The sequence below is a fragment of the Caenispirillum salinarum AK4 genome, from assembly GCF_000315795.1.
In the GTDB taxonomy this organism is placed as follows: Bacteria; Pseudomonadota; Alphaproteobacteria; order Rhodospirillales; family Rhodospirillaceae; genus Caenispirillum; species Caenispirillum salinarum.
The window spans coordinates 169,812-224,800 of sequence record NZ_ANHY01000003.1 but is presented as its reverse complement, the minus strand read 5'-3'; the positions used below and the strand labels follow the sequence as shown (position 1 = coordinate 224,800).

Sequence of the window (54,989 nt, the reverse complement as noted above, 5' to 3'; positions counted from 1 at the left end):
GGCCCTGCGCGGCGCGGACGGCGCGGTGAACGGCGGCGGGTGAGGGCCTTGCCGGTGGAGGCGGGGGCGCTCATAATTGTGGGCCAAGGCATCGGACTTACAGGCCGACGATGAACCGCACGCCGACAGTTCAGGATATCCGCCAGCGCCTCGCGGCCCACGCCGACGAGATGTGGTCGCTTGGCGTGCAGCAGGCGGCGGTGTTCGGCTCGGTGGCGCGCGGCGAAGCGCGGCCCGGCAGCGACGTGGACTTGCTGGTCACGCTGCGCCCGGACAAACGCGAGACGCTGGATATTATCCAGGCGTCCGGCCTCCAGTTAGACCTGAGCCGCATCGTCGGCGCCGATGTCCAAGTGGTTCCGGCCGGGCGGCTCTCCCAGCCGTTCCTCGACACGATCACGCCGGACCTTGTCGATGTCTTCCACTAGGCCGGCGCAGCGGTCCGCGGACATTGTGAAGGCTGCCGATCGAGTCCTTGGCAAAACGGAAGGCGTCAGCCGCGACACATTCGAGGCCGAGCAGCGCGTGCCGGACGTTCCGTGGGCAAGCATTCGCGGGATGGGCAATTTCCTGCGGCACGAATACGACAACGTGCAGGCAGACCTGATCTGGACCCTCATCGCCAACGGCCAGTTGCGGGCCCTGCGCGATGCCTGTGCGCCTTACGCCGCCCCGCGCGACGCCTGAACACGCCCGCGCCGCCCCCTGGACTCCGCCCCTCCCCCGCCCTATAAATCGGCCATGAATACGGCGCCGCTTCACTTCATCAAAATGCACGGGCTGGGCAACGATTTCGTCATCGTGGACCGGCGCGCCGACGCGCGTCCGCTGCCCCCCGAAACCATCGCCGCCGTCAGCCATCGGCGCACCGGGGTGGGCTGCGACCAGTTCATCACCATCGAGCCGCCCGCCGCCGACGACCCGGCCGCCGACGCCGTCATGGGCATCTTCAACGGCGACGACGGCAGCCCCGCCGGCGCCTGCGGCAACGCCACCCGCTGCGTCGCCGACATCCTCATGCGCGAGACCGGCAAGGATACCGTCGCCATCCGCACCGCCGCCGGCCTGCTGACCGCCTGGCGCGAGGACGACGGACAGGTGACCGTCGACATGGGCGAACCGCGCCTGGACTGGCAGGCCATCCCGCTCAGCACGGAGCAGGACACGCTGTCCATCGACCTTACCGTCGGCCCGCTCTCGCGCCCTGTCGGCGTCAACATGGGCAATCCGCACGCGGTGTTCTTCGTGCCCGCCGTCGCCTCCATCGACCTGCCCGCCCTCGGCCCGCAGGTGGAGCGCCACCCCCTGTTCCCCGAGCGCACCAACGTCGAGATCGTGCAGATCCTCGACCGCCGATCCTTGCGGATGCGGGTGTGGGAGCGCGCCGCCGGCATCACCCAGGCCTGCGGCTCGGGCGCCTGTGCCGTCGCCGTCGCCGCCGTGCGCCGGGGGCTGGCCGAGCGCCGCGTCACCGTCACGCTCGACGGCGGGCCGCTTGTCATCGAATGGCGCGAGGCCGACGGCCATGTGCTGATGACCGGCCCCGTCGCCATGTCCTTCTCCGGCACCCTCGATGCCGCGTTGTTGAGCCCGATCCAGGCCGCCCCATGACCATGCAGAAGCCGATCGATCCGCGCGTCGTCACCTTCGGGTGCCGCATGAACACCTATGAATCCGAGGTGATGCGCGACCACGCCCGCGCCGCCGGCCTGGGCGACGCCGTCATCGTCAACACCTGCGCGGTGACCAAGGAGGCCGAGCGCCAGGCCCGCCAGGCCGTGCGCCGGCTGCGGCGCGAGAACCCGCACGCCAAGATCATCGTCACCGGCTGCGCCGTGCAGCTGGACAAGGACCTGTGGTCGGGCATGCCCGAGGTCGACCGCGTCCTGGGCAACGCCGAGAAGCTGAAGGCCGAATCTTACGCGCCCGGCCTCAACCAGCAGATCCTGGTCGACGACATCATGACGGTGCGGGAAACCGCCGAGCACCTGCTGGCGGGCTTCGAGGGCCACACCCGCGCCTTCGTCCAGGTGCAGCAGGGCTGCGACCACCGCTGCACCTTCTGCATCATCCCCTACGCCCGCGGCCCCAACCGCAGCGTGCCCATGGGCCGCATCACCGAACAGGTCCGCGCGCTGGTGGAGAACGGCTATCGCGAGGTGGTGCTGACGGGCGTGGACATCACCGCCTATGGCGCCGACCTGCCGGGGCAGCCGCCGCTGGGGCAGATGGTGCGCCGGCTGCTCGCCAACGTGCCGGAGCTGCCGCGCCTGCGCCTCACCAGCCTCGACCCGGTGGAGGTGGACGACGACCTGCTGGAGCTGATCGGCCGCGAGCCGCGCCTGATGCCGCACTTCCACCTGTCGGCGCAGGCGGGCGATGACCTGATCCTCAAGCGCATGAAGCGCCGCCACCTGCGCGCCGACGTCATCGCGCTGACCGAGCGCATCCGCAGCATCCGCCCCGACGCCGTGTTCGGCGCCGACATCATCGCCGGCTTCCCGACGGAGACGGACGAGCACTTCGCCAACTCCGTCGCGCTGGTGGAGGAGGCGGGGCTGACGCACCTGCACGTCTTCCCCTATTCCTCGCGCCCCGGCACGCCGGCCGCCAAGATCCCCGGCCTGCCGGGCGACGTGGTCAAGGCCCGCGCCGCGCGCCTGCGGGACGTGGGGCGGGCAGCGATGGACGCCTACCTGCGCTCGCGCGTCGGCACCGAGACGACGGTGCTGGTGGAGGAGCCCGGCAAGGGCCACAGCGACCACTACATTCCCGTGCGCCTGCCCGAGACGGCGGCGGTGGGCGAGATCGTGCCCGTGCGCCTGACCGGCGTGGACGGCGAGACCATGACAGCCGAGGTGACCGCGTGACCGACGACCCGAACGCCCCCGACGCGCCCGAGAACAAGCCGAAGAAGCGGGGGTTCTTCTCCCGCCTGTTCAAGCGCGGCGAGGAGCGCCCGGAGACGCCGGACACCGAGGCGCCCGAGGGCGGCGGTCCCGCAGCGTCCGGGGCCCCCGCCGAGACCCCGGAAGTCCGCCACGACCAGACGCCCGACACCGCCCCCCACGATCAGCCGGCCGAAGGCACGCCCGACCTGCCCGAGGCCGAGCCCGAGCCGCAGAGCCCCCGCCTGCTCGACATCGAGCCGGAGGTGCGGCCCGACCAAACTCCCCCCGCCGCGCCCCACGACCAGCCGGTGGAGGGCCGCACCGACCTGCCCGAGGCCGAGGAGCCCGCGCCGGAAGAGGTCGCCCGCCGCGTCGGCGAAGGCATCGAGGACGCCGCCGCCCGCGCCGAGGCCGCGGAGCGCGCGCCCAAGCCCGAGCGGGAGCCCGTCGCCGAGCCCCTCCCCGAGGCTCCCGCGCCCGCGCCGGACGCCTTCGAGGGCTACGACGCCGAGCCCGCGCGCCCGGCGGAAGGCGAGCCCGACGCCGCCGAGACCGCCGCGCAGGAAGACGCGGCCGAACAGGACCGCGCCGCCGGCATCGCGGAGGCCGAGGCCGTTCCCGCCCCGCCGTCCGACGAGCCGCAGCGTCAGAAGAAAAGCTGGTTCGCCCGCCTGCGCGACGGGCTCTCGCGCTCGTCCAGCAAGCTGACGGAGGGCATCACCGGCCTGTTCACCAAGCGCCGCCTGGACGACGAGGCGCTGGAGGACCTGGAGGACCTGCTCATCACCGCCGACCTGGGGGTGAGCACCTCGGCCAAGCTGGTGGCCTCGCTGGCGAAGGAGCGCTTCGGCAAGGACATCACCGGCGAGGAAATCCGCAAGGCCTTCGCCGAGGACATCGCGGAAATCCTGGAGCCGGTGGCCCGCCCGCTGGAGATCGACCGCGCGCTGAAGCCCCATGTGGTGCTGGTGGTGGGCGTGAACGGCTCGGGCAAGACGACGACCATCGGCAAGATGGCCCGCCAGTACCAGGAGCAGGGGCTATCGGTGATGCTGGCCGCCGGCGACACCTTCCGCGCGGCCGCCGTGGAGCAGCTGAAGGTGTGGGGCGACCGCACGGCCACGCCTGTCATCAGCCGCGACACCGGCGCCGACGCGGCGGGTCTGGCCTATGACGCCTATCAGGAGGCACTGAAGGCGGGGACGGACGTGCTGATGATCGACACGGCCGGGCGCCTTCAGAACAAGAAGGGCCTGATGGACGAGCTTCAGAAGATCGTCCGCGTGCTGAAAAAGATCGACCCCGCCGCCCCGCACTCGACGCTCTTGGTCCTGGACGCCACGGTGGGCCAGAACGCCCACAACCAGGTGGAGGTGTTCAAGGACATGGTCAACGTGACCGGCCTGGTGATGACCAAACTGGACGGCACGGCCAAGGGCGGCGTGGTGGTGGCGCTGGCGGACAAATTCGGCCTGCCGGTGCACTCGATCGGCGTCGGGGAGACGGCGGAAGACCTCCGCCCGTTCAAGGCGGAGGACTTCGCGCGGGGGTTGATGGGGGTTTAAAATGCCGCGTCTCGCGGTAAATTTTGTTGATGCTGAAGCGCAACTTCTGGTACGAAAAGACGACTAGTTCGGCAAGAAGGCGTGCCAGATGGACACTACAGTAAACATTCGATTTTTCGAGGTCCAAAGACAGGCAGATTTCCCTGAACATTTCTCTGAATGCCTCAGTGAAGCTGCAGACCTCGATCTAGCTGAGCGCGAAGTAGAGATTCAGGAAAATGTCGTGCTTCGCCTCGAGCGCCTTGAAGAAAAGAGCCGGGGTAGAATTTTGGCTGGCGAGCTAGTCCGCTTGCAAAGCCAGAATTTGCCTGCGCGAGCCATGCCGGGGCAGCCCCTTCAGCGGCTTGGCGTCCCTTCTATCGGTCATTCGACGGCATTTCGGTATGATAGGTCGAACAACATCCTTGCTCTCCAGATGGGGAGGAACGGCATTACGCCGGCTCGGGTGGCGATGTACGTACAAGAAGTCGCTGGAGTTGATGGCTTCTATATCTTGCCCGTCATCTCACAGGAATGGTGGGAGAAGTTGGCCACAGAACGCGTCAGGGCGCTTGCTTTCCGGGTGGCGCGTCCGGATAGGCTGGATAGCGTTTCTCAGGAAACTCAAACGATTATTGAAGGCCTAGAAGCGATGAAGCAGGCAGGCCAGTCAGCATTTATCGATATGAGCTTCACGATGGGACGGTCGCCGGAAGACATATCTTCAGGCTTTGCGCGGCGACTTGTTAGGTGGTTGCTTCGGCAACATGAAGAAGGGGAGGCGGGTGTTAAGCGGCTTACCGCGACGTTGCGGAATGATGAAACCCGGCAAACAGAAACGTTCCCGCTGCTTCGAGCACAAGTGGGGGACAGGCGGAAACTTGACCTCCCCGATGATGATCCGGCGGAGGCTTACAATATTAAAGATAGGTTTATCCGTGAACTATGGCAGGCCAAGCGCCGAGCGATAGAAGAAATGTTCCCCCCGAATGGCTAAGTTTGGTGCTTTACGAGTTTTCTTAGAGGCGCGCCTGCCGCTGATATTATCTGTCGCGGCAGGCTATATTGTTTTTTCTGATTATGAATGCATAAAAAATTACGAGTTCTATAAGACAGCCGATTTCGGCGATCTCTCTTCTGCCGTGGCTAATATATCGGCTATCGCTACCGGTTTCGTCATGACATTCTATGGCGTGGTAGTATCTTCTAGCTCTGATTTTATAGCGAAAATTAAACATACGCCGATATTTTTGAGGTACATATCTTTCCTAAAGTCGGCTATGTTCGCGAGCTTTTTTTCGTCCTTATTTAGCGTGTCTTTTTCTTTTTTGTATGGAACCAATCTGTGGGAGGCCCCTCAAGATCGGTACATGCTTTCTCTTTGGGCTTTCGTTGTTGTTTACACGGTTTTAGCTGTCACGAGAATAATAAGAAGCACCTTCATCGTGCTCGAGTCTAAGCCGCCAAAAAAGCTAGGTGGTGGGTAAGTGGTAGACATCAGCCGTGGCGTAAGGCTGAAATCTTACCTACTGCGGCTTTATGCCGCGGCCGTGCTTACAGCGCCCTTTGTTCCACCGTCCTCTGACCCTGCTCCGCCGTCTACCTCGCCTGGCGCAGCGGGCTGCGTCAGGGTCTTGTCACGATTCTCTAGGCGGCGACCGGTATTGAGGCTAGCGCGTGCGTTCTGGATTGGCAGAAATTTCCTGTAGACACACCCACCGCACCCCCGCGGTGAACCACCGCTCCAGCGGGTCCTGTTCAAGCCCCCAGTCCTGCTTGGTCCCCACGAAGTGCGCCGTATAGGCGCAGCGGTAGGGCCAGGCGGGTGGGAGCCAGGCCAGGGGGTCGCCGTCGGCCTTGCTGCGGTTGGCGCTCGCCGAGACCGCGATCAGGTTGCCGGGGTTGTTGGCGAAGGCCGCGCGGCGGGCCGGGCTCCAGCGGTCGGCGCCGCTGCGGTGGGCCTCGGAGAGCGGCACGATGTGGTCCACGTCCAGCGCGCTCGGGTCCGTGAACGTCCGCCCCGTGTACGGGTCGCGCCACCGGCCGCCCGTCACCCGGCAGCCGTTGGCGGAGAAGGTCGGGCGGATCACGCTGTCTCGGGCCAAAATCTCCTGCCGCGTGTCCAGGCAGTCGCCGTCCGTGTCCAGCCAGTGTGCGTAGAGCGCCCGGTCGAAGGGCACCGCCACCGGCCGCACCAACTCGCTCTCGCGGCCCTCCAGCACGCCCGCCCCCAACGCCACCACGGCGCCCACCCACCGCGCCCAGCGCGGCAGGCGCCAGAACGGCGACAGCACCCCGCCACCCCGGCGGCGGGTCGTCTTGCGGCGCGGCTTCGGGCGCGATCGGCGGCGGCGGGTGGTGGTGCTCAAGGAGGGCTCGGGGTGGAAGAGGCGGGGCGGGGAGTGTGGCCCGTCCGGCGTGCAACCTCAAGCACCTGACGCAGGGGCGTCCGCCCCCGGCCCCCGATCGGGACGCGCAGCGTCCCGAACTCTTCAGTCTTCTGAAAGTCGGCGCCCGCCCCAGCTTCCCACAAACCGAGAGCGCGAGAGGCCGCGCCTCTCGCAAGGCCGGGTGCGGGGCGGCGAGCCCCGCGCGCGTCAGCGCTCATAACGCGGGGGCTTCCGCCCCCGGCCCCCGATCGGGAAGCACAGCGTCCCGAACCCTTCAGTCTTTTGAGAGTCGGCGCCCGCCCCAGGCTCCCACACACCGAGAGCGCGAGAGGCCGCGCCTCGCGCAGGGGCGGGGGGCGGCCGGCCCCGCGCGCGTCAGCGCGGACCGCGGCGCGGCGGGCGTCTGCCCTCCCGATCCCGCCAGCGCCTTGGGCGTCGGAGCCGGACACCGGCTTCATCGGGCGGCGGTCGCGACGGGAGGAAACGTCGATAAAACGTCGACATTTCGTCGACGTCATGTCGGGAAAATCCCACGGCCGGCGGTGCGGCGCGACGCCTTGAGGCATCGGCCGGGGTGCCGGTCATCGGCTACCGGCCATCGGTCATCGGTCAATCGGCAGGGCGGACCGGGCGCCCCCTTGCCCAGCGGCGCCCGGATCACGCGCGGAAGGGGGTCAGAGGACTTCCACCTGCTGCGCCATGGGGCCTTTCTTGCCCATGCGGGTCTGCATCCGCACGCGCTGGCCGCTGTCCAGCAGGTCGAGGCCCGAGCGCTGCAGGGCGCCGATGCCGATGAACACGTCCTTCCCGCCGGCGTCCGGGGTGACGAACCCGAAGCCCTTGTCGGCGCTGAAGAACTTCACCACGCCCTCCACCGTCTCGTTGACCGGAATGGCGGCTTCGACGGTGGCGGAACTGGCGTCGATGCTGTCGATGCCCGAGACCTGCGGCCCCTTGGGCCCGGACTCGACATCGCACACGAGCGTGGTGCCGGGCAGCACGTCGCGCATGCCGGCCCGCTCGACGACGGAGATGTGGAGGAAGGCATCCGGAGCCCCGTCGGAGAAGGCGACAAAGCCGAACCCCTTCGTGGCGTTGAACCATTTCACCGTGGCGGTGACTCCGGTCTGGACGGGCCCCATGGGCCGGGAAGTGTGAGACTGCATCACGGGAACAAAACCTTAGGTGGGTAGAGCAAGTAAAGCATTGCCCGATTCGGGCTCCCCCTCAAGCCGAATAAGATGCGACTCGCGCGCGATTTGGTTCGAAGTACCCGGTTCCTGGACATATGCTTTCCGTGGTGCCGGTTTCTTCAACCCCAGACCTAAGCCACAAGGCGCATTTACCCCTCGATCGGGTAGATACCGTTTGGCAATACCGGGGCCTGAAACAGCGTTGCGCCGAGTCGCGTTCCACGGTGTCATCCGTTTCGTCGCGCGGGTATGCTGGGGCAATGGCCTGTCGCGGCCCAAGTCATTGTGCGAAGGAGGTTTTGTCCATGGGTGTCCGCCGTCTTATCGACGACTGCTGCGGCGCGGGCGCGCGCCTGATGCCGCTGCCCGAGGCGCTGGCGATCATCGACCGCGACCTGGTGCCGGTGACGGCGGTGGAGCATGTGCCCCTGTGGGCGGCCCTGGGCCGCGTGCTGGCCGACGACGTCACCGCCGCCGTGTCGCTGCCGCCGCTGCCCAACTCCGCCATGGACGGGTATGCCGTGCGCGCCGCCGACATGGCCGCCGACGCCGAGACCACGCTGCCGGTGGTCGCGCGCCAGGCCGCCGGTCAGCCGCTGGAGGGCGAGCCGGCGCCGGGCGGGGCGGTGCGCATCTTCACCGGCGCCCCCATGCCCGATGGCTTCGACGCCGTGGTCATGCAGGAGGAGGCGGAGGTGCTGGACGACGGCGCCCGCGTGCGCCTGCCGGCGGGCGTCAGGGCCGGCGTCAACGTCCGCCATGCCGGCGAAGACGTGCGCGAGGGCGCCGTGGTGCTGCGGCGGGGAACGCGGCTGCGGGCGCAGGACGTCGCCATGGCCGCCGCCGTCGGCCGCGCCGAACTGCCCGTCGGCGCACCGCTGCGGGTGGCCGTCTTCTCCACCGGCGACGAGTTGCGCGACCCTGGCGAGGCCCTGCCCCACGGCTGCATCTACGACGCCAACCGCCAGGCCCTGAAGGGCATGCTGGCGGGCCTTCCGGTGGTGGTGACGGACCTGGGCATCCTGCCCGACGACCCCGAGGCGGTGCGCGAAGCGCTCGCCCGCGCGGCGCCGGAGCACGACGTCGTGGTGACCTCCGGCGGCGTCTCGGTCGGCGAGGAGGATCACGTGCGCGGCGCGGTGGAGGCCCTGGGCGCCATCACCTTCTGGCGGCTGCGGCTCAAGCCCGGCAAGCCGGCGGCGCTGGGGCGGATCGGCGAAACGGTGTTCCTGGGCCTGCCCGGCAACCCCGTGGCGACCATCGTCACCTTCCTGCTGATCGCCCGGCCCATCATCCTGCGGCTGGCCGGCGCGACGGACGTCGCCCCGCGCCGCTTCCAGGTGCCGGCGGACTTCCACTTCGAGAAGAAGGGCGGCCGGCGCGAGTTCATCCGCGTGCAACTCGCCACCGCCGAGGACGGCCGCACGGTCGCCCGCACGCTGACGGGCCAGGGGTCCCACCTGATTTCCTCGGTGGTCAACGCCCACGGCCTGGCGGAACTGGAGGAGGACCGCCCCGGCGTGGAGCCCGGCGACATGCTGACGGTCATCCCCTTCCCCGACACCATGGCAGGGTGAGCGGACGCGCGCTACACGGCCTGTCTTACTCTCTGTTCCGGGCAGGGTCCCGCCCCGAACGCCGGCGGCCGCTGATCGCGGCCTTGGCTCGCGCGCCTTATCGGCGGGGGTCGCTACACTGCGCCCAGGCCCACATCCAGCGCCATCATCAGCACGAATCCCACCGTCAGGCCGAAGGTGGCGGCGGTGTCGTGGCCGTTGCGGTGGGTCTCGGGGATGATCTCATTGGAGACGACGAACAGCATCGCCCCACCCGCCAGCGCCAACCCCCACGGCAGGGCGTAGGTCGCCAGGCTGACCAGCCCCGCGCCCAGGAACCCGCCGACGCTTTCCACCGCGCCCGTCGCCAGCGCCACGCCGACGGCGATCAGCGGCTTGTAGCCCAGTGTCAGCACCGACAGCGCGACCACCAGCCCCTCGGGCAGGTTCTGCAGAAAGATGCCGATGGTCAGCGTCAGGCCGTTGTTGACGTCGCCGCCGCCGAAGCCGACGCCCACCGCCAGGCCTTCGGGAAAATTGTGCAGGGTGATGGCGATGATGAACAGCCAGATGCGCTTGAGCTGCACCGTGTCCTTCACGTGCTCGGCGCCTTTCACCAGGTGCTCGTGCGGCAGGTAGTGGTGGATGGCCCACAGGCCCGCAGCACCCAAAAGCGTGCCCGCCGCCACCACCAGCAGCGCGGCCAGGGCCCCGCCGTAGATGCCGGTCCCCGCCTCCACGCCCGGCAGCAGCAGCGAGAACGCCGTCGCTCCCAGCATGACTCCGGCGGAAAAGCCCAGCATGATGTCCTGCTGGCGGACCGAGATGCTTCGCACCACCAGCACCGGCAACGCGCCGACTCCGGCGGCGGCCCCGGCGACCAGGCTGGCGAGGACTCCCAGAGTCAAAAGGGGCAGGGATTGCAGGGCGGTCGCGATCTCTTGCACGATGTCTCTCTGTAAGGCTGAAAAGAGCGACGAAAACGGCGAGGCTCATCCGGTCAACGGGTATCCGCCCTGTACGGTTGTAGTATCCGGTCAGACCTATCGTCGTGAAAGCATCACGCATGGCCCGTTGCCCAGTGCCCAAGGACCGTCATATGGTTATGGTCGCTATTTCAAGAGCGTCGGGCGAATTTGCCGGTATGGAGACCTTTGTTATGACGGAAGCGCCTACCAAGAATGCCAAGCTGCTGGCCTGGGTTGACGAGATCGCCAAGCTCGCCAAGCCCGACCAGGTCTACTGGTGCGACGGCTCCGACGATGAGTACGATCGCCTGTGTCAGGAGATGGTCGACAACGGCACGTTCATCCGCCTGAACGAAGAGAAGCGCCCCAACAGCTACCTCTGCCGCTCCGACCCGGCGGACGTCGCCCGCGTCGAGGACCGCACCTTCATCTGCTCGGATAAGGAAGAAGACGCCGGCCCGACGAACAACTGGGTCGACCCCGCCGAGATGCGCGCCACCCTCAACGGCCTGTTCGACGGCTGCATGAAGGGGCGCACCATGTACGTCATTCCCTTCAGCATGGGCCCGCTCGGCTCGGACATTGCGCACATCGGCGTCGAGATTTCCGACAGCCCCTATGTGGCGGTCAACATGAAGATCATGACCCGCATGGGCCGCAAGGTGCTGGACGTGCTGGGCGAGAACGGCGATTTCGTGCCCTGCATCCACTCCGTGGGTGTGCCGCTCGCGGAAGGCCAGAAGGACGTGGCCTGGCCCTGCAACGCCGAAAACAAGTACATCGTCCATTTCCCCGAAAGCCGCGAGATCTGGTCGTTCGGCTCGGGCTACGGCGGCAACGCCCTGCTCGGCAAGAAGTGCTTCGCGCTGCGCATCGCTTCCGTCATGGCGCGCGACGAAGGCTGGCTGGCCGAGCACATGCTGATCCTGGGCGTGAAGAATCCCGAGGGCCAGCGCACCTATGTGGCCGCCGCCTTCCCGTCGGCCTGCGGCAAGACCAACTTCGCCATGCTGATCCCGCCCAAGGGCTTCGAGGGCTGGGAGATCTCCACCGTCGGCGACGACATCGCCTGGATCAAGCCGGACGAGAAGGGCGTGCTGCACGCCATCAACCCGGAATACGGCTTCTTCGGCGTCGCCCCCGGCACCAACATGAAGTCCAACCCCAACGCCATGCACTCGCTGGCGAAGAACTCCATCTTCACCAACGTGGCGCTGACCGATGACGGCGACGTCTGGTGGGAAGGCATGACCGACGAGCCGCCGGCCCACCTGATCGACTGGAAGGGCCAGGACTGGACGCCGGACTGCGGCCGCCCCGCCGCGCATCCCAACGCCCGCTTCACCGCGCCGGCCGGCCAGTGCCCCTCCATCGACCCCGAGTGGGAGAACCCCAAGGGCGTGCCCATCGCGGCCTTCATCTTCGGCGGCCGCGTGTCGAAGAACTTCCCGCTGGTCTTCCAGTCCTTCAACTGGAGCCACGGCGTCTATCTGGCCGCCACCATGGGCTCCGAGGCCACCGCGGCGGCCGTCGGCCAGGCGGCCATGCGCCGCGACCCCATGGCCATGCTGCCGTTCTGCGGCTACAACATGGCCGATTACTGGGACCACTGGCTGAGCCTGGGCCGTGCCCTGCCGGAGCCGCCGCGCATCTTCCGCGTCAACTGGTTCCGCAAGGACGAGAACGGCAAGTTCATCTGGCCGGGGTTCGGCGAGAACATGCGCGTGCTGAAGTGGATCGTCGACCGCGTGCACGGCAAGGCCCGCGCCGTGGAAAGCCCCATCGGCTGGGAACCGTTCCACAAGGACCTGCACTGGGAGGGCCTGGACTTCCCGAAGGAGAAGTTCGGCGAGATCATGGCCGTCCACAAGAACGTCGCCCTGGCCGAGGCGACCGAGGAAGACGCCCTGTTCTCCAAGTTCGACGGCAAGCTGCCCAAGGAGATGAAACTGCACCAGCAGATGCTCATCGCCCGCCTGGAGCGCAGCCCCGAGCATTGGGAAATCCACGATCCGGTGACCACGTAACCACGGCCATTGCGCGTTAAGAAAAACACCCGCCGGCGGTCCGTCGGCGGGTGTTTTATATTTGGCGGCCGGCCGTGGTGAATGCCAGCCTTCGCCGCCGTCAGACAATGGGCAACGGGCGGCTCAGAAGCGTTGCGGCCTGCCTCTGGCAGAAGTGCGGCAGGGCGGTCTACACCGCAGGTGGACGCCAGCTTGCGGGGGTGTCAAGAAGTCGGTTGGCTGCCACCGAAAGTGTCGCAAGGGCGGCTAGCGCAGTGTGTGGGCTCCTGCTTTCGCAGAAGCGGCCGGTTTCTGTACGATAGTGTCTTATATTGAAAAAAGGGCCGTCATTCCTGCGAAAGAGGCTGTAAAGAAATCGCCTGACGCTCCCTCGCAGGTGCGCGGCAGGATGTCCGGCGCCGCATGTGGATTCCCGCTTTCGCGGGAATGACGGGTATTTTTCCAGTCTATAACAACCACTTAAAAACCCCGTCGCCCCTGCGGAAGCAGGGGCCCACGCATTGCGTGGCCCGTCCTTGCGCCACCACTGGAAGCACACAGCGATTTTCCTGACCCCTCGAAAGCAGGGATCCACATTCGCTGCCAGACGACTGGCAAGACGCGCCACGCCGTGAGGTCTACCCCTGAAAGAAGCCGGCCGCCCTTAAAGCGCCCTGCCCTCTCCCCATAGTGCCGTGTCCCACACTACCCCGCCGCGTCCCGCACCCCGTGCGAGGCCTTGGCGCCTACGTGGGCGGCGGCGGTGCGGACGCACGCTTCGAACAGGGTCAGGTCGCGCAGGTCCAACTGCGGGTCGGCGGCGGTCTCGGGGGTCACGATGATGCCGCCGGAGGCCTCCACGGCGCCGTCGATCATCAGGTTTTCGACCATGCCGAAGCTTTCGATGAGCAAACCGTCGCCGTCCTCCAGCCCCTCGCCCTTGCGCTCTTGCACGGCGGGGCCGGCCCAGCGCACGGCGCGCTCGGCGTGCAGCAGGTCGCTGGCGGTGTAGCAGAACACAGGCCGGCCCAGTGCCCGCATGAAGCCGATCTCGAAAGCGGTGCCCGGGTCCATGCCGGGGCCGCGGAAGGGCGTGATGTTGGCGATGATCAGGTCAGCCCTGCGCATCAGCGCCTCGTTGGCGGCGCTGATGGCGCGGCCGGCGTCCTGTGGGTCCAGGCCGCCCAGGTCCAGTTCGTTGTCCAGCGGAAACAGGCCGGTCAGGCCGTGGCGGGCGCAAATGGCCTTCTTGGCCTCGCCCACGGCCACGGCGTCGGACAGGAACACCTCCGGCCCGGCCAGGTAGACGGTCTTGCGACGGGGCATGGCGGCATCCTCCCTGCTGTCCGGGTCGCCTTAAACGCCGGATGGATCATGCCGGTTCCCCCGGCCGACGCCAAGCCCCGAGCATCGGCCGGGGCACCGCAAACCGCGCGGCCTACCCGGCCAGCCGAGCAATGAAGTAGCCCGCCACCACGGCGGTGCCGATGACGCCGGCGACGTTCGGCCCCATGGCGTGCATGAGCAGGAAGTTCTGCGGGTCGGCCTTGGCACCCTCCACCTGGCTGACGCGCGCGGCCATGGGCACGGCGGACACGCCGGCCGATCCGATCAGCGGGTTGATGGGCGTCTTGGACACCTTGTTCATGATTTTCGCCATGATCACGCCCGACCCCGTGGAAATGCTGAACGCCACGATGCCCAGCACCAGGATGCCCAGGGTTTCCACCTGCAGGAACCGCTCGCCGGTCATGGTGATGCCGACCGACGTGCCGAGGAAGATGGTGGTCACGTTGATCAGTTCGTTCTGGGCCGCCTTGCTCAGGCGTTCGGTTACGCCGCACTCGCGCAGGAAGTTGCCCAGCATCAGCATGCCGATCAGCGCGGCGGCGGCCGGCACCAGCAGGATCACCAGAACCGTCACCGTGGCGGCGAAGATCAGCTTTTCCGTGCGCGAGACGGGGCGAAGGGAACGCATGCGGATCTTGCGCTCCTCCGGCGTCGTCAGCGCCCGCATGATGGGCGGCTGAATCAGCGGCACCAGCGCCATGTAGCTGTAGGCCGCCACCGCGACGGGGGCCAGCAGCTCAGGCGCGAGCTTGTTGGACAGGAAGATGGACGTCGGCCCGTCCGCGCCGCCGATGATGCCGATGGCGCCCGCCTGCTCCGGCGAGAAGCCCAGCAGGATGGCGCCGAAGAAGGTGGCGAACACGCCGAACTGCGCCGCCGCGCCCAGGATCAGCATGCGCGGGTTGGCGATCAGCGGGCCGAAGTCGGTCAGCGCGCCGACGCCCAGGAAGATCAGCGGCGGGAAGATCTCCAGGTGGACGCCCATGGAGATGTAGTAGAACAGCCCGCCCACGGTTTCACTGGCCGGGTCGGGCGGGTTGATGAGGCCCTGCGTCGGCAGGTTCGCCAGCAGCGCGCCGAAGGCGATGGGCACCAGCAGCAGCGGCTCGAAGTTCTTGAAGACCGCCAGATAAAGCAGCACGCCGATCACAACCCACATCACCAGCATCTGCCAGGTGACGAGCGGGAAGGCGGTCAGGGACCACAGTTGGCTCAGGGTATCCATGCTCTCGCCTCGGGTGGTGGCGCGAAAGGGGCTTGGCGGTCGCGGTGACGGTGGCGGGAAGACGCGGAGCGGCGGCGGCCCGGCGTCAGCCGAGCACCACCAGCACCTGGCCTTCCTGGACGGAGGAGCCAGCCTGCACCTTGATTTCCTTGACGGAGCCCGGGCGCGGCGCGACGACGGTGGTGAGCATCTTCATGGCTTCCAGGGTGACGACGGTCTGGCCTTCGGTCACCGGATCGCCGACGCCGACCTCCACCTTCTGCACGGTGCCGGCGAGCGGGCTGACCACGTCGCCGGGGCCGGAGCCGCCGGCCGGCGGCTGCTGCGGCGTCGGGGCGCTGGCGGTGGTCGACGGCGCGGGCGTTGCCTGGGATGGAACCGGCTGCGCGGCGGCCGGCGGCGGCGCGGCGGGAGCGGCGGCCGGCGTGGGCGCGCTGCCGCCTTCGTCCAGTTCCTCGACCGTGACGTCGTAGGCCGTGCCCTCGACGGTGATCCTGAACTTCCTCATGGCGTCCTCTTCTGCTGGCTGTCCGCTGACGGCAGGGGATTGCTCTCGTGGATGGGGTGGTCGACGTGCGGCGGCCCGGCCTGCGTCCAGCCGGCGTTGGCGCGGCCGCCGTGGCTCGACATGTGCTCGAAGCGGCCCTCGTTGACCCAGGCCGGCATGCTGTGCGGCGGGATGGTCACCCGCACCAGGCGGTAGCGCCCCGGCATCACCGCGGCCACCGCCGCGCCGATGGCGGCCAGGTGGTGCGGCGGAATGCCTCCGGGCGCGGCGGCGGCGCTGTCGGCGGGCGCCCCGGCCGGGCGCGTCTGCGGCACCTGGGCGGCCTGGGCGGCGTGCTCCCTTGCGGCGGCCTCGGCGCGGGCGCGGCTGATGAAGACGCGGCCGACGGCGGCGGTCGTGCCCCACAGGGCGACCAGCACCATCACCACGACGCCGAAGCCGAGGCCGACGAGTTCCAGCTCTTCCCAGATCACAGCGGAATATTCCCGTGCTTCTTGGCGGGGCGGGTCTCGCGCTTGGACAGCAGGCTGCGCAGGCCGAGCGCGATGGCCGAGCGGGTGCGCGCCGGCTCGATGACGTCGTGGACGAACAGCTTGCCGGCGGAGACGTAGGGGTTGGCGAATTCCTTGCGGTATTCGTCGGCCAGTTCCTTGCGGCGCTCGGCGGCGTTGTCGGCGTCCTTCAGGTCGCGGCGGTAGAGGATGTTGACCGCCCCTTCCGCGCCCATCACCGCGATCTCCGACCCCGGCCAGGCATAGACCAGGTCCGCCCCCATGTCGCGCGAACACATGGCCAGATAGGCGCCGCCATAGGCCTTGCGCATGATGACGGTGATCTTGGGCACGGTGGAGGCGCCGTAGGCGAACAGCATCTTGGCGCCGTGGCGGATGATGCCGCCGCGCTCCTGCGTCACGCCGGGCAGGAAGCCGGGCACGTCCACCAGCGTCACCAGCGGAATGTTGAAGACGTTGCAGAAGCGGATGAAGCGTGCCGCCTTGTCGCTGGCGTCGATGTCCAGCGTGCCCGCCTTCACCGCCGGCTGGTTGGCGACGATGCCCGTGACGATGCCGGCGACGCGGGCGAAGCAGCACACGATGTTCGGCGCGAACAGGCCCTGCACCTCAAGGAACCGGCCGCCGTCGACGATGCGTTCGATCACCTTCTTGACGTCGATGGGCATGCGCGCATCGTCGGGCACCAGGGCGTCCACCTGCGGGTCGTCCTCCAGCGTCATGTGCGCCGACAGGTCGTGCGGCGGGTCCGCCATGTTGTTGGACGGCAGGTAGCTGAGCAGGTCGCGGACAATGGACACGGCGTGCATGTCGTCGTCGGCGATGAAGTGGATGTTGCCCGACACGCTGGCGTGGGCCATGGCCGATCCGATCTCGTCCATGGTGGTCACCTGCCCGGTGGCGGCGCGGATGACCTCGGGCCCGCAGATGAACATGTTGCCCGACCCGCGGGTCATGATGATGAAGTCCATCAGCGCCGGCGAATAGGCCGCACCGCCGGCGCAGGACCCCGAGATGACCGCGATCTGCGGCACCACGCCCGACGCCAGGACGTTGCGGTTGAACACCTGGCCATAGCCCGAAAGGCTGTCCACGCCTTCCTGGATGCGCGCCCCGCCCGAGTCGTTGAAGCCGACGATGGGCATCCCGCCGCGCATGGCATAGTCCATGGTGTCGCAGATCTTGCCGGCGTGCACGCGGCCCAGCGAGCCGCCAGCCACGGTGAAATCCTGGCTGAAGGCGGCGACGGGGCGGCCGTCGACGAAGCCGATGCCGGTCACCACGGCGTCGCCCGGCAGGTCCTTCTTCTCCATGCCGAAGTGGCGCGTCTGGTGGCGCGCGTGCAGGCCGAACTCCTGGAAGGTATCGCGGGCGAACAGTGCTTCCAGCCGCTCCCGCGCCGCCAGCAGGCCGCGGGCGTGGCGCGCCTCGATCTTGTCGGCCCCGCCGCCCAGGCGGGCGGTCTCGCGGCGGCGCCGCAGGTCCTCCAGCAGGTCCTTGGAAATCGCCATGGGGTGCGTCTTCCTTTCCTTCGGCCTTGGGCGACTGTGCGCGGCAGGCGCGGCGCAGGACGCGCCGTGATCGCGACACGCGAAACCGTAGCACGCTTGCCCCGCGCGTTTGAACCCGGGCCGGGGCGCGATTCGTGCGGCCCGGACAGTAGCCGCGCCCAAAGGCCCTTGAAACGGAAGGTTTAGTGAAAAGGTTGCAGCCCGCGGGGCCGCCTACCCCCTTCGGCCGAAAAAATGCGCCGGCCACGAGGACCGGCGCTCAAGTCATGCGAGACGCAGACTGCTGCCGCCGGGGGAGAGAACAGTCCCGACGGCAGGGACTTTCGGACCGATCATCCGCCGGCCCCATCTTCATGGTCCCCTCCGGCGGACGATCGACTCCGGCGCCGGGCCCCAATTCCCGGCGGTCGTGGCACCCCCCGATACAGGTGCCCGGCACCCGAAAGCGACCGTTTCCCCGTCGGCCGGCGGTCGGGCGGTGATCGTTCAGGCCTCCCCCCGAAGGCACGGCGATCACGGGCGGCTTCATCACGAAGCGTAGGATGGTCATACCAAATGTTTGTGAACGCCCAATCCCCGCACGGTAAATCCGCCGTTTGATTTTGTAAACGGCCCGTAAACACGCTAATTTGGGCCTCGGAGCGGCGCGGGCACCCCTGGTTGAATGCAGCATGCGCCCGGCGCAGCACGGCGGTTGAACAGAGGGCCCATGAGACCGGAAACGCAGCAGATTCTCATCGTCGAGGACGAACAGGTGAGCCGCGCCGTGCTGGCCGCCTACCTCAAGAAGGAAGGCTACACGGTCACCGAGGCCGCCAACGGCGACGAGATGGACCAGGCCCTGGCGCGGCGGCGTTTCGACCTTGTCCTGCTGGACATCAACCTGCCCGGCCGCGACGGCCTGTCGCTGCTGCGCGGCCTGCGGGCGGGGCCGGACCTGGGCATCATCCTCGTGACGGCGAAATCCGACGCCGTCGACCGCGTGGTGGGGCTGGAACTGGGCGCCGACGACTACGTGGTGAAGCCCTACGAACAGCGCGAACTGCTGGCGCGCGTGAAGAACATTCTGCGCCGCCTGTCCCGGTGCGCCCGCGACGACTCCGGCCGCACCACGCACCGTTTCGACGGCTGGACGCTGGACACCGGGCGCCGGCTGCTCACCGATCCGGCCGGCGTGATGGTTCCGCTGACCACCGGCGAATTCAACCTGCTGGCGGCGCTGGTGCGCCAGCCGCAACGGGTGTTCAGCCGCGACCGGCTGCTGGACGCTGTGTCGAACCGGGAATGGTCGCCGTCGGACCGCTCGGTGGACGTGCTCATCGGCCGGCTGCGCAAGAAGATCGAGCCCGACCCGGCGCAGCCGCGCCTGCTGGTGACGGTGCGCAACGTCGGCTACGTCTTCACGCCGGACGTGGCCTGAGCCCTCCTACCAAAGCCGCCGCCGCCCCCCGCGTCCAAACCGCTGCCGCCCCCTGCGCCGGCCGTCGCCCTTCAGCGCCCGCGCCAGCCCCAGCGCCGCCGCGCCTACCGCCACCGCGCCCAGCGCGAAACCGGCGGTCCGGCGGATCTGGTCGGGATCGATGACCGCCGCCCACTCCTCGGCCTCGTCGTCGAAGCGGCCGTGGGCGGCGTAGGGACCGGGCGCCGGCGAGCGCAGGTTGTCGGGGCGGTCGCCGTGGGGAGCCCGGCTCTGCTGCTGGGCCACAACCTGCTCGGCCATCATCCGGTCCAGGTAAGCCGGGGCGAGCATGGCGCCCAGGATGATCTTGGCCGTCGCGCGGCCCACCCACAGCTCGCGCGGGCGCTCGTGCGCCGCCCGCAGGATGGCCCGCGCGGCCGCTTCCGGCTGGTAGACCGGCGGCACCGGGCGCGGTTCGCCGTCGGTGCGCGCGCGCGCCCAGCTGAACTGCGGCGTGTTGAGCCCGGGCAGGTGGACCTCGGTGATGCGGATGGCGCTGCCCTCGTGCAGCAGTTCCGCCCGCAGGCTGTCGGCGAAGCCCCGCACCGCGTGCTTGGCCGCGCAATAGGGCGCCTGAAGGGGAATGCCGCGATAGGCCAGCGCCGAGCCCACCAGGATGATGCTGCCGGACCCGCGCCGGCGCATGTGCTTGAGCGCGGCCATGACGCCGTGGACCTGCCCCATCAGCGTGACGTCGACGACGCGCTGGAACTCCGCCGGGGCTGTGTCGACGAAGGCCGCGAACTCCGTCGCCATGGCGTCGTTGACCCAGCAGTCGATGGGGCCCAGGTCCGCCTCCACGCGATCGGCGGCATCCAGCACCGCCTCGGCGTCGGCCACGTCGCAGGGCACGGCGAGCGCCCGACGGCCCAGGGCCTCAACGGCATCCTTGGTGTCCTCCAGACGGTCCTCGCCGCGCGCCAGGATCGCCACGTCCCAGCCGTCGCGCGCGAAGGCCTCGGCGCAGGCGCGGCCGACGCCGGCGGACCCGCCGGTGATGACGACGACGGGGGCGGTGTGGGGCGCGGTCATGAAGAACCTCCTGGGGCTGATGGTCGGTCCGGGCCTGCGCGAAACGTCGCGCCCGCCGCGCCGGTTCCGGCCGCACCCCTGTCGGCGGTCGCCAAGCGCCTGTGGAAAAACGACTTGCCAGCCCGTCGCCACCGCTTACCATCAAGAGACGTTATCGACGCACCCGCCCGCTTCACCAGCCCCATCCCGACTCGTGAGGACCCGCCCATGCGCCGCACCATTCCGTCATCCGCCCTGTCCACCGCCGAGCCCGTGGCGTGGACGCCGGCCGGAGGTGGAGGCGCGGCGGCGGCGCGGCAACCCGCGCCCGGGGTGGACGTGACCGGCATCCACGGGGCGATCGCGGCCTGCCCGCGCGCCGGCGTCGCCGGCATCCACTGCCCGGTGCTGCCGCGCCTGGCCTGGGACGTGGCGCCGCGCCTGGACCGGGGCGCCGCCGCCGAGGCAGCCGACATGGCGGTCACCGCGGCCCGCACGGGCCTCGACTGTTCCGCCGACTGCGCCGCGGCCGCGCCCGTCGCCGACCTCGCCCAGGCGGCCCTGGCGGCGGCGCGGGAGCAGGCGGAGGGCTGATGCGCCCCGGCCGGACACCCTTCTTCGCCTACGGCCTGTTCATGCACGCCGCCCGCATGCGCGCCGTCGCGCCGGGACACCGGGCCCTCGGCCGGGCGGTTCTGGACGGCTGGCGCGTCGCCGTCACCCGTCATGGACTGGCAACGGTAGTCCCGGACCCGCCGGCGGCGGTGGAGGGGCTGCTGTGGGAGATCGAGGCGCCGGCGCTCGCCGCGCTCGACCGGTTCGAGGGCGTGTCCCACGGCCTCTACCGCAAGCAGACGCTGTTCGTGACGCCGGCCGGGGCGCCGGCCGAACCGGTGCAGGCGCTGGTCTACGTCGCCGGCGATCCACCCGCCCCGGCCCGCCGTGCCCGCCGCGACTACGCCGCCGACCTTGGCGCGGCGGCGCAAGCGGCCGGGCTGTCCGATCCCTATATCGAAACCCTGCGCGCTGTCCTGGCGGGCCGCGCGCGCCGCACCGACACCGACCCAGGGGGACCATCTTGAAGCTCAAGTTCTGGCAGCGCCGCCGCGTCAACGTGCTGCGGCTGGACGGCATGGTGGGGGGCCGCGGTTTGCGCCTGGAAAAGGTGGGACCGGCGCTCGACAAGGCCTTTTCCGGCAAGCCCGAGGCCGTTGTGATGATCGTCAACTCGCCGGGCGGCAGCCCCATGGAATCCGACGTCATCGCCGCCGACATCCGCCGCCGCGCCGACGACAAGAAGGTGCCCGTCTTCGCCTTCATCGAGCAGGTCGGTGCCTCGGGCGGCTACTGGATCGCCTGCGCGGCCGACGAAATCTATGCCATGAGCGGCATGACGCTGGTGGGCTCCATCGGCGTGCTGTCGGCCGGCTTCGGCTTCACCGGCCTCATGGACCGCATCGGCGTCGAGCGCCGCGTCACCACCCACGGCGCCAACAAGATGCGCCTCGACCCCTTCCAGCCCCAGAAGGAGGCCGACCGCGAGTGGCTGAAAGGCCTGCAGGCCGATATCCACGCCGCCTTCATCAAGCATGTGAGGAGCCGTCGCGGCGACAAGCTGAAGGGCGAGGACCACACCCTGTTCAACGGCGACGTCTTCCTGGGCGAAAAGGGCCTGGAACTGGGCCTCATCGACGGCGTGGACCTGCCCGACGCCTTCATCAAGCGGCGGTTCAAGGACGCCAAGCCTCACCGCATCCACGGCCCCCGCAAACCCTTGCTGGCCCGTCTGCTGCGCGGCGGCTCGGATGCGCTGGCCGAAGAAATGATGGAAACGGCGCTGCGGGCGCGGCTGGGGCTGTAGGCGGCGGGACGCGACCCGGTGACGGCGGCCGCTGCCGCTGTGACAAAAAGGTGGATGCCCCTTCTGCCGGCTTGGTTTCGCCACAAACCGCCGGTAGCGTCCGCGCGTAGGTTCCAAGGGCACACCCCCCAAACGCAGCGAAGAAAGAGGAAGAGCGATGTCCAGCCGCCGCCGGTCCATCGCGGTCGGAGACCATTTCGTCAAGACGAGCGACCCCATGCAGCACATCTGGCGCGTGGAGTCCTTGCAGGAGTACGGCGACCTGCCGCCGCACACCAAGATCCGCGAATTGAAGACCGGACAGCTCATCACCATGTCCGTCTCGGCCCTGCTGGACACTCGCCTCTTCCGCCGCGCCGCGGACCCCGACCCGCGCCCGGAGTACCCCGAGGAGTACTGAGGGGGGCGGTTGCGGCCGAGGAAGATTACCGCCAGGTGGGCCGTTCCAACGGCGAGCGGGAGATCGTTGCCGCATTCGGCTGTGAGGGTGGCGAGACCGACCTAGCGCCTTTGGCGCTTGGGCTGCCGCCCAAGCCCGCTCGGGAGCGGAAGCTCCCGAACCCTCCCTTTCTTCGGATTTGAAGGGAGCGGGACAGGATGATTAGTAGTGTGCGTGTGGATTCCTGCTTTCGCAGGAATGACGGAAATTTTTTCTTTCGGAACAACGCCCTACAAGGCCCGTCGCCCCTGCGAAAGAGGGTGCCGGGAAATTGGCTGAGCGCCTCCAGAGGTGTCGCAAAGGCGGCTAACCACGTGCGTGGCCCGCTGCTTCCGCATGGGCGACGGTTTGTTTAAGTTATTACTACAAAAAGAAAAATACTCGTCACTCCCGCAAAAGCGGGAATCCACATGCGGCGCCAGACATCCTGCCGCACGGCCGGCCCGCTGATCCGCGTTCACCCGGTCTCGGTCTCTTGGTGCCCTTCGTGCCTTGGTGGCCTCGCCGCACGCCGTTCGGATGACTCCCCGAACACGAAAATGCCCGAGCTTTCACCCGGGCATCCATCGACCAAGCCTCACGGCCTTACGCCGCCGGCAGGGATTTCTGCGGCTCGGCCTCGCGGGTCAGCCGCTCGTTGTCGGCCTTCAACTGGTCGTTTTCGCGCTCCAGGTTGCGAATGCGGATTTCCTGGTGGCGTTTTTCGCTGCGGCTCTGGGCGCGTTTGTGGCTGCCGGCCGTCCACGCGAACAGGGCGCCGATGACGATGCCGACGGCCAGCGTGCCCAGCGACAGAAGGTAGAGGGGCAGATCCGCCGTCCACGGGAAGGGCCACAACTCGACCGTCACCATCTGGCGGTTGGACACGGCAAAAATGATGGCGACCGCCGCAAGCGGCAGGCCGATGAGCCAGCGGATGAGTTTCACGCGATCCTCCCTTCATGGCGCCCGGCGCGGCCATGCGCCGGCAGGGCCGGTGTAGCGCGGCCGGCGCCTGCGGCCAAGCCTATTCGGCGGCGTCGGCGGCCTCGCCGTCGTTCAGAAGCTCGCGCAGCTGCTTGCCCGTCTTGAAGTACGGCACCGCCTTCTCGTCCACGTCTACGGCTTCCCCGGTGCGGGGGTTGCGACCGGTACGAGCATCGCGGTGCTTGACCGAAAACGCGCCGAAGCCGCGCAACTCCACCCGGTCGCCCCGTGCGAGCGCCGCGGCGATTTCATCGAAGATGCAGGAGACGATGCGCTCCACATCCCGCTGGTAGAGATGCGGATTCCGCTCCGCCAGACGCGCAATCAGTTCCGACTTGGTCATGATCCACGGTCCTCGCGAGATGATGGCCGGCGCGCCGCTGTCCTTGGGACCACCGAACGTCCCGCGCCGCCTGCGACCTTCGTTGCACGAAAAATCGGCAGACCGGCGCCACGGCTTACGCACGAACCAGATTTCCCGGGAAGCGTGCCATGGGGCTAACGCAGCGTCAAGGTAAGCCCTTGCGCACGCACGAATATTTCCCGCTTCATCAGCCGGGGCGCCGCCGCCGCGGCCGCCCCGGGCGCTGCCAGTCAGACGCGAAAACGCCCCGTTCCGGCGGGAACGGGGCGTTTCGTTCTTCCAGGAAGGTGGGGAGAAGGACTTAGTCCTCCTTGCCCTCTTCCTGCTTCTGGCGCAGGGCCGCACCCAGGATGTCGCCCAGCGACGCACCCGAGTCGGTGGAGCCGTACTCGGCCATCGCCTGCTTCTCTTCCTCGATCTCGCGGGCCTTGATGGAGACCGAGATCTTGCGGTTCTTGGTGTCCAGGGCGGTCACCTTGGCGTCGATCTTCTCGCCGACGGCGAAGCGCTCGGGGCGCTGCTCGTTGCGCTCACGCGACAGGTCGGACTTGCGGATGAAGGCCGTGCCCATGCCGTTGACGTCCACCTCGACACCGTTGTCCTGAACCGCGGTGACGGTGCAGGTGACGGTCTGGCCCTTGCGCAGGCCCTCGGCGGCGCGCTCGAACGGATCCTCGTCCAGCTGCTTGATGCCGAGCGAGATGCGCTCCTTGTCGATGTCGACGTCCAGGACCTTGGCCTTCACGACGTCGCCGCGCTTGTAGTTCTTGACGGCCTCGTCGCCCGGCAGGTTCCAGTCCAGGTCGGACAGGTGGACCATGCCGTCGATCTCGCCTTCCAGGCCTATGAACAGACCGAATTCGGTGATGTTCTTGATCTCGCCCTCGACGACGGTGCCCGGCGGGAACTTGGCGGAGAAGTCTTCCCAGGGGTTGCCCATGCACTGCTTAAGGCCCAGGGAAATACGACGCTTCTCGGGATCCACGTCGAGCACCATGACCTCGACCTCCTGGGAGGTGGAGACGATCTTGCCCGGGTGGATGTTCTTCTTGGTCCAGGACATCTCGGAGACGTGGACCAGACCCTCGACGCCCGGCTCCAGCTCGACGAACGCGCCGTAGTCGGTGATGTTGGTCACGCGGCCCATGAACTTGGTGCCGACCGGGTACTTGGCCTGCACGCCTTCCCACGGATCGGCCTCAAGCTGCTTCATGCCGAGGCTGATGCGCTGGGTCTCCGGGTTGAAGCGGATGACCTGCACCTTGACGTTCTGGCCGATGGACAGGGCCTCGGTCGGGTGGTTGACACGCTTCCAGGAAATGTCGGTGACGTGCAGCAGGCCGTCGACGCCGCCCAGGTCCACGAACGCACCGTAGTCGGTGATGTTCTTGACGACGCCTTCCAGGATCATGCCTTCCTTCAGGCCGGCCATGAGCTTGGCGCGCTCTTCCGCGCGGCTCTCTTCCAGCACGGCGCGACGGCTGACGACGATGTTGCCGCGGGCGCGGTCCATCTTCAGGATCTGGAAGGTCTGCGGCGTGCCCATCAGCGGGGTGATGTCGCGGACCGGACGGATGTCCACCTGGCTGCCCGGCAGGAACGCCACGGCGCCCGACAGGTCGACGGTGAAGCCGCCCTTGACGCGGCCGAAGATGACGCCTTCGACGCGCTCGTTCTCGTTGAACTTCGCCTCGAGAACGTTCCAGGCCTCCTCGCGGCGGGCCTTGTCGCGCGACAGGACGATCACGCCGTCGCGGTCCTCGTAGCGCTCGACGTAGACGTCGACTTCGTCGCCCGGCTTCAGGTCGGACTCTTCACCCGCGCGGGAGAATTCCTTGAGGTTGATGCGGCCCTCGGACTTGAGGCCCACGTCGACCAGCGCGAAGTCACCGTCGACCGAGATCACGGTGCCGCGCAGAACGGCGCCTTCCAGGCCACCCTCGGAACCCAGGCTCTCCTCGAGCAGGGCGCCGAAATCTTCCTTCATTTCCATGGCAGCGGCTTCAGCCATATTCACTCATTCCTTTCGTCGAATTCGGTGCTATTCCGGCCAGCCGGTTGTGTCCGGCGGTCTTTATCGCGGCGCCTGGACAATCCAGGGCGTCCGCATGCATGAACAGTCCCTCTCAATGCTCGCTCTATGCCCCGCGCGGTTAAGCGCGATGGCCCCGAAACGCGAGCCGGTTCCGGGAGTTCCCAAAGTCTTCACACCGCGAAGGCGCCGCCCCTGACGAAAACACGAATGGGGCCGACGAGTCGCCCCGTCACCCCAAGCGGCCTTCGGTCACATACTTGACGGCCAGCGTGAACACCTGCTCGGCGTCGAGGTCGGAGGTGTCGAGCACCAGCGCATCCTCGGCGGGCGCCAGCGGAGCGACCGTCCGGCCGGCGTCACGCGCATCGCGGTCCTTCATGTCCTGGAGAACCGCCGACTCTATAACCTCATGGCCCTTTTCGCGCAACTCCTTGAATCGGCGTTTGGCGCGAACATCCACCGACGCCGTCACGAACATCTTTCGATCGGCGTCGGCGCAGACCACCGTGCCAATGTCGCGGCCGTCCAGAACCGCGCCCCTCGCCCCGTCGGGCGGGCGCTTGGCGAAGGCCCGCTGGAACTCCAGCAGCGCCGCGCGCACCGCCGGAATGGCGGCCACCTTGCTGGCGGCCTGCGCCACGGCGTCGGTGCGCAGGCGCTCGTCGTTCAGGATCCCCGGGTCGAGCGCGCGGGCGGCAGCCTCGGCGGTGTCGGGGTCGGCCGGATCACCGCCGTTCTGCATCACCGCGAACCCCACGGCGCGATACAGCGATCCGGTGTCGAGATAGGCATAGCCGAAATGCCGTGCAAGGCGGCGCGCCAGGGTGCCCTTGCCCGAGGCGGCCGGTCCGTCGATGGCGACAATCATGGCGCGGCGGTCTCCGTCAGCGGGTGGATGGAGGCGCCCAGGCCGTTCATCAGGCGCGCGAATCCGGGGAAGCTGGTGTCGATGGCCGCGGCGTCGTCCACCGCGACGGGTTGCTCCGTCGCCATGCCCAGCACCAGGAAGCTCATGGCGATGCGGTGGTCCAGCTCGACCGGCACCGTGGCCCCGCCGCGCGGGGCCGTGCCTGTGCCCTCGACGATCAGGTCGTCGCCCTCGATGCGCACCACCGCGCCGCAGGCGGCCAGGCCCTCGGCCATGGCGGTCAGGCGGTCGCTTTCCTTCACGCGCAGTTCCGCCAGGCCGTTCATGCGGGTGGTGCCCGAGGCGCAGGCGGCGGCGACGGCCAGGATGGGATATTCGTCGATCATGCTGGCGGCGCGCTCGGCCGGCACGTCGATGCCGGTCAGGCCCGTGCCGCGCACCTCCAGGTCCGCCACCGGCTCGCCGCCCTCCACCCGCTCGTTCCGCAGGATCAGGTCGGCGCCCATCTCCTTGAGCGTCTCATACAGGCCGAAGCGCAGCGGGTTGGTGCCGACGTTGCGCACGATCAGGTGGCTGTCCGGCGTGATCAGCGCCGCCACCACCGGGAAAGCCGCCGAGCTGGGATCGCCCGGCACCACCACCGGCGCGGCCACCAGCTCGGGCTGGCCGGTCAGGGTGACCACCCGCGCCGCGCCGTCGGTCTCCACCGTCACCGTGGCGCCGAAGTGGGTGAGCATGCGCTCGGTATGATCGCGGGTGGCGACGGCTTCCGTCACCGTCGTCTTGCCGGGCGCGTTCAGGCCCGCCAGCAGCACCGCGCTTTTCACCTGCGCCGAGGCCACGGGCGTGGCGTAGGAGACCGGCACGGCCTCGCCGGTGCCCTTGACGGCCAGCGGCAGGCGGCCGCCCTCGCGATACCAGAAGTCGGCGCCGAACAGCGACAGCGGCTCGGTCACCCGCTTCATGGGGCGCTTGCGCAAAGACCCGTCGCCGGTCATGACGCTGGTCATGGGGTGGGTGGCCAGCAGGCCCATGAGAAGCCGGGCGCTGGTGCCCGAGTTGCCCATGTCCAGCACGTCCGCCGGCTCCACCAGGCCGCCGACGCCGCGCCCCCAGACGCGCCAGCGCGGACGGCCTTCGGGGCCGCCGGCCTCCTCGCGCCGGACCTCGGCGCCGAGGGCGCGCATGGCCGCGGCGGTCGCCAGAACGTCCTCGCCCTCCAGCAGGCCGTCGACCACCGTCTCGCCGACCGCCAGCGCGCCGAACATGAGCGCGCGGTGGGAAATGGACTTGTCTCCGGGCACACGGACCTCGCCCGTCAGGGCGGTCACGGCGTCGGAGCGAAGCGGGCGGGCGGGCGTCGCGGCGTGGCTCATGGGAAAATTCCGGGTGCTTGGATCTTGCGCCGCCATGATCTGCCCTATATGGCGGCTTGGGACCCCGTGTTTACCACAGCATGAAATCCTGCCAACAGGCCATTGCGCGCCCACCGCTTCCCGTGACAAGAAGACGGGAGGGGCCGGGAGCCGTCGGCGGCGCCATTATGGCTTTGACAGGGCATGCGGTTCATGGCAAATCGCCGGGCCCGTAGGGACGAATAGGTATCAGGCTTCAGTGGGAGGACCACGGCGTGGCGAAACCGGAATGGGGGACGAAGCGGACGTGCACGCATTGCGGCGCCCGTTTCTATGATCTGAACAAGCGGCCGATCATCTGCCCCAAGTGCGAGGCGGAGAACGAGGCCGAGGTGGCGCCCAAGCTGCGCCGCTCCAAGGACAGCAAGGTGGCCAAGCCCACCAAGGCCGTCGCCAAGCCGGCGGAGGCGGAAGAAGAGGAAGATTACGAAACCGAGTCCGAGAACGAGGACGTCGACGAGGACGTCATCGAGGACACCAACGACCTCGGCGAGGACGACGAGGACATGGCCGAGGTCATGGAGCACGTCGAATCCGAGGAAGAGGACACCTGACACCGGCTGCGTTTCCGGCGGGTCCGGCGCGGTTGCCGGACCCGTAACGGGACAATCGAAGACCTGGAATTTTTCTCTTGCCAGGCACGGGGGAAATCCCTATGTTCCCTCGCCTCAGGCCGCCCCAACGGTCGGAGCGACACAGAGAACGGGGCCGTAGCTCAGTTGGGAGAGCGCTACAATGGCATTGTAGAGGTCAGGGGTTCGATTCCCCTCGGCTCCACCAGATTACGCGAAACCCGCCGGCTGGCAACAGCGGCGGGTTTCCTCGTTCTACGGCAGGCGGGCGCCCACCCCGATCCCTTAGCTTCAATATCGTTCAGATACACTTTCAAGTTAATACCCCCGCAACATCCCCCTACCATCCGCGCGGGGATTTCAAGGGGAGGGGTTGGACGTGGGCGACGTCTACCAGCGCATCGTGGCGCTTCTGTCTCAGCACAGGCTCGATTACGGGGTCATGGATCATGCGCCGGAAGGGCGCACCGACCTTGCCAGCATCATCCGCGGCCATCCGTTGAAGGACGCCGCGAAATCCATGCTGGTGGAGGTCGATGGCACCGCGACGCCGGAAGGCCGGGAGTACGTTCTGGCGGTGGTGCCCGGTGATCGGCGGGTGGACTTCGCCGCCATCAAGCAGTTGCGCGGAGGCCGCAAGGCGCGGCTGGCGCCCGCGGAGTTGGCGACGGAGCTGACCGGCTGCACCATGGGGGCCGTGCCGCCCTTTGCGTTCCATCCGAGCGTTTCCGTCCTGGCGTGCGAGCACCTGAAGGCCAGCACGGCGATCGTGTTCAACGCCGGGCGGCTCGACTGCTCCATCAGCCTGTGTCCAAAAGCGTATTTCGGCCTGAATCACGCGCAGGCAGCGCCCATTTCCAAAGAGGTGTCGCCAGCCATGCCGATGAAGAAGACAGCCTGAGCTAGTCCCGCTCGCGCAGGGCGGTGATGCCGGCCAGAACCGACACGAAGCCCAGCCAGGCCGTGTAGGGCAGAGCCAGCAGGCCGGCCAGGCGATCCACCGCACCCGCCTTGTAGGTGTAGGCTGCCGACGCCGCCGCCACGCCCAGCATGTCGGCGGCCGCGGCGGTCGTCTTGCGGTTGCCGAAGGCCATCTTGGCGAAGCCCGCCGTCATCCCCAGCGCAAAGCGGAACAGCCCCAGCGCCTTGTCGCGATCGGGGCTCTCGCGGCTGCGCCACACACGCCAGCACGACAGCCCCATCAGCCCCCACAGCGCCGGCCAGATCACCGCCTGTGTCCGGCGGCTGGGGGTGAGCGAGGGCTTGTCCAGGCGCTCGTAGTGTTCGGCAATCTCGGGCTGCCCGCGGGTCGGCGCGTAGTACTGGCTGATGGCCGCGGTCGCCGCGATGAAGCCGCCCAGGAAGACCAGCCCCGACAGGTCCTGGTGGCGGCGGGACGGGCGGCGCGGCAGGCGGTCGGGCAGCGGACGGAGGGGGCGCGTCATGGCGGAACCTCGGGCGGTGGAGCGGGTTGCGGATCACGCACCATCAACAACGCATTCACGCGCGCGGTTGCCCGGGACCCCAAGGCGGCCCCGCGCCGTTAGTCGGGCAGAGCCATTTCCACACAGCCTGGAAGGAGGTCCAGACCATGTCCGACCCCGTGGAAATCGTCGACCAGAAGGGCAGCTTCCGCCTGATCCGGGACCGCGAGAGCGGCCGCCACGCCATCGTGGAAGCGCGCGACAACAAGGTCTACACCGTCCACCCGCGCGAACGCGAGGCCGAGCCCGACACGCCCGAGGGCATGGCGCGGCTGGTCGAGCCCGACGGCTGGCAGGACCCCGCCGAGGCCCGCGCAAAGTTCGCCGAGATCACGCGCGAGGGCGAGGAGCTTGCCAAGGAAATCTGGTAGGGGCGGCGCGACGGGCGCCGCCCCCTTTTTGCCCTCAGGCGTAGGCGGTCACGCTCTCGATCCAGCGAATGAGCTGCGGGCCCGGCATGGCGCCTGCCTGCCGGGTCACCTCTTTCCCGTCCTTGAACACCGCCAGCGTCGGGATGGAGCGAATGCCGAACCGCGCCGCCAGCCCCGGATTCGCCTGGGTGTCCACCTTCAGCAGGCGCACCTCCGGCTCCAGGTGCGCCGCCGCCTGTTCATAGGCCGGCGCCATCATGCGGCAGGGCCCGCACCACGGCGCCCAGAAATCGACCACCACCGGAATGTCCGTGCGATTGACCAGGGTGTCGAAGCTCTTTTCGTCGGCCTCCACCGGGTGGCCGTCGAACAGGGCGGCCTTGCACGACCCGCAGCGGGCCTTCTCGGCGGGCTTGTCTTCGGGCACGCGGTTGGTGGCAAGGCACTGCGGGCAGGCGATCTGGGACATGCGGAACTCCTTTGCGGGCGGCGGTGACACTCGACCGCATATATGAGCACTTCCTAATAGCTCGGCAAGAGCGGCGTCGGCGTCGCGGCCTGTGGCGCGAACAGGGCGACGGGGCGCGACAGGCCCTTGAGGCTGCCGGTACCCACCGGCCGCGCCGCTCCGTTCAGGTGCGCCGCGACGGCTTCGGACATCAGGATGGGCTCGCCCACGGCGCGGGTCTCCGCCTCAAGGCGCGCGGCCAGGTTCACCGTCGAGCCGATGACCGTGAACTCCAGCCGGTCGGGGCTGCCGATGGTTCCCGCCACCGCCGGCCCGGCATGGATGCCGATGCCGTGGGACAGCGGCGGGCGGTTCGGGTGGGCCGCGTTGAAGGCCGCCAGCCGGGCGCGCATCTCCAGCGCGGCATCCACCGCCAGGCGCTCGGGCGTGCGCCCCTGCGGGCAGGGCGCCAGGCCGAAAACCGCCATCACGGCATCCCCAATGAACTTGTCCACCATGCCGTGGTGGGCGTGCACCGCCGCCACCATTTCGGCGAAATAGCCGTTGAGCAGCGCGGTCACCTCCTCGGGCTCCAGGCGTTCGGCCAGTGGCGTGAAGTCGCGCAGGTCGCACATCAGCACCGCCACGTGCCGCCGCTCGCCGTGCAGGCGAACGGCTCCCTCGGCGGCCTCGGCCAGCACGGTTTCGGCCACCTCGGGCGAGACGAAGCGACCGAAGGCATCGCGGATGCGCTCGCGCTGGCGCAGCCCGGCGGCCATGGTGTTGATGCCGCCGGCCACCCGGCCCAGTTCATCCGGCCGGGAGGCGTCCAGGCAGACGTCGAAGCGCCCGCCGGACACCGCATCCAGGCTGTCGACGATGGCGACGGTGTCGCGCCGGAGCGACCGGCCGTAGTGGCCCGCCACCAGCAGCGCCGCGCCGACGAAGACGGCGGCGATGAACAGCACCTCCACCACGATCACCGGCTCGGCATAGCCTTCCTCCACCTGGCGGACGGCCATCATGACCAGGGCGGCCGCCGGGGCGACCGCGAAGGACGACGCGCTTTCCGTCAGGCGGCGGACGATGCGTTCTTCCAGCCGCCGCGCGGTGGCGCCGGGGCTTTCGTCGGCGGCGGCGCCCTCCGCGCCGCGCTTGCGCAGCATGTCCTCCAGCAGGGTGTACTCGAACTGGGCGATCAGGCCGGCGCCGAGAATCCAGAAGCCCGTCGCAAGCTTGAGGTAGCTGAGCAGCGGATAGGCCTCGTAGGTCAGGCCGTGCAGGGTCATGGCCTTCAGCCCCGCGATCCCCCAACTGATGACCGCGATGCGCCAACCGTGGCGGGCGAGACTCACCGACTGCGGCGCCGGCCAGTAGACCCACAGGATCTGGCGCAGCACGATCTGCACCGCCATCACGACGGCCAACCCTTCCAGCAGCGTCAGGAACGGCAGGCCATCCATGAAGGGGCAGACGAACTGGTTGTAGACGGCCAGGAACAGGCTCGCCGGCACGATGGAGGCGTGCGCCTTCAGCGCATCGGCCCTGGGCAGCGCGTGCCAGAGCGTGCGCGGCGCGGGCAGCGAGCCGGCAGCGGCGGACGCGGTGGTGGCGGCGGTCATGGTGCTGTGTTCCTCCCCTTTCTCCCCCCACGGAGGCCGCCAGTATGGCACGCGGCCGCCGCGGCGTCCCGTCACAAGGGCGTGGGGTGGGCGTTGGTTGGGGCGTGGCCGGTGGGCGCGCGCCGGGGCGGCGCGCTTGACGGGGGGCGGCCCGGCGATTATCTCCACAATCTCTTACATCACGCTTGTCACGAAACGGACGCCATGGCCCTGCTTCCCATCCTCGTCGCTCCCGACCCGCGCCTGAAGACCAAGGCCAAGCCGGTGGAGAAGGTCGACGCCGAGACCGCCCAGCTCATGGAAGACATGCTGGAGACCATGTACGCCGCGCCGGGCATCGGTCTGGCCGCGCCGCAGGTTGGCGTGTCCAAGCGGGTCATCGTGGTCGACGTGGCGCCCGAGGGGGAGAAGAATCCCCTGCGTATGGCGAATCCCGAGGTGATCTGGGCCAGCGACGAGTTGCGCGAGTACGAGGAAGGCTGCCTGTCCCTGCCCGAGCAGTACGACGCCGTCACCCGTCCCGACCGCGTCAAGGTCCGCTACATCGACCACCAGAACGAGATCCGGGAGATCGAGGCCGACGGCCTGCTGGCGACCTGCATCCAGCACGAGATCGATCACCTGGACGGCAAGCTGTTCGTCGATCACCTCTCGTCGCTCAAGCGCAACATGGTGCTGCGCAAGCTGACCAAGCTGAAGAAGTCCGACCCCGACCTGGGCCAGCCGAAAAAGGTGGCGGCGGAGGTTTAGTCTTGTGTTCTGACGCTGCGCGTCAGAAGCGTTCATGCGCCACGTAGGCTCTCGCGCCTGACCGGCGCGGGGTCGCAGTCGCGACCCTCTTCGCGGCGCCCGCTCGGGCGCGACCGGTCGCCGCTCCGGCGTCGTTCGAACAGGTTTCACCGGCCGGCGCGCTTCGCCCGGCCGGTTTTCATGAGGGGGATCAGCCACGCCATGCGCGTCGTGTTCATGGGAACGCCCGACTTCTCGGTGCCCATCCTTGAGGCGCTTGCCGAGCGTCACGAGGTTATCTGCGTCTACTGCCAGCCGCCCCGCCCCGCCGGGCGCGGCCAGAAGGAGCGGCCGAGCCCCGTGCACGCCCGCGCCGACGCGCTGGGCATCCCCGTCCGCACGCCGAAAAGCCTGCGCGGCGAGGCGGAACAGGCGGAATTCGACGATCTGGACGCCGACGTGGCCGTGGTCGCCGCCTACGGCCTGATCCTGCCCGAACCGATCCTGGAGGCGCCCAAGCTGGGCTGCCTGAACGTCCACGCCAGCCTGCTGCCGCGCTGGCGCGGGGCGGCCCCCATCCAGCGGGCCATCATGGAGGGCGACACGGAAACCGGCGTCACCATCATGGAGATGGAGGCGGGGCTGGACACCGGCCCCATGCTGCTCAAGCGCGCCGTGCCCATCACCGACCGCACCACGGCCGGCGCACTGCACGACACGCTCTCGGCCCTGGGGGCGGACCTGATGGCGGAGGCCCTGGACGGCATCCTGGCCGGCGAGCTTGAGGCCGAGGAACAGCCCGAGGAGGGCGTGACCTACGCCGCCAAGATCAGCAAGGCGGAAGCCCGCATCGACTTCGCCCACCGCGCGCCGTGGATCATGCGCCAGGTCCATGGCCTGTCGCCCTTCCCCGGCGCCTGGTGCGAGATCAACGGCGAGCGCGTGAAGGTTCTGGCCTGCGAGGCCGCCGAGGGGCGCGAGGGCGCGAAGCCCGGCACGGTGCTGGACGACGACCTGTTGATCGCCTGCGCCGACGGCACGGCCATCCGCCCCACCCGCCTGCAACGCGCCGGCAAGGGTGCCGCAGACCGCGACGCCTTCCTGCGCGGCTTCCGCGTGGTGCCGGGCGACGTGGCGGGCTGAGGGAGACACGCACGATGACCACCCCCGCGCCCGACGCCCTGCCCTTCACGGTGGAGCTGCCGATCCTGGCCGCCGTGCTGGTTCACAACCACGCCATCCGCAAGGCCTTCGCCGCCGTGCTGCCGTCGGAAACGGTGGTGCGCGAGTGGTTCGACCTGACGGAGGCCCTGGGCGCCGACGACCGCTGCGGCCGGCTGGTCGCCGACTGGAAGGGCAACAAGTCGGAAAGCCTGGTGCTGGCCTGCGTTCTGATGAAGGCCGACTTCGCCGGCCGCGCCGACGCCCTGATGCCCCGCGTCTTCACCACCTGGGACGGGCTGGATGCCCGCAACAAGGCCATGGTGCTGGACATGCTGGAAGGGGTCGACGACACCGACGCCGTCGAGGGGCCGGCGGTGTAGTCGCCGTCGCCGCCCTCAGAACTCGTAGAACAGCGAGATCATGGTGATGCCGGTGATCCCGACGATGATGTTCATGGGGATGCCGACGCGCAGGAAGTCGGTGAAGCGGTAGCCGCCGGCGCCGTAGACCAGCGTGTTGGTCTGATAGCCGATGGGCGTGGCGAAGCTGGCCGAGGCGGCGAACATCACGCCGACCAGGAACGGCCGCGGGTCCAGGCCCATCTGTTCGGCGATGCCGATGACGATGGGGGTGATCAGAACTGCGATGGCGTTGTTGGAGATCAGCTCCGTCATCAGCGACGTCAGCGCGTAGATGACCGCCAGCACGCCGATGGGCGGCAGGCCGGCGACCACCGGCATGACCGCGTCGACGATCAGCTTCATGGCGCCGGTCGTCTCCATGGACCGGCTGACCGCCAGCATGCCGAAGATCATCACGAGAATCCGCCAGTCGACGGACCGATAGGCTTCCTCGGGATCGATGCAGCGCGTCAGGATCACCGCCGCCACCGCGATGATCGCCAGCGCCGCAATGGGCAGCACCTCCAGCGCCGCCAGCGCCATCACCGCCATCACCGCGCCCAGCACGATGGGTGCCTTGGAGCGGCGGAAGGCGCGCTCCTGCGGTTCGCTCAGGTTGACGATGCCCTGTTCGTCGGACAGACGGCGGACGTCGTCGGGCGTGCCCTCCAGCAGCAGCGTGTCGCCGACGCGCAGGGGCACGGCCTCCAGCTTGGCGCCGATGTTGGCGCCGCGCCGGTGCATGGCCAGCGGATACACGCCGTAGCGCCGACGCAGGCGCAGGTGGCGCAGCGTCTTGTTGAGCATGGGGCTTTCCGGCGCCAGAAGGCCTTCCACCACCACGGTGCGGCGGCTGCCCACGGGCTCCAGCGCATGGGCGTCGTGGAAGGCCACCGCGCCTTCCTCGCGCAGCGACATCACCTCGGCCACCGGCGTCTTCAGGATCACCCGGTCGCCCGCACGCAGGGTGATCTCGTCGAACTCGCGGCGCAGGGATTCGTCGCCGCGGATGACGTCCAGCAGGCGCCGGTCGTGACGGTTGAACAGCGACGCCTCGCGCGGGCTGGTGCCCACCAGCGGCGAGCCTTCGGGAATGACCACCTCGGCCAGGAAGCGCGGCCGGTCGCCGTCGGCCATGAGGCTGGTCACCGTCTCGCGGTCGGGCAGCACGCGGCGGCCGACCAGCGTCAGATACAGCAGGCCCACCATCGCCATCACCAGGCCCGGCAGGGTGATCTCGAACATGCCGAAGGGCTCCAGCCCCTGCTCGCGCGCGACGCCGTCCACCAGCAGGTTGGTCGAGGTGCCGATCAGCGTCGTGGTGCCGCCCAGGATCGCCGCGTAGGACAGCGGGATCAGGTAGCGCGACGGCGCATCGCCCAGGCGCGTCGCCAGCTTGATGACGACGGGGATCAGCACGATCACCACCGGCGTGTTGTTGATGAACGCCGACACCACCACGACCACCATGATCAGCGCCGCCAGCGCCAGCCCCGGCCGACGGCTGGCGACCGAGGACACCGCCTCGCCGAAGGCCTCGATGGCCCCGGTCCGCATCAGCGCGCCCGACAGGATGAACATGGCCGCCACCGTAATGGGCGCGGCATTGGAAAAGACGCCCAGCACCTCGTCGGTCGGCAGGATGCCGGTCGCCAGAAGCGCGGCGACTCCGCCCAGCACGATGGAATCGGGCGGGAACCTTTCGCTGACGAATGCCGCGAAGATGACGACCAGCAGGGCCAGGACGAACAGCGCGGACGGGTCGGGCATGGTCATAAGGGCGGACGCCCCCGGTGGTGGCAGGAACCCGTGACTATACCCGCGCCGATTTCTCGGGCATAGGGGCGTCGTGGGCCGTTTCCACCGCGGCCCCGGGATCGGGCGCACCACCCGGTTCGGCATCTGCGGCGGCGGGAAGGGTGAAGTGGAAGGCGCTGCCGTCGCCGGCCTGCGAGGTCACCCAGATGCGCCCGCCGTGGCGCTCCACGACCCGCTGGCAGATGGCCAGCCCCACGCCCGTGCCCTCGGCGGCGTCGGGCGCATGCAGGCGCTTGAACAGGATGAAAACCTCTTCCTGGTATTCCGATGCGATGCCGATGCCGTTGTCGCGCACCGTAATGGTCCAGTGCCCGCCGGACCGCGCCGGCCGGGCCGAAACCTCGATCCGCGGCGACCGCCCGTGGTCGCGGAACTTGAGCGCGTTGCCGATCAGGTTCTGGAAGACCTGCGTCAGTTCCAGGCGGTCCACGGCCACATGCGGCAGCACCGCCTCGGCCTCGACGGTGGCACCGGCCTCGCGAATGGCGTCGGCCAGGTTCTCCAGCGCCATGTCCAGCGCTTCGCCGGCCGGACAGATCGAAGTCGCCGGCGGCGTTCCGTTCAGCCGGGAGTACGACAGCAGTCCCTGCACCAGCGCCCGCATGCGCAGGGCGCCGGTCTCGATGAAGTCCAGGAAGGCCCGCCCGTCCTCGTCCACCTGGTCGGCATAGCGCCGGCGGGTCAACTGGGCGTAGGCCACCATGGTCCGCACCGGCTCCTGCAGATCGTGGGAGGCGATGTAGGCGAAGCGTTCCAGTTCACTGTTGGAGCGGGTCAGTTCGTCCAGCGTGCGGCGCAGGACGTCCTCGGCGGCCTTGCGCTCGGTGATGTCGGTCAGCACGGCCACGACGCCGCCGCCGCGCGGTCCGGCGCCCTGCGACACAGGGGCGCAGGCCACCTCGAAGGCGCGGCGGCCGTGCCAGACGGTGGCAGTGGTCGGGGCGCCGGCCAGGGCGGCGTCGAACAGGTCGGCGAAGCCCGGCAGATGGCCGTAGGCCTCCCGCAGCGGCCGCCCCAGGGGTCCCGTGCCGTCGGGCGGGGCGATGGCCGGTGCCTCGCGGCCGTCGGCCAGCATCACCGTCCCGTCGGCATCGGCGACCACAAGCGCCACCGGCGCCGCCGCGATCACATGGCGCAGGCGCGACCGGCTGGCGGCCAGGGCCTCGGCCTGGGCCAGGCGCTCGGCGTCGTCGGCGGCCACGCGGTGGGCGAGCCGGCGGGCGCGGCGCAGGAAGACGGCCAGCAGCCCCAGCATCGCCAGCGACAGCGCCGCCATGACCGCCAGCACGATGCCGTCCATGCGGTCGCCCGGAACCACCGGCTGCCACACGGCCGCCGCCAGCGGCGCACCGCGCAGGGTTTCAAGCACGCTGCCGGCGGCATGGTCTTCCGCCTCCGCCGCCGCCACGAGGCGCAGGTCGCGCAGGTTGAAGGCCTCTCCCAGGTCCGCCAGCCAGGGCGAATCGAGCACGCGCGCCACCAGCAGCACGCTGTCCGGGTCGGGCGGCGCGGGACTGTCGGCCTCCTCGGGCACGAAGGGCATGGCGGCGGCCAGTGCCGGCCGCCCGTCGAGCTGGATGATCCCGGCCGCACCCACGGGCTTGGGCGCGCGCGGTGCGGCACGGGCGGCCTCCAGCAGCGCCAGCGATCCCTGTCCCAGGGCCGACGGCGTGGGAATGTCCATGCGCGCGCCGTCCACCGCGCCGTACAGCGCCACGCCGTCGCCCCGCAGGACGACGGAATAGCCGATATCGAAGCCTTCCTGAAGATAACCGCCCAGGTTGTTGTCGGCCCAGTCCGGGTCCAGGTCGATCAGCACCTTGCGGATGGAATCGTCCCACCAGGCGTAATCCCTCGCCACCTGAAGCAGGCGTTTCTGCTCCGTCTGCACGACGGTGGCGAACAGGTCCCGCGAGGCCGCCGTCGCGGTTTCGGTGCGGGCGCGGTCGGCCAGCAGCCACAGGCTGACCATCGCCACCGCCCAGACGACGACGATCAGAAGCACCAACCGCACGAGGCGGGTGACCAGTTGTACGGCTTTCGGAGGAGCGGAGACCATTAGACGCTTGTCCCTACTGCGTTGGTCGCACCCTACACCACCAAGGTGGCAGCGTCACGCGGATGTCACAGTGTGCAAGCACCGTTTGACGCAGCCATGCGCCGGCGGCATACTCCGGCCGAACGTGACGGTTGCCCCGTGCAGGGTGAAAAGCCCGGGGATGAAAAGGGAATCCGGAATGGACCGACCCGGTGGGGGTCCGGCGCCGGAGCTGCCCCCGCAACTGTGAGCGGCGAGCCGCTTCCGAACATGCCACTGGCGCTCACCCGCGCCGGGAAGGCCGGAAGGCGGCGACGACCCGCGAGCCAGGAGACCTGCCGTCGCGACGTCACTCATCCTCCGGGCGGGGCGTACCGGGGGTGCGGGTATCCGTCGAGGTGACGTGCATCATCACGCCGCGCGGCCATGGTGGCCGGGCGGAGCCGTTCCGCCGGAGGGCGATCGGCGATGGTGCGCGGCGACGCCTGCGGGACCAGCGGCCCATTCCTGCCGGCCGTATCGGTCCTTCCGCGCGATCTCCCCGTGTCCGTCGTCCCGTCGCGGCCCCGGCGCCAGACAGGAGCGCCAAGGATGACGCACAGTCGCGCCGTTTCCGTTTCCAATACTCCCTTCTCCGCCATCGGGGAGGGCCGCTGACATGCATATTGTCGATGGTGCCCTCGCCCCGTCCGTCATCGTCGCCGCCTCGGCCGTTTCGGTCGGCGGTCTCGCCCTGGGCCTCAAGCGCCTGGACGCCGAGACCCTGCCGCGCGCCGGCCTGTTGTCGGCGGCCTTCTTCGTCGCCTCGCTCGTGCAGGTGCCCATCGGGCCGTCGTCCGTCCACCTGGTGCTGGGCGGGCTGGCCGGCTTGATGCTGGGATGGGCCGCCTTCCCGGCTCTGGCCGTGGCACTGGCCCTGCAGGCCGTGTTCTTCGGCTTCGGGGGCCTGACCGTCCTGGGCGTGAACACCCTGACCATCGCGATGCCCGCCGTGCTGGTGGGCCTGGCCTGCCGCGCCGGCGTGCGCTCGGGCTCGGCGGTGCTGGTGCCGCTTTCGGGCGCCGTTGCGGGCGGACTGTCCGTCGCCCTGACCACGATCCTGGTGGGTGCCGCCCTGGCAGCCTCCGGCGATGCCTTCATTCCCGCCGCCAAGCTGGTGTTCCTGGCGCATGTGCCGGTGATGATCGCCGAAGCCCTGGTGACGGCCGCCGCCGTGACCCTGCTCGCCAAGGTCAAGCCGGACGCCTTCGGCCTGCCCGCCGGCACCACCGCCGGAACGGAGGGCCTGCGCCATGCGTAAGCGTCTGTCCCTGCTGCTGGCGGCGGCCCTGCTGCTGCCGACCATCGGCGCCAAGGCCGGCGAGGTCATGGCGTTTGCCTCCACCGTCAACGGCGTCATCCGCGGCGATATCGAGCCCGCCGCGCCGGGGGCCGTCGTCACCGTCACCGCGCCTGACGGCACGGTGCTGGGCGAGACCGCCATGGACGAGGACGGGGCCTTCACCTTCACGCCGACGCGCACCGTCGACCACACATTCGCCGCCAACCTGGGAGAAGGGCTGGTGGCGCGCCTGACCGTGCCGGCGGAGGACATCGCCGCCGCCGCCGCCCCCGCGCCGGAGGACCTGCGCGTCCTGATCGCCGAGGCGGTGGAGGCCCAGGTGCGACCGCTGCGCCGCGACCTGCTCGCCTACAAGGACAGTGTCGGCCTCATGGACGCGCTGGGCGGACTGGGGTACATCTTCGGCATCTTCGGCGTGGCGGCGTGGATCATGAGCCGCCGCCGCCCTGCCGCCTGACGCCCGGCACCGGCCCACACCGGCCGGCACCGGTCCCGACCGCCACCCCGCGAGGACCCATGCCCACGACGCGGCCCGGACAGCCGGCCATCCGCAGCTTTGCCGACGGGCCCGACACCGGGCCGCGCCGCCTGGACCCGCGCGCTCGGGTTCTGGCGGCCGTGGCGTTCGCCGTCGCCGTGGTAGCGCTGAACGGCCTGCCGGCGCTGGTGGCCTCGGTGGGGGTGGCCTTCGGGCTGGCGGTCTGGGCGCGTTTGCCGCTGAGGGAAACGGCCAAGCGGGTCGCCGCCATGGACGGCTTCATCCTGCTCACCCTGGTCATGCTGCCCTTCACCACCCCGCCCGCCGCCGGAACCGAGCCCCTCTTCACCCTGTGGGGCCTGCCGGCCTCGCGCGAGGGGCTGGAGCACGCGGTGCGCATCGCGCTCAAGGCCAATGCCGTGATCCTCGCCCTGCTGGCCCTGGTGGGCACCATGCGGGAGACCGTGCTCGGCCACGCGCTGGGGCGCCTGGGCGTGCCCGCCAAGCTGGTGACGCTATTCCTGATGACGGTCCGCTACATCGAGGTCCTGCACGCCGAATACGGCCGCCTGCGCTGGGCCATGAAGGCCCGCGGCTTCCGGCCGCGCACCGACCTGCACACCCTGAAAAGCCTCGGCCATCTGGTGGGCATGCTGCTTGTCCGCTCGCTGGAACGGTCCGAGCGCGTGCTGGCGGCCATGAAGTGCCGGGGCTACACGGGCCGGCTGCCGCTGCTCGACACCTTGCGCGCCGGGCCCGCCGACTGGGCTTTCGGCACGGCCGCGGCCATCGCCTGCGTCCTGCTGGTGGCGGCGGACCGCCTGGCATGAGCCTGTTCGCCCTGTCCGACATCCGCTTCGCCTACGCCGCCCGGCCGGCCGTGCTGGACGGCGTCTCCCTGCGCCTGGACGCCGGCGAGCGCCTGGCGCTGGTGGGCGACAACGGCGCCGGCAAGTCCACCCTGCTGTCGCTCATGGTCGGCCTGCTGAAGCCGTCGGGCGGCACCGTGGAGGCCTTCGGCCGGGCGCGGGTGACGGAGGCCGACTTCGCCGAGATCCGCCCGCGCGCCGGGCTGGTCTTCCAGGACCCCGACGACCAGCTGTTCTGTCCCACCGTGGCCGAGGACGTGGCGTTCGGGCCGCTGAACACCGGCGCCTCCCGCGCCGAGGCCCGCCGCATCGTGAGCGACACCCTGAACGGCCTGGGCCTCGCCGGATTCGAGGACCGCGTCACCCACCACCTTTCGGGCGGCGAGAAGCGCCTGGTTTCGCTGGCCGCCGTTCTCGCCATGCAGCCCGAGGCCCTGTTGCTGGACGAGCCGACCAACGCCCTGGACGCCAAGGCCCGCGCCCGCCTGATCGAGGTGCTGTCCGGCCTGCCCCAGGCCATGGTGATCGTCAGCCACGACCCGGAGGTGCGCGAGGCCCTGGCGACCCGCGCCGTGCTGCTGGAAAGCGGCCGGGTGGCGGACGAATACCCCCTGTGACGTTGGGCGTTTCCGGGCTTTCCGGCGCGGTGTAGGATCGCCGCCATGACGGATACCCGCACCCTCAGGAAGGGCTGGACGACCGGCGCCTGCGCCACAGCCGCCGCCCGTGCGGCCTTCGCCGCCCTGCGCACCGGCGTCTTTCCCGACCCGGTGACCATCCGTCTGCCGAAAAACCTTGCCCCCGCCTTCGCCCTGACCCGCTGGAGCCTGTCGGACGACGGCGAGGCGGCCACCGCCGCCATCACCAAGGATGCCGGCGACGACCCCGACGTCACCCATGGCGCCGTCGTCTCCGCCACCGTGCGCCGCCTGACCGCCGGCGCGGGCATCGTGTTCAGGGCGGGCGAGGGCGTGGGCACCGTCACCAAGCCCGGCCTGCCGCTGGCGGTGGGGGAGCCCGCCATCAACCCCGGTCCGCGCGGCATGATCGCCGACAACCTGTCCGACGAGGCCGGCGGCGGGGCCGTGGACCTGGAGGTCACGGTGGGCATCGAGCACGGGGCCGAACTGGCGCTGCGCACCATGAACCCCCGCCTCGGCATCCTGGGCGGCCTGTCGGTTCTGGGGACGACGGGGGTGGTGGTGCCCTACTCCTGCTCGGCCTGGATTCACTCCATCCATCGCGGCATCGACGTGGCCCGCGCCGCCGGCCAGGACCACCTGATCGCCACCACGGGCAATACCTCGGAAAAGGCGGCGCGACGCCTGTACCCGGTGCCGGACGAAGCGTTGATCGACATGGGAGACTTCGTCGGCGCCGTACTCAAGTACCTGCGCCGCCATCCGGTGCCGCGCCTGACCATCGCCGGCGGACTCGCCAAGATCAGCAAGCTGGCGGGAGGACACATGGACCTGCATTCCGGCCGCAGCACGGTCGACACCGGCGCGCTGGCCGTCCTGCTCCACGACCTGGGCGCCCCGGCGGACGCCGTGCGCGGCGCCCGCGACGCCGCCACCGTCGGCGCGGTCCTGGAGATCGCGCGCGGCCTGGGGCTGGACCGGCGCCTGTCGGACACCCTGTGCCGCCAGGCCCGCGAGGCCGCCCTGGCCGTGCTGTCGGGCGGCGTCGACGTGGAGATCATCGCCTTCGACCGCCAGGGACAGGAGGTCGGCCGTGCCGATGCGTGAGCGTCCTCCCCACCTGCTGCTGCTGGGCGGAACGGCCGAGGCCGCAGCCCTCGCCCGCGCCCTGGCGGACCGTTTCGGCGATCGGCTGGCCGTCACCTATTCCCTGGCCGGCCGCGCCGCCCCGCGCGCCAGGCCGCCCGGCCGGCTGCGCATCGGCGGCTTCGCGGGGCCCGAGGGGCTGGCCGTCTTTCTCCGGGACGAGGGCGTGCGCCTGCTGGTGGACGCGACCCACCCTTTCGCCGCCCGCATGAGCCGCAACGCCCACATCGCCTGCGAGGTCACCGGCACGCCGCGCCTGACGCTGCGCCGCCCGGAGTGGGAGCCGCAGCCGGGTGACGACTGGCACGAGGTCGACGACGTGGCCGACGCGGCGGAGGCGGCGGCGCGGCTGGGCCGGCGGGCTTTCATCACGCTGGGCACCGCCGATCTGGCGCCGTTCCGCGACCGGCCGGGCTTCACCTATGTGGTCCGCATGATGGACCCGCCCGACGACGCCGACGACGACCTGCCCGTCGGAGCCGCCCTGGTGGGCGGGCGCGGGCCGTTCACGGTCGACGACGAGGACAGCCTGATGCGCTCCCACGGCGTGGACGTGTTGGTCACCAAGGCCTCCGGCGGCAACGCCACCCGCGCCAAGCTGGATGCGGCCCGGCGCCTGGGCCTGCCGGTGGTGCTCATCCGCCGGCCGGCGCCCGAGCCCGGCACCCTGGTGGAAACCGTGGACGAGGCGCTGGAGTGGATTGCCAGCGTCGCGCGCCTGGACTAGCGGCGCGGCTGCCTCTACACTCGCACACGCTCAGGTTTTATTTCCGAAGGGGGAGCGGGGATGCGAGGGGTCGCGGGTGCGGGGCGGATGCTCCGGATCGTCATGCTGTGTGCCGGACTGGCGGCCTGCGGCGGGGCCGGAATGCCCATTCCGGACGTCGAAATGCGCCCGCCGCCGGACATTCCCCTCGGCCGGTCGCTGGCGACCATCGAATACGGCGGCGTGACCTACGCCATCCCGCCCGGCACCACCATCGGCGGCTATGGCGGCAGTTGGTTCTCGTGCGCCCAGCGCGGCGACCCTATCAGCTGGCTGTATTCGCGGACCGAAGCCTTCTCGCGCGATTTCGAGGACGCCTTCTTCCGCCGCATGCGGCTGGCCGGCTACAACACGGTGGGCGACCCCAACAACCTGTTCAAGGCCATCGAACGCGGCCAGCCGCGCACGGACTATCTGGTCGCCGGGCGCATCGAGGACATCCGCCTGGACCTGTGCGTCCAGCGCAACCTGCTGACCGGCGACGAGAAGTACCTGAAGACCGGGCGCGGCTACATCCTGGTGGAGTGGCAGGTGTTCTCGCAGTCGCTGAAGAAGGTCGTCTACACCACCCGGACCGAGGGCGTGGCGCGGCTGGACGATCCGTCGATGATGGCCGCGCAGCTTCTGGTCAACAACGCTTTCGCCTCCTCGGTCAGCAATCTGGCGGCGGAGGCGGCGTTCCTGGACATCGTCAGCCGTGACGCGACGCTCTATGCCATCGCCGACCGCGAGACCCGCCCCGCGCCCCTGCTGGTGCCCGAGGTGCCGCTGTTCGACGCCCCGCTGGCCGATCATGCGCCCGAGGTGCGCCGCGCCGTCGCCACCATCGACAACGGCCTGAGCCACGGTTCGGGCGTCTACATCACGCCGAGCCTGCTGCTGACCAATTATCACGTCGTGGAAGGCCGCGACACGGTGCTGGTGCGCGACCTGGGCGGCGACTGGCAGCGCGGCGAGGTCCTGCGCCGCGACCGCCGCCGCGACGTCGCCCTGGTGCAGACGACGTCCGGCGGGCATCCCTTCCTGCCCATCCGCATGGACCCCTTGCGCCTGACCGAGGACGTCTTCGCCATCGGCACGCCGCGCCTGCGCGGCCTGGCCGGAACCGTGACCAGGGGTGCCGTCAGCGGCTTTCCCCGCAACGACGACGGTCTGCCCGACATCCAGGCGGACGTGGCGGTCAACCCCGGCAACAGCGGCGGCGCGCTGGTGGACGGGCGGGGCAACCTGGTCGGCCTGACCTACGCCGGCTTCGCCACCGCCGACGGCGGCCGGACCGGGCTGAACCTGTTCATCCCCATCGCCAGCGCGCTGGAGACCCTGAACCTGAGCGTGGAGGTCCCGCCACCCGCCGTCAGCGACCCGTGGGAGTCCTACCCCGAACCGCAGCGCGGTGGCTGACCGGTGCCGGGCTACAACGCCGCCACTACGTCGGCGATGCGGCGGCGCAGGGCCTCGTCGAGCACGGGACCGCGCGCCGCCGCCATGTTCTCGCGCATGTGAACCACCTGCGTCGTCGCCGGGATGGCGCAGGTGACGGCCGGGTGGCTGACAATGTACTTCAGCAGCAGCGCCGGCCACGTCTCGCATCCCGCCTCGGCGGCGAAGGCCGGCAGCGGATGGCGCTGGACCCGGTCAACCAGCGCGCTGCGGCGGAACGGGCGGTTGGCGATGACGGCGATGCCCTTCTCCTGTGCCAACGGCAGAAGGCGGGCCTCCGCCTCGCGGTCGACGGCGTTGTAGGTCAGCTGCACGAAATCGATGGGGTGGTCGCGCATGACCGCCTCCATCTCGCCGTGCCGCCGCCCGTGCGACGTGGTGATGCCCACATGCGCCAGCTCTCCGGCCTCCTTCATGGCGAACAGGGTCTCCAGGTGCGGCCGCCAGGCCCGCAGGTTGTGGACCTGCAGCAGGTTGAAGCGCGGGATGCCCCAGTCCCTCAGGCTTTCGCGGATCTGCCCGGGCCCGTCGTCGCCGTCGGATGTCCACACCTTGTCGGCGGCAATCAGCCCCGGCGGGTGGCCCAGTTCATCCAGCCCGTGCCCGACCACCGCCTGCGACGATCCGTACATGGGCGAGGAATCGATCACGCCGCCGCCGTGGGCGAAGAAGGCGCGCAGCACCTCGGTGCGCTCGGACCGCAGCTTGGGGTCCTGGCCGACGTTGAAGGTGATCCAGGTGCCCATGCCGATGACGGGGATCGCCTGCCCCGTCGACGGCACCGCCTTGGTCCGCGCCGGGTTCTGCTGCGCCCGCGCAAGGCCCGGCGGCAGCGCCAGCGCGGCTCCGCCGGCGGCCAGGCCGGCGAGCACGGCCCGGCGGGTGGGACGGACGGTGAGCGGCGATGCGGGCATGAAAAACCTCCCGAAGGGCGGCGACGGCTCTTTCGGGAGGTGTGATCCGCCGGCGCATTTGCCAAGGGCGGTGGATCAGTTGGCGGCGGCCGGATAGGTCCGTTCGGCGCGAGCCATCATCTCGCGGCCGTCCTCCACCAGATCCTCGCCCTTGTCGATCTTGCGTTCGCCGGAGCGGACGTCCTTGCGGCCCTCGCGGATGAGCTTCTCGCCGCGCTCGACCATCTGCTGTCCTTCGATCCAGCGTTCACCAACGGCGGCGGTTTCCTGCCCCTCGGTGCGCAGGCGCTCACCGAAGGACGCCTCGCCGGCGGTGCAGGCGGCCAGCGCGGCCGCGGCGAGAAGGGCGGCGGGAATGCGGGTCTTCATGGGACCTCCTGGACTGTTCGACGGGATATCCTGAAGGATATACGCCCCATCGCCCGCAACCGGTTTCCCGCGACCGACCGCAGAACGCGCCCCCGGCGCCGTCAGAACTCGCGATCCTCGATCACCGTGCCGTCGGGATGCAGCAGGTACCAGTACCCGCCGTGGGTCTCCAGGGCTTGGCCGTGGGTCTGGAACTCGTCGCTCTGGTCGCGGAAGTAGCGATAGAGCGGCCAGCCCGCGTAGGTGACCTGCGTGCCGCCGCCGGGCCGTTGGATGGTGCCGAGCAGACCCTCCTTCACGCCCGGCCCTGCCTGGGGCGGGCCATCGCTCAGGAACGGCGGCCATGCCTCGGCGCAGTCGTCCTCGCAGTGCGAGACGGCGGCCGACTCGCCCTGACCGCGCTGGTCGAGCGTGAACATATAGAGTGCCCGGCCGTCCTGCGTGGCGAGGTAGCCCTGTTCGTACTCCTCGCTGGTCGCGGTGGTGACGGTGGCGGAACGTTCCTGCGCCTGGGCGCCGGCCGGCAGGGCGATCGAAATGACCAGACCGGCCGCGAGCGGCAGGCCTCTGACACGACGAAGCATGGTGCGTCCTCCCGAGACTGTGACGTGTCGGGAACAACGCGGCACCCCGCCGGGGGGAGCGCTGGCCATTGCGGAAGGCTGAGGGAAGGTGGCGGAGAGGGTGGGATTCGAACCCACGGTCCCCGTGAAGGGACAACGGTTTTCGAGACCGCCCCGTTCGACCGCTCCGGCACCTCTCCGCACTGAAAAGGCCGCAGTTTTTTGCGTCGGTCGCTTGCGGGAGGCCGATACATAACGTAAGCTCCCTCCCCACGCAACAGGGGCGTCGAAAAATTTTCATTCGACGATCCCGTGCAGCCCGATCCACGCCCGGGGCTCTTACGGACACGCCGCCGCACACCGGCCGACCCGCCGGTAAAAGCGGCCTCCAGACGCCCGCCTGAAAAAGCCCGATACGGGCATTGACAGGCGCGGCGGCGTCTGTATATTTCCCGGCTCCATCCGCGGGGCCTCGCTCCGCCCACGTTTCAGTCAAGGTTGCACCACCATGTTCGCAGTCATCAAGACCGGCGGGAAGCAGTACAAGGTCGCTCAGGACGACGTCATCGCCATCGAGAAGCTCGGCTCCGAGGCGGGCGAGTCCGTCACGTTCGACACCGTGCTGATGGTCGGCGACAAGGTCGGCGCCCCGATCGTGGACGGCGCGTCCGTGACGGGCGAGGTCCTCAAGCAGTTCCGCGACGACAAGGTCATCGTCTTCAAGAAGAAGCGCCGCCAGAACTACCGTCGCAAGAACGGCCACCGCCAGCACAAGACCCTGGTCAAGATCACCGGCATCACCGGCTGATCCCAGGGAATCCAGTTCAGGTAAGGAGAGCACGGTATGGCTCATAAGAAGGCAGGCGGTAGCTCCCGCAACGGGCGCGATACCGCCGGTAAGCGTCTCGGCGTGAAGAAGTTCGGCGGCGAGAAGGTCATCGCCGGCAACATCATCATCCGTCAGCGCGGCACCAAGTGGCATCCGGGCGAGGGTGTCGGCCTGGGCCGTGACTACACCATCTTCGCCACCCGCGACGGCAACGTGTCGTTCCGCAAAGGCTGGAAGGGCCGCGTCTTCGTGTCCGTGGACGCGCCGCAGGCTTAAGGACCCGCTCCAGGGCCCTGACCTGGCGGACCATTAAGATAAAGAGGGGAACGGATCGCACCGTTCCCCTCTTTTCGTGTTTGTTGAAAGCTGATCCCGTCATGAAGTTCCTCGACCAGGCCAAGATCTATCTGCGCAGCGGCAACGGCGGCAACGGCTGCGTCTCGTTCCGCCGCGAGAAGTTCATCGAGTTCGGCGGACCCGACGGCGGCGACGGCGGACGCGGCGGCGATGTCGTCTTCGAGGCCGCCGGCAACCTGAACACGCTCATCGACTTCCGCTATCAGCAGCACTTCAAGGCCGAGCGCGGCATCGACGGCATGGGCCGCGACCGCCACGGCCGGGGCGGCAAGGACATCGTCATCAAGGTGCCGGTCGGCACCCAGATCATGTCCGACGACAAGGACGAGGTGCTGGCCGACATGATCCGCCCCGGCCAGCGCGTGACGCTGCTGCGCGGCGGCAACGGCGGGTTCGGCAACGCCTACTTCAAGTCCTCCACCAACCAGGCCCCGCGCCACGCGAATCCGGGCCAGGAAGGTCAGGAGATGTGGGTGTGGCTGCGCCTCAAGCTCATCGCCGACGCCGGTCTGGTCGGCCTGCCCAACGCCGGCAAGTCCACCTTCCTCTCGGCGGTGACCCGCGCCCGCCCCAAGGTGGCGGATTATCCGTTCACCACGCTGCACCCCAACCTGGGCGTCTGCTATACGGCGGGGCAGGAGTTCGTCATCGCCGACATCCCCGGCCTGATCGAGGGCGCGAGCGAGGGCGCGGGCCTGGGCACCCGGTTCCTGGGCCATGTGGAACGGTGCGGCGTGCTGCTGCACCTGATCGACGGCACGGACTACGACAACGTCGCCGAGCACTACCGCACCATCCGGCACGAGTTGGAGGAATACGGCGACGGCCTGGCCGACAAGCCCGAGATCATCGCCATCAGCAAGACCGACGCCCTGATTCCCGAGATCGTCGACGAGTTGAAGGACGCGCTCGCCGAGGCCAGCGGGCAGAGCCGCGACTCCATCTTCGCCATCAGTTCGGTGGCGCGCGACGGGCTGGACCCGGTTCTGAAGAAGATGCTCGGCTATGCGCTGGAGGCCCGCGCCGCCCGCCATGCCGAAATGGCGGCCGAGGCCGGCGAGGATCTGGACGCGGAGGACGAGGCGGAGGCGCCCGATCACGAAGGCGACTCCGCGCAGCAGGAGACCGGCGGATGGCATCCCTGATCGACGGCGATTCGTCGCTGCCCGCCACCGCCGGCGCCGGATCTCCGCTGGCCGACGCCAAGCGGGTGGTGGTCAAGATCGGCTCCGCCCTGCTGGTGGACGAAAAGCGCGGCGAGGTGCATCGCGCGTGGCTGGAAACGGTTGCCGCCGACATTGCCGCCATGAAGGCGCGCGGGCAGGAGGTGGTGGTTGTCACCTCGGGCTCCATCGCCGTCGGACGCCGCCACCTGGGCCTGCCGCGCGGCGGGCTTCGGCTTGAGGAAAAGCAGGCCGCCGCCGCCACGGGCCAGGGGCGCCTCGCCCACGCCTACCAGGAGACCTTCGCCGGCCACGGCATGACGGCCGCGCAAGTGCTGCTGACCATCGGCGACACGGAAGACCGCCGCCGCTACCTCAACGCCCGCAACACCATGGACACGCTGCTGCGCTACGGCGCGGTGCCGGTGGTCAACGAGAACGACACGGTCGCCACCACGGAAATCCGCTTCGGCGACAACGACCGGCTGGCCGCCCGCGTCGGCATGATGATCGGCGCCGACGCGCTGGTGCTGCTGTCGGACATCGACGGCCTGTATACCGCCGATCCCAAGACGGTGGAGACGGCGGAACTGATCCCCGAGGTCCGCGAACTCACCCCCGAGATCGAGGCAATGGCCGGCGAGGCCCGCCCCGGTGTGGGTACCGGCGGCATGGTCACCAAGCTGATGGCGGCGCGCATCTGCATGGGCTCGGGCACCCGCATGGCCATCGCGCTGGGCAAGCCGCAGCATCCCTTGAAGCGGCTGGAGGAAACGGGGCGCTGCACCTGGTTCCTGCCCAAGGACACGCCGCGCACCGCCCGCAAGACCTGGATCGCCGGTCGCCTGCGTCCTGCGGGAACCCTGCACGTCGACGACGGCGCGGCACGGGCCCTGCGCGACGGCCGCTCGCTGCTGCCGGCGGGCATCACGGCGATCGAGGGCACGTTCGAGCGCGGCGACGCGGTGCTCATCAAGGACTACGACGGTGCGGTGCTGGGCAAGGGGCTGGTGGCCTACAACTCACACGACGCCAGCCTGATCGCCGGCCATAAAACGGCGGACATCTTCGAGCTGCTCGGCTACCGTGGCCGCGACGAAATGATCCACCGCGATGACCTGGTATTGGATGTTTGAGAGGGAATAGCAGCGCCATGGCTTCCACCGACGTGCTTTCCGACCGCGACGCCTCGGGCGTCGACGTCCGCGACCTGATGGCCGACATCGGCCGCCGTGCCAAGGCCGCGGCCCTGGTTCTCGCGCGCACGCCGTCGGGACCGAAGGACGCCGCGCTGAAGGCCGCCGCTTCCGCCCTGCGCTCTGGCGTCGCCGAGATCCAGGCCGCCAACGCGCTCGACATGGATGCCGGCCGCGAGAAGGGGCTGACGGCGGCCATGCTCGACCGGCTGGAACTGAGCGACGCCCGCATCGAGGGCATGGCCCAGGGGCTGGAGGCCATCGCGTCCCTGCCCGATCCCGTGGGTGCGGTGATGGCGGAATGGGACCGGCCCAACGGGCTCAAGCTTCAGCGCGTCCGTGTGCCGCTGGGGGTGATCGGCGTCATCTATGAAAGCCGGCCCAACGTCACCGCCGATGCCGGGGCGCTCTGCCTGAAGTCGGGCAACGCGGTGGTGCTGCGCGGCGGATCGGAGAGCTTCCATTCCTCCCGCGCGATCCTCGCCTGCCTGCGCCAGGGGCTGGAAGCCGCCGGCCTGCCCGCCGACGCCATCCAGATGGCGCCGACCACCGACCGGGCCTTCGTCGGCGCGATGATCACGGCGACGGACTTCATCGACGTCATCGTCCCGCGCGGCGGCAAGAGCCTGATTGCGCGGCTGTCGGCGGAAAGCCGCATCCCCATGTTCAAGCACCTGGACGGCATCTGCCATACCTACGTGCACGCGGCTGCCAAGCCCGATCTGGCGCGCGAGGTGGTGGTCAACGCCAAGATGCGCCGCACGGGCATCTGCGGTGCGACGGAAACGCTGCTGGTGGACCGGGCGCTCTCGGAAAGCCTGCTGCCGCAGCTGGTGCGCGACCTCATCGACGCGGGCTGCGAGGTGCGCGGCGACGAGACGGTGCGCAAGGCGGATGATCGTGTCATCGCCGCCGGGGAACTGGACTGGCAGACGGAATACCTGGACGCCATCATCAGCGTGAAGGTGGTCGACGGCCTGGACGACGCCATCCGCCACATCAACACCTACTCCAGCCAGCACACCGAATCGATCCTCACCGAGGATGCGGATGCGGCGGAGCGGTTCATGAACGAGGTCGACAGCGCCATCGTCATGCACAACGCCTCCACCCAGTTCGCCGACGGCGGCGAGTTCGGCATGGGGGCGGAGATCGGCATCTCCACCGGCAAGCTGCACGCGCGCGGCCCGGTGGGCGTGGAGCAGCTGACGACCTTCAAGTACAAGGTGCGCGGCGAGGGCCAGTGCCGGCCGAAGTGATCCCTCCTGCCCTGCACGGTGCCGCCGATCCGAACGATCCGCTGCCGACCTACGGGGATCGGCGGCGGGTGCGGGTCGGCCTGCTGGGCGGGTCCTTCAACCCGGCGCACGACGGCCACCGCTACATCTCGCTGGAGGCACTGAAGCGCCTGGACCTGGACGAGGTGTGGTGGCTGGTCAGCCCGCAGAATCCCTTGAAGTCTGCCCGCGGCATGGCCCCGCAAGGACAGCGCGCGGACGGCGCGCGCCTGGTGACGGCGCATCCGCGCATTCGGGTGACCACCATCGAGTCGCGGCTCGGCACCCGCTACACCGCCGATACGCTCCGGGTCCTGACCCGACGGTATCCGCATGCCCGGTTCGTCTGGATCATGGGGGCGGACAACCTGGTGCAGATCGACCGCTGGCGGCGGTGGTCATCGATCTTTCGCACGCTGCCCGTTGCCGTCTTCGACCGTTCGCCCTATTCTTATCGGGCGTTGGCGAGCAAGGCGGCGCGGCGATTCGCCAAGGATCGGCTGCCGTTACGAAAGGCGCCGGTTCTTGCGGGAACCCAGGCCCCCGCGTGGGTCTTTCTTCCCATTCGTCGACACCCCCAATCCGCCACCGCGATCCGCGCCGGCCGGCATGGTGCCGGCGGCTCCACGGGAGGGTCCCGTGGCGCCACTGGTCACGGCGCGCACCGTTTTGCCAATGGAGCGAAACCATAAAACCTGACCCGCATACGCCCATCGACCCGGCGGAAGTGGTCGACCTGGTCGAGACGTCCCTCGACGATGACAAGGCCGAGGACATCACTGTCATCGCCCTTGCCGGCAAATCCTCCATCGCCGAATACATGGTCATCGCGTCCGGCCGCAGCTCGCGGCAGGTCGGGGCCATGGCTGACCACCTGGCGGAGAAGCTGAAGGCCCTGGGCCTTGGCGTCACCGTCGAGGGCAAGGCCGCCGGCGACTGGGTCCTGCTGGATGCCGGGGACGTCGTGGTTCATCTGTTCCGGCCCGAGGTTCGCGCCTTCTACAATCTGGAAAAGATGTGGGGCGTTGCGCCGCCGGCGCGCGCCATGGCGCCGTCCGCGGGCTCCTTCGCGCCGACGCCGGCGTGAGGTCCTGACCGCCGCCGCCTCCGCGACCGGGTCCTTCTGACGGGACCCAGGACGGAAAGGAGCGGCGGAGTGACCGGAACCGGATGACACCGACCCGATGAAACTGATGCTCGCCGCCGTCGGGCGCGCGAAAAAAGGCCCCGAGCGCGCCCTGTTCGAGCAGTACGCGAGCCGCCTGAAACTCCCCCTCGACCTGCGCGAGGTGGAGGAAAAGCGGCCCGTGTCCGGCCCCGAACGCAAGGCGCGCGAAGCCGACCTGCTGCTGGCCTGCGTGCCGGCGGGCGCGGTGGTGGTGGCCCTGGACGAGCGTGGCAAGACCTACGGGTCGGAAGCCTTCGCCAAGGTCTACGGCGGCTGGCTGGAGCGCGGCGCGCCGTGCGTGGCCTTCCTGATCGGCGGCGCCGACGGCCATGGCGACGCGGTGCGGGCGCGGGCGGACGCGCTGCTCAGCCTTTCCCCCATGACCTGGCCCCACATGCTGGTCCGCGCCATGCTGGCCGAGCAGTTGTTCCGGGCGCAAAGCATCCTGGAGGGGCACCCGTATCACCGGGCGTGAGGGCGCAGCGGCTGGCGGCGGACAAAAATGTACCCCGGGCGCATGCTGGGCAGAGGCGTCACCGGGGTGTCCGCGGGAAGACTATCACACGAGCGATGCCAGGCAAGGTCGCCGCTTGCGGCGGGTGGCAAAAATGTTCATTATGTTCAAAATGGCTTTCGCCTGGAGAGTATCATGCTGACGACCTCTGCGACCCACTTCAAGCAGCGCTTCAGCGAATATCAGCGGGAAGTCCGCCGCCAGCCGATTCAGGTGGTGAACCATGGCGAGACGACGGGTTACTTCGTCTCGCCCGAGGATTATGCCGAATTCCAGAAGCTCCGCGCAAGAACGACCCGGCGCCACCTCACGCCTGCCGACCTGACCGAGGAGCAGCGCCAGGCGCTACGCGCCGCGCGGGTACCCGAGGAGTTCTCCGACCTCGACCGGCTGATGGAGGACTGAGGGACCGATGCCCCTGCCCCGCCCCCATCCTGGCTTGGTGATCTGCTACGAATTTCTCTGGAGCCATGAACACGAGGACGGGGCGACGCAAGGCGAGAAACGGCGCCCCTGCGTCATTGTGCTCGCCATCGCGGAGCGGGCGGGGGGAACCCAGGTGACTGTGGCGCCCGTGACGCACCGTCAGCCGGACGCCGCCGCGCATGGCGTCGAAATCCCTCGCCGGGTGAAGGACCATCTCGGCCTGGATCAACAGCGATCGTGGATCATCGCGACCGACCTGAACGAGTTCCTATGGCCGGGCGACCACATGTTCCCTATTCCGGGCGGGCGACTGGATCAGTTCGACTACGGCACCATTCCGCAGAAACTTCTGTCTCAGGTGGTGGAGCGCATTGACGCCCTGGCTGGCGCCGCTCTTCACCGCATTCCGCGCGACGAGGAATAACCCGTGACCCTTTCCCCGGTGGAACTCCCGGCCGGTTCGCTCTATTTATGGGGCAGCCGTTAACACCCGTTGTTCCAGCCGATGAGGGACCGATGACCGCTGCCACCGACCGCCGCCCGCCCAAGCCCGTCGTCCTGTGCATCCTGGACGGCTGGGGCCACCGCGAGGAGCGTGAGGACAACGCCATCGCCCTCGCCAAGACGCCGCACTGGGACCGCCTCATGGCGTCGTGCCCCAAGGCGCTGGTCGAAACCGCGGGCAATGCCGTCGGCCTGCCGGAAGGCCAGATGGGCAACTCCGAGGTCGGGCACATGAACATCGGCGCCGGGCGTGTCGTCATGCAGGACCTGCCCCGCATCGACAGCGCCATCAAGGACGGCTCGTTCTT

General features: G+C 69.3%; 61 protein-coding genes, 2 tRNA genes and 1 riboswitch (2 of these 64 cut by a window edge). Of the genes, 40 read left to right on the top strand and 23 right to left on the bottom strand.

The window, feature by feature from the left end; all coding sequences use genetic code 11:
- From C882_RS02485 to C882_RS24505, 8 genes are all read left to right on the top strand, one after another.
- Positions 1–43: the 3' end of a c-type cytochrome gene (locus C882_RS02485; protein ID WP_009538956.1), read on the top strand. Its footprint begins 416 nt before the window's first position; the window shows 43 of its 459 coding nt (coding positions 417–459); its start codon lies off the left edge, out of view; its stop codon occupies positions 41–43.
- A gap of 67 nt (positions 44–110) precedes the next feature.
- Complete coding sequence (locus C882_RS02480) at positions 111–428, top strand: nucleotidyltransferase family protein (protein WP_009538955.1); 318 nt, start codon at positions 111–113, stop codon at positions 426–428.
- 97 nt (positions 429–525) lie between these two features.
- The gene (locus C882_RS24875; RefSeq protein ID WP_160166762.1) at positions 526–687 is read left to right on the top strand and encodes a HepT-like ribonuclease domain-containing protein; all 162 of its coding nucleotides are present in this window, start codon (positions 526–528) and stop codon (positions 685–687) included.
- Positions 688–741: 54 nt separating this feature from the next.
- A complete protein-coding gene (gene dapF / locus C882_RS02475; RefSeq protein ID WP_051999943.1) occupies positions 742–1,611 on the top strand; it encodes a diaminopimelate epimerase in 870 nt (289 codons plus the stop codon).
- Entirely contained in the window at positions 1,608–2,870 is a 1,263-nt protein-coding gene (gene mtaB, locus C882_RS02470; RefSeq protein ID WP_009538952.1) for a tRNA (N(6)-L-threonylcarbamoyladenosine(37)-C(2))-methylthiotransferase MtaB, read from the top strand. The genes dapF and mtaB overlap by 4 nt, the downstream gene beginning before the upstream one ends.
- Positions 2,867–4,456 (top strand): signal recognition particle-docking protein FtsY, encoded by a 1,590-nt coding sequence (ftsY, locus tag C882_RS25725; protein WP_009538951.1) that lies wholly within the window; start codon positions 2,867–2,869, stop codon positions 4,454–4,456. The genes mtaB and ftsY overlap by 4 nt, the downstream gene beginning before the upstream one ends.
- 88 nt (positions 4,457–4,544) lie before the next feature.
- Positions 4,545–5,432 carry a DUF6731 family protein gene (locus C882_RS24510; protein ID WP_152415167.1) on the top strand — a complete coding sequence of 296 codons (888 nt, stop codon included), beginning with the start codon at positions 4,545–4,547 and terminating at the stop codon, positions 5,430–5,432.
- On the top strand, positions 5,425–5,922 hold the full coding sequence (locus tag C882_RS24505; RefSeq protein ID WP_152415166.1) for a hypothetical protein: 498 nt from the start codon (positions 5,425–5,427) through the stop codon (positions 5,920–5,922). Before C882_RS24510 ends, C882_RS24505 begins: the two co-directional genes overlap by 8 nt.
- A 183-nt stretch (positions 5,923–6,105) precedes the next feature.
- On the opposite strand, the gene C882_RS02460 is transcribed toward C882_RS24505, so the two are convergent.
- Together C882_RS02460 and C882_RS02455 are read right to left on the bottom strand one after the other, a co-directional pair.
- On the bottom strand, positions 6,106–6,804 hold the full coding sequence (locus C882_RS02460) for an HNH endonuclease family protein (protein WP_009538950.1): 699 nt from the start codon (positions 6,802–6,804) through the stop codon (positions 6,106–6,108).
- Positions 6,805–7,499: 695 nt separating this feature from the next.
- Positions 7,500–7,934, bottom strand: a complete 435-nt coding sequence (locus C882_RS02455; protein ID WP_009538949.1) for a cold-shock protein — start codon at positions 7,932–7,934, stop codon at positions 7,500–7,502.
- A gap of 389 nt (positions 7,935–8,323) precedes the next feature.
- Between C882_RS02455 and moeA the strand changes: the two genes are divergently transcribed.
- Entirely contained in the window at positions 8,324–9,595 is a 1,272-nt protein-coding gene (moeA, locus tag C882_RS02450; protein ID WP_009538948.1) for a molybdopterin molybdotransferase MoeA, read from the top strand.
- A gap of 113 nt (positions 9,596–9,708) precedes the next feature.
- Here the strand turns inward: moeA and C882_RS02445 are convergent, their stop codons facing one another.
- A complete protein-coding gene (locus C882_RS02445) occupies positions 9,709–10,521 on the bottom strand; it encodes a ZIP family metal transporter (protein ID WP_201448324.1) in 813 nt (270 codons plus the stop codon).
- Positions 10,522–10,733: 212 nt separating this feature from the next.
- Between C882_RS02445 and C882_RS02440 the strand changes: the two genes are divergently transcribed.
- A complete protein-coding gene (locus C882_RS02440; RefSeq protein ID WP_009538946.1) occupies positions 10,734–12,569 on the top strand; it encodes a phosphoenolpyruvate carboxykinase (GTP) in 1,836 nt (611 codons plus the stop codon).
- Between the two features lie 684 nt (positions 12,570–13,253).
- Here C882_RS02440 and C882_RS02435 read toward each other — a convergent pair.
- From C882_RS02435 to C882_RS02415, 5 genes are all read right to left on the bottom strand, one after another.
- Positions 13,254–13,874, bottom strand: a complete 621-nt coding sequence (locus C882_RS02435) for a nucleoside 2-deoxyribosyltransferase (protein ID WP_009538945.1) — start codon at positions 13,872–13,874, stop codon at positions 13,254–13,256.
- A gap of 112 nt (positions 13,875–13,986) precedes the next feature.
- Entirely contained in the window at positions 13,987–15,123 is a 1,137-nt protein-coding gene (locus C882_RS02430) for a sodium ion-translocating decarboxylase subunit beta (protein ID WP_009538944.1), read from the bottom strand.
- An 85-nt stretch (positions 15,124–15,208) separates the two neighbouring features.
- Positions 15,209–15,631, bottom strand: a complete 423-nt coding sequence (locus C882_RS02425; RefSeq protein WP_009538943.1) for a biotin/lipoyl-containing protein — start codon at positions 15,629–15,631, stop codon at positions 15,209–15,211.
- A complete protein-coding gene (locus C882_RS02420) occupies positions 15,628–16,104 on the bottom strand; it encodes an OadG family transporter subunit (RefSeq protein ID WP_009538942.1) in 477 nt (158 codons plus the stop codon). Before C882_RS02420 ends, C882_RS02425 begins: the two co-directional genes overlap by 4 nt.
- Positions 16,101–17,654 carry an acyl-CoA carboxylase subunit beta gene (locus tag C882_RS02415; protein WP_009538941.1) on the bottom strand — a complete coding sequence of 518 codons (1,554 nt, stop codon included), beginning with the start codon at positions 17,652–17,654 and terminating at the stop codon, positions 16,101–16,103. The genes C882_RS02420 and C882_RS02415 overlap by 4 nt, the downstream gene beginning before the upstream one ends.
- A 709-nt stretch (positions 17,655–18,363) precedes the next feature.
- Between C882_RS02415 and C882_RS02410 the strand changes: the two genes are divergently transcribed.
- A complete protein-coding gene (locus C882_RS02410) occupies positions 18,364–19,074 on the top strand; it encodes a response regulator (RefSeq protein WP_009538939.1) in 711 nt (236 codons plus the stop codon).
- A 6-nt stretch (positions 19,075–19,080) separates the two neighbouring features.
- Here C882_RS02410 and C882_RS02405 read toward each other — a convergent pair whose 3' ends face one another.
- On the bottom strand, positions 19,081–20,145 hold the full coding sequence (locus C882_RS02405; RefSeq protein ID WP_009538938.1) for an SDR family oxidoreductase: 1,065 nt from the start codon (positions 20,143–20,145) through the stop codon (positions 19,081–19,083).
- A 207-nt stretch (positions 20,146–20,352) separates the two neighbouring features.
- On the opposite strand from C882_RS02405, the gene C882_RS02400 reads away from it, so the two are divergent.
- From C882_RS02400 to C882_RS02385, 4 genes are all read left to right on the top strand, one after another.
- Positions 20,353–20,718, top strand: coding sequence for a hypothetical protein (locus C882_RS02400; protein WP_009538937.1), 366 nt, complete (start codon positions 20,353–20,355; stop codon positions 20,716–20,718).
- Positions 20,718–21,206: a gamma-glutamylcyclotransferase family protein gene (locus C882_RS23790; protein WP_009538936.1), complete on the top strand. Its 489-nt coding sequence runs from the start codon at positions 20,718–20,720 to the stop codon at positions 21,204–21,206. Before C882_RS02400 ends, C882_RS23790 begins: the two co-directional genes overlap by 1 nt.
- Positions 21,203–21,985, top strand: a complete 783-nt coding sequence (locus C882_RS02390; protein ID WP_009538935.1) for a S49 family peptidase — start codon at positions 21,203–21,205, stop codon at positions 21,983–21,985. Before C882_RS23790 ends, C882_RS02390 begins: the two co-directional genes overlap by 4 nt.
- A 157-nt stretch (positions 21,986–22,142) precedes the next feature.
- The gene (locus C882_RS02385; protein WP_009538934.1) at positions 22,143–22,385 is read left to right on the top strand and encodes a hypothetical protein; all 243 of its coding nucleotides are present in this window, start codon (positions 22,143–22,145) and stop codon (positions 22,383–22,385) included.
- A gap of 624 nt (positions 22,386–23,009) precedes the next feature.
- On the opposite strand, the gene C882_RS02380 is transcribed toward C882_RS02385, so the two are convergent.
- From C882_RS02380 to aroA, 5 genes are all read right to left on the bottom strand, one after another.
- Positions 23,010–23,351, bottom strand: coding sequence for a LapA family protein (locus C882_RS02380; protein ID WP_009538933.1), 342 nt, complete (start codon positions 23,349–23,351; stop codon positions 23,010–23,012).
- A 79-nt stretch (positions 23,352–23,430) separates the two neighbouring features.
- Positions 23,431–23,733 (bottom strand): integration host factor subunit beta, encoded by a 303-nt coding sequence (gene ihfB, locus C882_RS02375; protein ID WP_009538932.1) that lies wholly within the window; start codon positions 23,731–23,733, stop codon positions 23,431–23,433.
- Between the two features lie 322 nt (positions 23,734–24,055).
- Complete coding sequence (gene rpsA, locus C882_RS02370) at positions 24,056–25,765, bottom strand: 30S ribosomal protein S1 (RefSeq protein ID WP_009538931.1); 1,710 nt, start codon at positions 25,763–25,765, stop codon at positions 24,056–24,058.
- 253 nt (positions 25,766–26,018) lie between these two features.
- Positions 26,019–26,657, bottom strand: coding sequence for a (d)CMP kinase (gene cmk / locus C882_RS02365; RefSeq protein ID WP_009538930.1), 639 nt, complete (start codon positions 26,655–26,657; stop codon positions 26,019–26,021).
- Complete coding sequence (aroA, locus tag C882_RS02360) at positions 26,654–28,033, bottom strand: 3-phosphoshikimate 1-carboxyvinyltransferase (protein ID WP_043643070.1); 1,380 nt, start codon at positions 28,031–28,033, stop codon at positions 26,654–26,656. The genes cmk and aroA overlap by 4 nt, the downstream gene beginning before the upstream one ends.
- Before the next feature lie 254 nt (positions 28,034–28,287).
- On the opposite strand from aroA, the gene C882_RS02355 reads away from it, so the two are divergent.
- The 3 genes from C882_RS02355 to C882_RS02345 all read left to right on the top strand — a co-directional run bounded on the left by C882_RS02355 (position 28,288) and on the right by C882_RS02345 (position 29,545).
- The gene (locus tag C882_RS02355) at positions 28,288–28,626 is read left to right on the top strand and encodes a TIGR02300 family protein (RefSeq protein ID WP_009538928.1); all 339 of its coding nucleotides are present in this window, start codon (positions 28,288–28,290) and stop codon (positions 28,624–28,626) included.
- A 150-nt stretch (positions 28,627–28,776) separates the two neighbouring features.
- Positions 28,777–28,852 (top strand) — tRNA-Ala (locus C882_RS02350).
- Positions 28,853–29,023: 171 nt separating this feature from the next.
- Positions 29,024–29,545, top strand: coding sequence for a YbaK/EbsC family protein (locus tag C882_RS02345; RefSeq protein ID WP_009538927.1), 522 nt, complete (start codon positions 29,024–29,026; stop codon positions 29,543–29,545).
- 1 nt (position 29,546) lies between these two features.
- On the opposite strand, the gene C882_RS22845 is transcribed toward C882_RS02345, so the two are convergent.
- Positions 29,547–30,089: a TspO/MBR family protein gene (locus C882_RS22845; protein WP_009538926.1), complete on the bottom strand. Its 543-nt coding sequence runs from the start codon at positions 30,087–30,089 to the stop codon at positions 29,547–29,549.
- Positions 30,090–30,235: 146 nt separating this feature from the next.
- Here C882_RS22845 and C882_RS02335 point away from each other — a divergent pair, with 146 nt between their 5' ends.
- On the top strand, positions 30,236–30,499 hold the full coding sequence (locus C882_RS02335; RefSeq protein WP_009538925.1) for a hypothetical protein: 264 nt from the start codon (positions 30,236–30,238) through the stop codon (positions 30,497–30,499).
- Between the two features lie 34 nt (positions 30,500–30,533).
- Here the strand turns inward: C882_RS02335 and trxC are convergent, their stop codons facing one another.
- Both trxC and C882_RS02325 read right to left on the bottom strand, forming a co-directional pair.
- Positions 30,534–30,968, bottom strand: a complete 435-nt coding sequence (gene trxC, locus C882_RS02330) for a thioredoxin TrxC (protein WP_009538924.1) — start codon at positions 30,966–30,968, stop codon at positions 30,534–30,536.
- 53 nt (positions 30,969–31,021) lie between these two features.
- Entirely contained in the window at positions 31,022–32,569 is a 1,548-nt protein-coding gene (locus C882_RS02325; RefSeq protein WP_009538923.1) for an adenylate/guanylate cyclase domain-containing protein, read from the bottom strand.
- Between the two features lie 204 nt (positions 32,570–32,773).
- Here C882_RS02325 and def point away from each other — a divergent pair, with 204 nt between their 5' ends.
- The 3 genes from def (at position 32,774) to C882_RS02310 (ending at position 34,842) form a co-directional block, all read left to right on the top strand.
- Positions 32,774–33,319 carry a peptide deformylase gene (gene def, locus C882_RS02320; protein ID WP_009538922.1) on the top strand — a complete coding sequence of 182 codons (546 nt, stop codon included), beginning with the start codon at positions 32,774–32,776 and terminating at the stop codon, positions 33,317–33,319.
- Between the two features lie 180 nt (positions 33,320–33,499).
- On the top strand, positions 33,500–34,441 hold the full coding sequence (gene fmt / locus C882_RS02315; RefSeq protein WP_201448323.1) for a methionyl-tRNA formyltransferase: 942 nt from the start codon (positions 33,500–33,502) through the stop codon (positions 34,439–34,441).
- Positions 34,442–34,455: 14 nt separating this feature from the next.
- Entirely contained in the window at positions 34,456–34,842 is a 387-nt protein-coding gene (locus C882_RS02310) for a hypothetical protein (RefSeq protein ID WP_009538920.1), read from the top strand.
- 15 nt (positions 34,843–34,857) lie between these two features.
- Here C882_RS02310 and C882_RS02305 read toward each other — a convergent pair whose 3' ends face one another.
- A complete protein-coding gene (locus tag C882_RS02305; protein WP_009538919.1) occupies positions 34,858–36,639 on the bottom strand; it encodes an SLC13 family permease in 1,782 nt (593 codons plus the stop codon).
- A gap of 37 nt (positions 36,640–36,676) precedes the next feature.
- The gene (locus tag C882_RS22840) at positions 36,677–38,740 is read right to left on the bottom strand and encodes an ATP-binding protein (protein ID WP_009538918.1); all 2,064 of its coding nucleotides are present in this window, start codon (positions 38,738–38,740) and stop codon (positions 36,677–36,679) included.
- A gap of 111 nt (positions 38,741–38,851) precedes the next feature.
- Positions 38,852–39,076: riboswitch (cobalamin riboswitch) on the top strand.
- A 301-nt stretch (positions 39,077–39,377) separates the two neighbouring features.
- Here C882_RS22840 and cbiM point away from each other — a divergent pair.
- The 7 genes from cbiM to C882_RS22835 all read left to right on the top strand — a co-directional run bounded on the left by cbiM (position 39,378) and on the right by C882_RS22835 (position 45,362).
- Complete coding sequence (gene cbiM, locus C882_RS02295; RefSeq protein WP_009538917.1) at positions 39,378–40,019, top strand: cobalt transporter CbiM; 642 nt, start codon at positions 39,378–39,380, stop codon at positions 40,017–40,019.
- Complete coding sequence (locus C882_RS02290) at positions 40,012–40,518, top strand: Ig-like domain-containing protein (RefSeq protein WP_009538916.1); 507 nt, start codon at positions 40,012–40,014, stop codon at positions 40,516–40,518. The genes cbiM and C882_RS02290 overlap by 8 nt, the downstream gene beginning before the upstream one ends.
- A 59-nt stretch (positions 40,519–40,577) precedes the next feature.
- The gene (cbiQ, locus tag C882_RS02285) at positions 40,578–41,369 is read left to right on the top strand and encodes a cobalt ECF transporter T component CbiQ (protein ID WP_009538915.1); all 792 of its coding nucleotides are present in this window, start codon (positions 40,578–40,580) and stop codon (positions 41,367–41,369) included.
- On the top strand, positions 41,366–42,025 hold the full coding sequence (locus C882_RS02280; RefSeq protein ID WP_009538914.1) for an energy-coupling factor ABC transporter ATP-binding protein: 660 nt from the start codon (positions 41,366–41,368) through the stop codon (positions 42,023–42,025). The genes cbiQ and C882_RS02280 overlap by 4 nt, the downstream gene beginning before the upstream one ends.
- A gap of 36 nt (positions 42,026–42,061) precedes the next feature.
- Entirely contained in the window at positions 42,062–43,156 is a 1,095-nt protein-coding gene (locus tag C882_RS02275) for a cobalt-precorrin-5B (C(1))-methyltransferase (protein WP_456059064.1), read from the top strand.
- On the top strand, positions 43,149–43,922 hold the full coding sequence (locus C882_RS02270; protein WP_009538912.1) for a cobalt-precorrin-6A reductase: 774 nt from the start codon (positions 43,149–43,151) through the stop codon (positions 43,920–43,922). Before C882_RS02275 ends, C882_RS02270 begins: the two co-directional genes overlap by 8 nt.
- A gap of 87 nt (positions 43,923–44,009) precedes the next feature.
- Positions 44,010–45,362, top strand: coding sequence for a S1C family serine protease (locus tag C882_RS22835; RefSeq protein WP_051999939.1), 1,353 nt, complete (start codon positions 44,010–44,012; stop codon positions 45,360–45,362).
- A gap of 11 nt (positions 45,363–45,373) precedes the next feature.
- Here C882_RS22835 and C882_RS02260 read toward each other — a convergent pair whose 3' ends face one another.
- From C882_RS02260 to C882_RS02245, 4 genes are all read right to left on the bottom strand, one after another.
- The gene (locus C882_RS02260; protein ID WP_009538910.1) at positions 45,374–46,315 is read right to left on the bottom strand and encodes an aldo/keto reductase; all 942 of its coding nucleotides are present in this window, start codon (positions 46,313–46,315) and stop codon (positions 45,374–45,376) included.
- Between the two features lie 75 nt (positions 46,316–46,390).
- Positions 46,391–46,684 carry a hypothetical protein gene (locus C882_RS02255; RefSeq protein ID WP_009538909.1) on the bottom strand — a complete coding sequence of 98 codons (294 nt, stop codon included), beginning with the start codon at positions 46,682–46,684 and terminating at the stop codon, positions 46,391–46,393.
- Positions 46,685–46,785: 101 nt separating this feature from the next.
- Entirely contained in the window at positions 46,786–47,268 is a 483-nt protein-coding gene (locus C882_RS02250) for a COG4315 family predicted lipoprotein (protein WP_009538908.1), read from the bottom strand.
- 89 nt (positions 47,269–47,357) lie between these two features.
- Positions 47,358–47,447, bottom strand: a tRNA-Ser gene (locus tag C882_RS02245).
- Between the two features lie 308 nt (positions 47,448–47,755).
- Here C882_RS02245 and rplU point away from each other — a divergent pair.
- The 11 genes from rplU to gpmI all read left to right on the top strand — a co-directional run.
- A complete protein-coding gene (gene rplU / locus C882_RS02240; protein ID WP_009538907.1) occupies positions 47,756–48,055 on the top strand; it encodes a 50S ribosomal protein L21 in 300 nt (99 codons plus the stop codon).
- 36 nt (positions 48,056–48,091) lie between these two features.
- The gene (rpmA, locus tag C882_RS02235; protein WP_009538906.1) at positions 48,092–48,352 is read left to right on the top strand and encodes a 50S ribosomal protein L27; all 261 of its coding nucleotides are present in this window, start codon (positions 48,092–48,094) and stop codon (positions 48,350–48,352) included.
- A gap of 101 nt (positions 48,353–48,453) precedes the next feature.
- On the top strand, positions 48,454–49,578 hold the full coding sequence (gene obgE, locus C882_RS02230; protein ID WP_009538905.1) for a GTPase ObgE: 1,125 nt from the start codon (positions 48,454–48,456) through the stop codon (positions 49,576–49,578).
- On the top strand, positions 49,566–50,732 hold the full coding sequence (gene proB / locus C882_RS02225) for a glutamate 5-kinase (RefSeq protein ID WP_009538904.1): 1,167 nt from the start codon (positions 49,566–49,568) through the stop codon (positions 50,730–50,732). The genes obgE and proB overlap by 13 nt, the downstream gene beginning before the upstream one ends.
- Before the next feature lie 17 nt (positions 50,733–50,749).
- The gene (locus C882_RS02220; protein ID WP_009538903.1) at positions 50,750–52,051 is read left to right on the top strand and encodes a glutamate-5-semialdehyde dehydrogenase; all 1,302 of its coding nucleotides are present in this window, start codon (positions 50,750–50,752) and stop codon (positions 52,049–52,051) included.
- Positions 52,036–52,761 carry a nicotinate-nucleotide adenylyltransferase gene (locus tag C882_RS02215; RefSeq protein ID WP_009538902.1) on the top strand — a complete coding sequence of 242 codons (726 nt, stop codon included), beginning with the start codon at positions 52,036–52,038 and terminating at the stop codon, positions 52,759–52,761. The genes C882_RS02220 and C882_RS02215 overlap by 16 nt, the downstream gene beginning before the upstream one ends.
- A gap of 35 nt (positions 52,762–52,796) precedes the next feature.
- Positions 52,797–53,156, top strand: coding sequence for a ribosome silencing factor (gene rsfS / locus C882_RS02210; RefSeq protein WP_009538901.1), 360 nt, complete (start codon positions 52,797–52,799; stop codon positions 53,154–53,156).
- A gap of 97 nt (positions 53,157–53,253) precedes the next feature.
- A complete protein-coding gene (gene rlmH / locus C882_RS02205; protein WP_009538900.1) occupies positions 53,254–53,712 on the top strand; it encodes a 23S rRNA (pseudouridine(1915)-N(3))-methyltransferase RlmH in 459 nt (152 codons plus the stop codon).
- A 174-nt stretch (positions 53,713–53,886) separates the two neighbouring features.
- Positions 53,887–54,156 (top strand): type II toxin-antitoxin system prevent-host-death family antitoxin, encoded by a 270-nt coding sequence (locus C882_RS24870; RefSeq protein WP_009538899.1) that lies wholly within the window; start codon positions 53,887–53,889, stop codon positions 54,154–54,156.
- 7 nt (positions 54,157–54,163) lie between these two features.
- Positions 54,164–54,601, top strand: coding sequence for a type II toxin-antitoxin system PemK/MazF family toxin (locus C882_RS02195; RefSeq protein ID WP_043643063.1), 438 nt, complete (start codon positions 54,164–54,166; stop codon positions 54,599–54,601).
- Between the two features lie 92 nt (positions 54,602–54,693).
- A protein-coding gene (gpmI, locus tag C882_RS02190; RefSeq protein WP_009538897.1) for a 2,3-bisphosphoglycerate-independent phosphoglycerate mutase crosses the window boundary here: on the top strand, positions 54,694–54,989 show its 5' portion. It continues 1,279 nt past the right edge of the window; 296 of the gene's 1,575 nt are visible here — the first part of the coding sequence; the start codon lies at positions 54,694–54,696; its stop codon lies beyond the right edge, outside the window.

Coding starts and splice junctions, on each gene's coding strand:
- C882_RS24505 (WP_152415166.1), top strand. CDS start 5,425: ATGGCTAAGTTTGGTGCTTTACGAGTTTTCTTAGAGGCGCGCCTGCCG.
- C882_RS02280 (WP_009538914.1), top strand. CDS start 41,366: ATGAGCCTGTTCGCCCTGTCCGACATCCGCTTCGCCTACGCCGCCCGG.
- C882_RS02310 (WP_009538920.1), top strand. CDS start 34,456: ATGACCACCCCCGCGCCCGACGCCCTGCCCTTCACGGTGGAGCTGCCG.
- rpmA (WP_009538906.1), top strand. CDS start 48,092: ATGGCTCATAAGAAGGCAGGCGGTAGCTCCCGCAACGGGCGCGATACC.
- C882_RS22845 (WP_009538926.1), bottom strand. CDS start 30,089: ATGACGCGCCCCCTCCGTCCGCTGCCCGACCGCCTGCCGCGCCGCCCG.
- C882_RS02435 (WP_009538945.1), bottom strand. CDS start 13,874: ATGCCCCGTCGCAAGACCGTCTACCTGGCCGGGCCGGAGGTGTTCCTG.
- C882_RS02220 (WP_009538903.1), top strand. CDS start 50,750: ATGGCTTCCACCGACGTGCTTTCCGACCGCGACGCCTCGGGCGTCGAC.
- proB (WP_009538904.1), top strand. CDS start 49,566: ATGGCATCCCTGATCGACGGCGATTCGTCGCTGCCCGCCACCGCCGGC.
- C882_RS22835 (WP_051999939.1), top strand. CDS start 44,010: ATGCTCCGGATCGTCATGCTGTGTGCCGGACTGGCGGCCTGCGGCGGG.
- C882_RS02290 (WP_009538916.1), top strand. CDS start 40,012: ATGCGTAAGCGTCTGTCCCTGCTGCTGGCGGCGGCCCTGCTGCTGCCG.
- C882_RS02260 (WP_009538910.1), bottom strand. CDS start 46,315: ATGCCCGCATCGCCGCTCACCGTCCGTCCCACCCGCCGGGCCGTGCTC.
- rpsA (WP_009538931.1), bottom strand. CDS start 25,765: ATGGCTGAAGCCGCTGCCATGGAAATGAAGGAAGATTTCGGCGCCCTG.
- C882_RS02255 (WP_009538909.1), bottom strand. CDS start 46,684: ATGAAGACCCGCATTCCCGCCGCCCTTCTCGCCGCGGCCGCGCTGGCC.
- C882_RS02480 (WP_009538955.1), top strand. CDS start 111: ATGAACCGCACGCCGACAGTTCAGGATATCCGCCAGCGCCTCGCGGCC.
- C882_RS24870 (WP_009538899.1), top strand. CDS start 53,887: ATGCTGACGACCTCTGCGACCCACTTCAAGCAGCGCTTCAGCGAATAT.
- cbiM (WP_009538917.1), top strand. CDS start 39,378: ATGCATATTGTCGATGGTGCCCTCGCCCCGTCCGTCATCGTCGCCGCC.
- C882_RS02415 (WP_009538941.1), bottom strand. CDS start 17,654: ATGGCGATTTCCAAGGACCTGCTGGAGGACCTGCGGCGCCGCCGCGAG.
- C882_RS02425 (WP_009538943.1), bottom strand. CDS start 15,631: ATGAGGAAGTTCAGGATCACCGTCGAGGGCACGGCCTACGACGTCACG.
- rlmH (WP_009538900.1), top strand. CDS start 53,254: ATGAAACTGATGCTCGCCGCCGTCGGGCGCGCGAAAAAAGGCCCCGAG.
- C882_RS02305 (WP_009538919.1), bottom strand. CDS start 36,639: ATGACCATGCCCGACCCGTCCGCGCTGTTCGTCCTGGCCCTGCTGGTC.
- cbiQ (WP_009538915.1), top strand. CDS start 40,578: ATGCCCACGACGCGGCCCGGACAGCCGGCCATCCGCAGCTTTGCCGAC.
- C882_RS22840 (WP_009538918.1), bottom strand. CDS start 38,740: ATGGTCTCCGCTCCTCCGAAAGCCGTACAACTGGTCACCCGCCTCGTG.
- C882_RS02385 (WP_009538934.1), top strand. CDS start 22,143: ATGTCCAGCCGCCGCCGGTCCATCGCGGTCGGAGACCATTTCGTCAAG.
- aroA (WP_043643070.1), bottom strand. CDS start 28,033: ATGAGCCACGCCGCGACGCCCGCCCGCCCGCTTCGCTCCGACGCCGTG.
- C882_RS02270 (WP_009538912.1), top strand. CDS start 43,149: ATGCGTGAGCGTCCTCCCCACCTGCTGCTGCTGGGCGGAACGGCCGAG.
- rplU (WP_009538907.1), top strand. CDS start 47,756: ATGTTCGCAGTCATCAAGACCGGCGGGAAGCAGTACAAGGTCGCTCAG.
- C882_RS24510 (WP_152415167.1), top strand. CDS start 4,545: ATGGACACTACAGTAAACATTCGATTTTTCGAGGTCCAAAGACAGGCA.
- C882_RS02335 (WP_009538925.1), top strand. CDS start 30,236: ATGTCCGACCCCGTGGAAATCGTCGACCAGAAGGGCAGCTTCCGCCTG.
- C882_RS02325 (WP_009538923.1), bottom strand. CDS start 32,569: ATGACCGCCGCCACCACCGCGTCCGCCGCTGCCGGCTCGCTGCCCGCG.
- dapF (WP_051999943.1), top strand. CDS start 742: ATGAATACGGCGCCGCTTCACTTCATCAAAATGCACGGGCTGGGCAAC.
- moeA (WP_009538948.1), top strand. CDS start 8,324: ATGGGTGTCCGCCGTCTTATCGACGACTGCTGCGGCGCGGGCGCGCGC.
- def (WP_009538922.1), top strand. CDS start 32,774: ATGGCCCTGCTTCCCATCCTCGTCGCTCCCGACCCGCGCCTGAAGACC.
- cmk (WP_009538930.1), bottom strand. CDS start 26,657: ATGATTGTCGCCATCGACGGACCGGCCGCCTCGGGCAAGGGCACCCTG.
- fmt (WP_201448323.1), top strand. CDS start 33,500: ATGAGGGGGATCAGCCACGCCATGCGCGTCGTGTTCATGGGAACGCCC.
- C882_RS02405 (WP_009538938.1), bottom strand. CDS start 20,145: ATGACCGCGCCCCACACCGCCCCCGTCGTCGTCATCACCGGCGGGTCC.
- C882_RS02430 (WP_009538944.1), bottom strand. CDS start 15,123: ATGGATACCCTGAGCCAACTGTGGTCCCTGACCGCCTTCCCGCTCGTC.
- C882_RS02400 (WP_009538937.1), top strand. CDS start 20,353: ATGCGCCGCACCATTCCGTCATCCGCCCTGTCCACCGCCGAGCCCGTG.
- C882_RS02440 (WP_009538946.1), top strand. CDS start 10,734: ATGACGGAAGCGCCTACCAAGAATGCCAAGCTGCTGGCCTGGGTTGAC.
- ihfB (WP_009538932.1), bottom strand. CDS start 23,733: ATGACCAAGTCGGAACTGATTGCGCGTCTGGCGGAGCGGAATCCGCAT.
- C882_RS02250 (WP_009538908.1), bottom strand. CDS start 47,268: ATGCTTCGTCGTGTCAGAGGCCTGCCGCTCGCGGCCGGTCTGGTCATT.
- C882_RS02195 (WP_043643063.1), top strand. CDS start 54,164: ATGCCCCTGCCCCGCCCCCATCCTGGCTTGGTGATCTGCTACGAATTT.
- mtaB (WP_009538952.1), top strand. CDS start 1,608: ATGACCATGCAGAAGCCGATCGATCCGCGCGTCGTCACCTTCGGGTGC.
- C882_RS23790 (WP_009538936.1), top strand. CDS start 20,718: ATGCGCCCCGGCCGGACACCCTTCTTCGCCTACGGCCTGTTCATGCAC.
- trxC (WP_009538924.1), bottom strand. CDS start 30,968: ATGTCCCAGATCGCCTGCCCGCAGTGCCTTGCCACCAACCGCGTGCCC.
- C882_RS02410 (WP_009538939.1), top strand. CDS start 18,364: ATGAGACCGGAAACGCAGCAGATTCTCATCGTCGAGGACGAACAGGTG.
- obgE (WP_009538905.1), top strand. CDS start 48,454: ATGAAGTTCCTCGACCAGGCCAAGATCTATCTGCGCAGCGGCAACGGC.